General features: G+C 60.1%; 63 protein-coding genes and 1 tRNA gene (2 of these 64 cut by a window edge). 28 read left to right on the top strand and 36 right to left on the bottom strand.

Annotated features, from left to right (window positions below):
* Positions 1-948, top strand: partial view of a cellulase family glycosylhydrolase gene (locus ABAC402_RS24085; RefSeq protein ID WP_023448220.1) — the 3' portion only. The gene continues 216 nt to the left of window position 1, outside the view; the window shows 948 of its 1,164 coding nt (coding positions 217-1,164); its start codon lies beyond the left edge, outside the window; it ends in the stop codon at positions 946-948.
* A gap of 171 nt (positions 949-1,119) precedes the next feature.
* Positions 1,120-1,530 carry a hypothetical protein gene (locus ABAC402_RS40095; protein WP_155847300.1) on the top strand — a complete coding sequence of 137 codons (411 nt, stop codon included), beginning with the start codon at positions 1,120-1,122 and terminating at the stop codon, positions 1,528-1,530.
* A 66-nt stretch (positions 1,531-1,596) separates the two neighbouring features.
* On the opposite strand, the gene ABAC402_RS24080 is transcribed toward ABAC402_RS40095, so the two are convergent.
* The 5 genes from ABAC402_RS24080 to ABAC402_RS24060 all read right to left on the bottom strand — a co-directional run bounded on the left by ABAC402_RS24080 (position 1,597) and on the right by ABAC402_RS24060 (position 6,618).
* Positions 1,597-2,727 (bottom strand): ABC transporter permease, encoded by a 1,131-nt coding sequence (locus ABAC402_RS24080; RefSeq protein ID WP_023448219.1) that lies wholly within the window; start codon positions 2,725-2,727, stop codon positions 1,597-1,599.
* Between the two features lies 1 nt (position 2,728).
* Positions 2,729-3,667, bottom strand: coding sequence for an ABC transporter ATP-binding protein (locus ABAC402_RS24075; protein ID WP_023448218.1), 939 nt, complete (start codon positions 3,665-3,667; stop codon positions 2,729-2,731).
* A gap of 136 nt (positions 3,668-3,803) precedes the next feature.
* Complete coding sequence (locus tag ABAC402_RS24070) at positions 3,804-4,733, bottom strand: HlyD family secretion protein (protein ID WP_023448217.1); 930 nt, start codon at positions 4,731-4,733, stop codon at positions 3,804-3,806.
* On the bottom strand, positions 4,726-5,358 hold the full coding sequence (locus ABAC402_RS24065; protein WP_040409797.1) for a TetR/AcrR family transcriptional regulator: 633 nt from the start codon (positions 5,356-5,358) through the stop codon (positions 4,726-4,728). The genes ABAC402_RS24070 and ABAC402_RS24065 overlap by 8 nt, the downstream gene beginning before the upstream one ends.
* An 81-nt stretch (positions 5,359-5,439) precedes the next feature.
* Positions 5,440-6,618, bottom strand: a complete 1,179-nt coding sequence (locus ABAC402_RS24060) for an acyltransferase family protein (protein WP_023448215.1) — start codon at positions 6,616-6,618, stop codon at positions 5,440-5,442.
* A 344-nt stretch (positions 6,619-6,962) separates the two neighbouring features.
* Between ABAC402_RS24060 and ABAC402_RS24055 the strand changes: the two genes are divergently transcribed.
* Together ABAC402_RS24055 and ABAC402_RS24050 are read left to right on the top strand one after the other, a co-directional pair.
* A complete protein-coding gene (locus ABAC402_RS24055) occupies positions 6,963-7,712 on the top strand; it encodes a hypothetical protein (protein ID WP_023448214.1) in 750 nt (249 codons plus the stop codon).
* 13 nt (positions 7,713-7,725) lie between these two features.
* On the top strand, positions 7,726-8,406 hold the full coding sequence (locus ABAC402_RS24050) for a hypothetical protein (RefSeq protein WP_023448213.1): 681 nt from the start codon (positions 7,726-7,728) through the stop codon (positions 8,404-8,406).
* Between the two features lie 132 nt (positions 8,407-8,538).
* On the opposite strand, the gene ABAC402_RS24045 is transcribed toward ABAC402_RS24050, so the two are convergent.
* Complete coding sequence (locus ABAC402_RS24045) at positions 8,539-9,153, bottom strand: hypothetical protein (RefSeq protein WP_155847299.1); 615 nt, start codon at positions 9,151-9,153, stop codon at positions 8,539-8,541.
* A gap of 169 nt (positions 9,154-9,322) precedes the next feature.
* On the opposite strand from ABAC402_RS24045, the gene ABAC402_RS24040 reads away from it, so the two are divergent.
* From ABAC402_RS24040 to ABAC402_RS24025, 4 genes are read left to right on the top strand one after another with little or no spacing between them, the layout of a single operon-like run.
* The gene (locus ABAC402_RS24040; protein ID WP_023448211.1) at positions 9,323-9,733 is read left to right on the top strand and encodes a hypothetical protein; all 411 of its coding nucleotides are present in this window, start codon (positions 9,323-9,325) and stop codon (positions 9,731-9,733) included.
* Between the two features lie 12 nt (positions 9,734-9,745).
* Positions 9,746-10,135 (top strand): hypothetical protein, encoded by a 390-nt coding sequence (locus ABAC402_RS24035; protein ID WP_023448210.1) that lies wholly within the window; start codon positions 9,746-9,748, stop codon positions 10,133-10,135.
* On the top strand, positions 10,132-10,353 hold the full coding sequence (locus tag ABAC402_RS24030; protein ID WP_023448209.1) for a helix-turn-helix transcriptional regulator: 222 nt from the start codon (positions 10,132-10,134) through the stop codon (positions 10,351-10,353). The genes ABAC402_RS24035 and ABAC402_RS24030 overlap by 4 nt, the downstream gene beginning before the upstream one ends.
* Positions 10,350-11,267 (top strand): alpha/beta fold hydrolase, encoded by a 918-nt coding sequence (locus tag ABAC402_RS24025; RefSeq protein ID WP_023448208.1) that lies wholly within the window; start codon positions 10,350-10,352, stop codon positions 11,265-11,267. The genes ABAC402_RS24030 and ABAC402_RS24025 overlap by 4 nt, the downstream gene beginning before the upstream one ends.
* A 63-nt stretch (positions 11,268-11,330) precedes the next feature.
* Here the strand turns inward: ABAC402_RS24025 and ABAC402_RS24020 are convergent, their stop codons facing one another.
* Positions 11,331-11,768: a GNAT family N-acetyltransferase gene (locus tag ABAC402_RS24020; RefSeq protein ID WP_023448207.1), complete on the bottom strand. Its 438-nt coding sequence runs from the start codon at positions 11,766-11,768 to the stop codon at positions 11,331-11,333.
* 377 nt (positions 11,769-12,145) lie between these two features.
* On the opposite strand from ABAC402_RS24020, the gene ABAC402_RS24015 reads away from it, so the two are divergent.
* Positions 12,146-12,685 carry a hypothetical protein gene (locus ABAC402_RS24015; RefSeq protein WP_155847298.1) on the top strand — a complete coding sequence of 180 codons (540 nt, stop codon included), beginning with the start codon at positions 12,146-12,148 and terminating at the stop codon, positions 12,683-12,685.
* 124 nt (positions 12,686-12,809) lie between these two features.
* Here ABAC402_RS24015 and ABAC402_RS24010 read toward each other — a convergent pair whose 3' ends face one another.
* Entirely contained in the window at positions 12,810-13,079 is a 270-nt protein-coding gene (locus ABAC402_RS24010; RefSeq protein WP_235079904.1) for a hypothetical protein, read from the bottom strand.
* A gap of 263 nt (positions 13,080-13,342) precedes the next feature.
* Positions 13,343-13,591, bottom strand: a complete 249-nt coding sequence (locus tag ABAC402_RS24005) for a hypothetical protein (RefSeq protein WP_023448204.1) — start codon at positions 13,589-13,591, stop codon at positions 13,343-13,345.
* A 207-nt stretch (positions 13,592-13,798) separates the two neighbouring features.
* Here ABAC402_RS24005 and ABAC402_RS24000 point away from each other — a divergent pair, with 207 nt between their 5' ends.
* A complete protein-coding gene (locus ABAC402_RS24000; protein WP_023448203.1) occupies positions 13,799-14,719 on the top strand; it encodes a transglutaminase family protein in 921 nt (306 codons plus the stop codon).
* 180 nt (positions 14,720-14,899) lie between these two features.
* Here ABAC402_RS24000 and ABAC402_RS23995 read toward each other — a convergent pair whose 3' ends face one another.
* Both ABAC402_RS23995 and ABAC402_RS23990 read right to left on the bottom strand, forming a co-directional pair.
* Positions 14,900-15,133 (bottom strand): alkylphosphonate utilization protein, encoded by a 234-nt coding sequence (locus ABAC402_RS23995; protein ID WP_023448202.1) that lies wholly within the window; start codon positions 15,131-15,133, stop codon positions 14,900-14,902.
* A gap of 55 nt (positions 15,134-15,188) precedes the next feature.
* Positions 15,189-15,614, bottom strand: coding sequence for a hypothetical protein (locus ABAC402_RS23990; RefSeq protein WP_023448201.1), 426 nt, complete (start codon positions 15,612-15,614; stop codon positions 15,189-15,191).
* Positions 15,615-15,907: 293 nt separating this feature from the next.
* On the opposite strand from ABAC402_RS23990, the gene ABAC402_RS39095 reads away from it, so the two are divergent.
* The gene (locus ABAC402_RS39095; RefSeq protein WP_023448200.1) at positions 15,908-17,689 is read left to right on the top strand and encodes a hypothetical protein; all 1,782 of its coding nucleotides are present in this window, start codon (positions 15,908-15,910) and stop codon (positions 17,687-17,689) included.
* Between the two features lie 6 nt (positions 17,690-17,695).
* Here the strand turns inward: ABAC402_RS39095 and ABAC402_RS23985 are convergent, their stop codons facing one another.
* Genes ABAC402_RS23985 through ABAC402_RS23975 form a run of 3 tightly spaced genes read right to left on the bottom strand, consistent with a single transcriptional unit; the run spans position 17,696 to position 19,992 of the window.
* The gene (locus tag ABAC402_RS23985; protein ID WP_023448199.1) at positions 17,696-18,718 is read right to left on the bottom strand and encodes a hypothetical protein; all 1,023 of its coding nucleotides are present in this window, start codon (positions 18,716-18,718) and stop codon (positions 17,696-17,698) included.
* Complete coding sequence (locus ABAC402_RS23980) at positions 18,715-19,320, bottom strand: VanW family protein (protein WP_155847297.1); 606 nt, start codon at positions 19,318-19,320, stop codon at positions 18,715-18,717. The genes ABAC402_RS23985 and ABAC402_RS23980 overlap by 4 nt, the downstream gene beginning before the upstream one ends.
* 9 nt (positions 19,321-19,329) lie before the next feature.
* On the bottom strand, positions 19,330-19,992 hold the full coding sequence (locus tag ABAC402_RS23975) for a YiiX/YebB-like N1pC/P60 family cysteine hydrolase (RefSeq protein WP_031235149.1): 663 nt from the start codon (positions 19,990-19,992) through the stop codon (positions 19,330-19,332).
* A gap of 54 nt (positions 19,993-20,046) precedes the next feature.
* Here ABAC402_RS23975 and ABAC402_RS23970 point away from each other — a divergent pair, with 54 nt between their 5' ends.
* Positions 20,047-20,484 (top strand): GNAT family N-acetyltransferase, encoded by a 438-nt coding sequence (locus ABAC402_RS23970; protein ID WP_023448196.1) that lies wholly within the window; start codon positions 20,047-20,049, stop codon positions 20,482-20,484.
* On the opposite strand, the gene ABAC402_RS23965 is transcribed toward ABAC402_RS23970, so the two are convergent.
* Complete coding sequence (locus ABAC402_RS23965; RefSeq protein WP_023448195.1) at positions 20,481-20,720, bottom strand: hypothetical protein; 240 nt, start codon at positions 20,718-20,720, stop codon at positions 20,481-20,483. The two genes, ABAC402_RS23970 and ABAC402_RS23965, sit on opposite strands and share 4 nt — an antisense overlap.
* A gap of 238 nt (positions 20,721-20,958) precedes the next feature.
* Here ABAC402_RS23965 and ABAC402_RS23960 point away from each other — a divergent pair, with 238 nt between their 5' ends.
* Positions 20,959-21,531, top strand: a complete 573-nt coding sequence (locus ABAC402_RS23960; protein WP_023448194.1) for a lipocalin family protein — start codon at positions 20,959-20,961, stop codon at positions 21,529-21,531.
* Positions 21,532-22,480: 949 nt separating this feature from the next.
* On the opposite strand, the gene ABAC402_RS23955 is transcribed toward ABAC402_RS23960, so the two are convergent.
* From ABAC402_RS23955 to ABAC402_RS23940, 4 genes are all read right to left on the bottom strand, one after another.
* Positions 22,481-22,565 (bottom strand) — tRNA-Leu (locus ABAC402_RS23955).
* 142 nt (positions 22,566-22,707) lie between these two features.
* Positions 22,708-23,505, bottom strand: coding sequence for a hypothetical protein (locus ABAC402_RS23950; RefSeq protein ID WP_023448193.1), 798 nt, complete (start codon positions 23,503-23,505; stop codon positions 22,708-22,710).
* A gap of 7 nt (positions 23,506-23,512) precedes the next feature.
* Positions 23,513-24,247, bottom strand: coding sequence for a hypothetical protein (locus ABAC402_RS23945; RefSeq protein WP_023448192.1), 735 nt, complete (start codon positions 24,245-24,247; stop codon positions 23,513-23,515).
* A 185-nt stretch (positions 24,248-24,432) separates the two neighbouring features.
* Positions 24,433-24,888, bottom strand: coding sequence for a MarR family winged helix-turn-helix transcriptional regulator (locus ABAC402_RS23940; RefSeq protein WP_023448191.1), 456 nt, complete (start codon positions 24,886-24,888; stop codon positions 24,433-24,435).
* Between the two features lie 227 nt (positions 24,889-25,115).
* On the opposite strand from ABAC402_RS23940, the gene ABAC402_RS23935 reads away from it, so the two are divergent.
* The 4 genes from ABAC402_RS23935 to ABAC402_RS23920 all read left to right on the top strand — a co-directional run bounded on the left by ABAC402_RS23935 (position 25,116) and on the right by ABAC402_RS23920 (position 28,356).
* Positions 25,116-25,772 carry a YqaA family protein gene (locus tag ABAC402_RS23935; RefSeq protein ID WP_023448190.1) on the top strand — a complete coding sequence of 219 codons (657 nt, stop codon included), beginning with the start codon at positions 25,116-25,118 and terminating at the stop codon, positions 25,770-25,772.
* Positions 25,773-25,780: 8 nt separating this feature from the next.
* Complete coding sequence (locus ABAC402_RS23930) at positions 25,781-26,350, top strand: disulfide bond formation protein B (protein ID WP_023448189.1); 570 nt, start codon at positions 25,781-25,783, stop codon at positions 26,348-26,350.
* 48 nt (positions 26,351-26,398) lie between these two features.
* Complete coding sequence (locus tag ABAC402_RS23925) at positions 26,399-26,995, top strand: demethoxyubiquinone hydroxylase family protein (protein WP_023448188.1); 597 nt, start codon at positions 26,399-26,401, stop codon at positions 26,993-26,995.
* 62 nt (positions 26,996-27,057) lie between these two features.
* Entirely contained in the window at positions 27,058-28,356 is a 1,299-nt protein-coding gene (locus tag ABAC402_RS23920; RefSeq protein ID WP_023448187.1) for an Nramp family divalent metal transporter, read from the top strand.
* Positions 28,357-28,449: 93 nt separating this feature from the next.
* Here ABAC402_RS23920 and ABAC402_RS23915 read toward each other — a convergent pair whose 3' ends face one another.
* The 4 genes from ABAC402_RS23915 to ABAC402_RS23900 form a co-directional block, all read right to left on the bottom strand.
* A complete protein-coding gene (locus ABAC402_RS23915) occupies positions 28,450-28,914 on the bottom strand; it encodes a DUF6644 family protein (protein ID WP_023448186.1) in 465 nt (154 codons plus the stop codon).
* Complete coding sequence (locus tag ABAC402_RS23910; RefSeq protein WP_023448185.1) at positions 28,911-29,300, bottom strand: DUF6152 family protein; 390 nt, start codon at positions 29,298-29,300, stop codon at positions 28,911-28,913. The genes ABAC402_RS23915 and ABAC402_RS23910 overlap by 4 nt, the downstream gene beginning before the upstream one ends.
* Before the next feature lie 172 nt (positions 29,301-29,472).
* On the bottom strand, positions 29,473-29,703 hold the full coding sequence (locus ABAC402_RS23905) for a hypothetical protein (protein WP_235079903.1): 231 nt from the start codon (positions 29,701-29,703) through the stop codon (positions 29,473-29,475).
* Positions 29,704-29,839: 136 nt separating this feature from the next.
* Positions 29,840-30,400 carry an HNH endonuclease gene (locus ABAC402_RS23900; RefSeq protein WP_023448183.1) on the bottom strand — a complete coding sequence of 187 codons (561 nt, stop codon included), beginning with the start codon at positions 30,398-30,400 and terminating at the stop codon, positions 29,840-29,842.
* Positions 30,401-30,591: 191 nt separating this feature from the next.
* Here ABAC402_RS23900 and gluQRS point away from each other — a divergent pair, with 191 nt between their 5' ends.
* From gluQRS to ABAC402_RS23885, 3 genes are all read left to right on the top strand, one after another.
* A complete protein-coding gene (gene gluQRS / locus ABAC402_RS23895) occupies positions 30,592-31,398 on the top strand; it encodes a tRNA glutamyl-Q(34) synthetase GluQRS (protein ID WP_023448182.1) in 807 nt (268 codons plus the stop codon).
* 85 nt (positions 31,399-31,483) lie between these two features.
* Positions 31,484-31,849: a type II toxin-antitoxin system RelE/ParE family toxin gene (locus ABAC402_RS23890; protein WP_023448181.1), complete on the top strand. Its 366-nt coding sequence runs from the start codon at positions 31,484-31,486 to the stop codon at positions 31,847-31,849.
* A 7-nt stretch (positions 31,850-31,856) separates the two neighbouring features.
* A complete protein-coding gene (locus tag ABAC402_RS23885; protein ID WP_023448180.1) occupies positions 31,857-32,150 on the top strand; it encodes an XRE family transcriptional regulator in 294 nt (97 codons plus the stop codon).
* A gap of 58 nt (positions 32,151-32,208) precedes the next feature.
* Here the strand turns inward: ABAC402_RS23885 and ABAC402_RS23880 are convergent, their stop codons facing one another.
* The gene (locus ABAC402_RS23880) at positions 32,209-32,412 is read right to left on the bottom strand and encodes a cold-shock protein (protein ID WP_023448179.1); all 204 of its coding nucleotides are present in this window, start codon (positions 32,410-32,412) and stop codon (positions 32,209-32,211) included.
* 329 nt (positions 32,413-32,741) lie between these two features.
* Between ABAC402_RS23880 and ABAC402_RS23875 the strand changes: the two genes are divergently transcribed.
* From ABAC402_RS23875 to ABAC402_RS23860, 4 genes are all read left to right on the top strand, one after another.
* On the top strand, positions 32,742-33,863 hold the full coding sequence (locus tag ABAC402_RS23875) for an alpha/beta hydrolase (protein WP_023448178.1): 1,122 nt from the start codon (positions 32,742-32,744) through the stop codon (positions 33,861-33,863).
* Positions 33,860-35,104, top strand: coding sequence for a cytochrome P450 (locus ABAC402_RS23870; RefSeq protein ID WP_023448177.1), 1,245 nt, complete (start codon positions 33,860-33,862; stop codon positions 35,102-35,104). Before ABAC402_RS23875 ends, ABAC402_RS23870 begins: the two co-directional genes overlap by 4 nt.
* A gap of 1 nt (position 35,105) precedes the next feature.
* Complete coding sequence (locus tag ABAC402_RS23865; RefSeq protein ID WP_023448176.1) at positions 35,106-35,636, top strand: DUF1285 domain-containing protein; 531 nt, start codon at positions 35,106-35,108, stop codon at positions 35,634-35,636.
* 428 nt (positions 35,637-36,064) lie between these two features.
* The gene (locus tag ABAC402_RS23860; protein ID WP_023448175.1) at positions 36,065-36,568 is read left to right on the top strand and encodes an RcnB family protein; all 504 of its coding nucleotides are present in this window, start codon (positions 36,065-36,067) and stop codon (positions 36,566-36,568) included.
* A gap of 50 nt (positions 36,569-36,618) precedes the next feature.
* On the opposite strand, the gene ABAC402_RS23855 is transcribed toward ABAC402_RS23860, so the two are convergent.
* The 11 genes from ABAC402_RS23855 to ABAC402_RS23810 all read right to left on the bottom strand — a co-directional run bounded on the left by ABAC402_RS23855 (position 36,619) and on the right by ABAC402_RS23810 (position 49,239).
* Positions 36,619-36,972, bottom strand: coding sequence for a glyoxalase superfamily protein (locus ABAC402_RS23855; RefSeq protein WP_023448174.1), 354 nt, complete (start codon positions 36,970-36,972; stop codon positions 36,619-36,621).
* Between the two features lie 76 nt (positions 36,973-37,048).
* A complete protein-coding gene (gene dxs / locus ABAC402_RS23850) occupies positions 37,049-38,968 on the bottom strand; it encodes a 1-deoxy-D-xylulose-5-phosphate synthase (protein ID WP_031235142.1) in 1,920 nt (639 codons plus the stop codon).
* 34 nt (positions 38,969-39,002) lie between these two features.
* Positions 39,003-39,914, bottom strand: coding sequence for a polyprenyl synthetase family protein (locus ABAC402_RS23845; protein WP_023448172.1), 912 nt, complete (start codon positions 39,912-39,914; stop codon positions 39,003-39,005).
* Positions 39,915-40,059: 145 nt separating this feature from the next.
* Entirely contained in the window at positions 40,060-40,311 is a 252-nt protein-coding gene (locus ABAC402_RS23840) for an exodeoxyribonuclease VII small subunit (protein WP_023448171.1), read from the bottom strand.
* On the bottom strand, positions 40,308-40,946 hold the full coding sequence (locus tag ABAC402_RS23835; RefSeq protein WP_023448170.1) for a histidine phosphatase family protein: 639 nt from the start codon (positions 40,944-40,946) through the stop codon (positions 40,308-40,310). Before ABAC402_RS23835 ends, ABAC402_RS23840 begins: the two co-directional genes overlap by 4 nt.
* Before the next feature lie 151 nt (positions 40,947-41,097).
* On the bottom strand, positions 41,098-41,265 hold the full coding sequence (locus ABAC402_RS40090; protein ID WP_023448169.1) for a hypothetical protein: 168 nt from the start codon (positions 41,263-41,265) through the stop codon (positions 41,098-41,100).
* A 156-nt stretch (positions 41,266-41,421) separates the two neighbouring features.
* Entirely contained in the window at positions 41,422-42,663 is a 1,242-nt protein-coding gene (locus ABAC402_RS23830; RefSeq protein WP_235079902.1) for a cyclopropane-fatty-acyl-phospholipid synthase family protein, read from the bottom strand.
* A gap of 245 nt (positions 42,664-42,908) precedes the next feature.
* A complete protein-coding gene (locus ABAC402_RS23825; RefSeq protein ID WP_023448167.1) occupies positions 42,909-43,106 on the bottom strand; it encodes a hypothetical protein in 198 nt (65 codons plus the stop codon).
* Positions 43,107-43,264: 158 nt separating this feature from the next.
* Positions 43,265-44,200: a calcium-binding protein gene (locus tag ABAC402_RS23820; protein ID WP_023448166.1), complete on the bottom strand. Its 936-nt coding sequence runs from the start codon at positions 44,198-44,200 to the stop codon at positions 43,265-43,267.
* 334 nt (positions 44,201-44,534) lie between these two features.
* Entirely contained in the window at positions 44,535-47,411 is a 2,877-nt protein-coding gene (locus ABAC402_RS23815) for a TIM-barrel domain-containing protein (RefSeq protein ID WP_235079901.1), read from the bottom strand.
* A gap of 148 nt (positions 47,412-47,559) precedes the next feature.
* Positions 47,560-49,239 carry a DUF5597 domain-containing protein gene (locus ABAC402_RS23810; protein WP_031235138.1) on the bottom strand — a complete coding sequence of 560 codons (1,680 nt, stop codon included), beginning with the start codon at positions 49,237-49,239 and terminating at the stop codon, positions 47,560-47,562.
* A 208-nt stretch (positions 49,240-49,447) separates the two neighbouring features.
* On the opposite strand from ABAC402_RS23810, the gene ABAC402_RS23805 reads away from it, so the two are divergent.
* The gene (locus ABAC402_RS23805) at positions 49,448-50,149 is read left to right on the top strand and encodes a FadR/GntR family transcriptional regulator (protein WP_031235137.1); all 702 of its coding nucleotides are present in this window, start codon (positions 49,448-49,450) and stop codon (positions 50,147-50,149) included.
* A gap of 120 nt (positions 50,150-50,269) precedes the next feature.
* Positions 50,270-51,217, top strand: coding sequence for a glucokinase (locus ABAC402_RS23800; RefSeq protein WP_023448162.1), 948 nt, complete (start codon positions 50,270-50,272; stop codon positions 51,215-51,217).
* A gap of 67 nt (positions 51,218-51,284) precedes the next feature.
* On the opposite strand, the gene ABAC402_RS23795 is transcribed toward ABAC402_RS23800, so the two are convergent.
* Positions 51,285-52,499 carry a glycoside hydrolase family 27 protein gene (locus ABAC402_RS23795; RefSeq protein WP_031235135.1) on the bottom strand — a complete coding sequence of 405 codons (1,215 nt, stop codon included), beginning with the start codon at positions 52,497-52,499 and terminating at the stop codon, positions 51,285-51,287.
* 577 nt (positions 52,500-53,076) lie between these two features.
* On the opposite strand from ABAC402_RS23795, the gene ABAC402_RS23790 reads away from it, so the two are divergent.
* The gene (locus ABAC402_RS23790) at positions 53,077-53,952 is read left to right on the top strand and encodes a UTP--glucose-1-phosphate uridylyltransferase (RefSeq protein WP_023448160.1); all 876 of its coding nucleotides are present in this window, start codon (positions 53,077-53,079) and stop codon (positions 53,950-53,952) included.
* A gap of 52 nt (positions 53,953-54,004) precedes the next feature.
* Positions 54,005-54,828 carry the 5' portion of a phosphomannomutase/phosphoglucomutase gene (locus tag ABAC402_RS23785; protein ID WP_023448159.1) on the top strand. 679 nt of this gene lie beyond the right edge of the window, so the window shows 824 of its 1,503 coding nt (coding positions 1-824); it begins with the start codon at positions 54,005-54,007; the stop codon falls past the right edge of the window.

Below are 54,828 nucleotides of genomic sequence, written 5' to 3'. Positions count from 1 at the left end.
ATTGGTGACGCCGATGTCTATTCCGGCATCCCGGCCTCCGATTTGGCAACCCTGATCAAAACAATGGACGCCGCCGATGCTGCTGGCGTCAAGGTCGTTCTGGTGCCCTTGTCCCTGCCGGGCGACCGCTGGAACCAACAGAACGGCGGTAAGCACGACGAGCGCCTGTGGAACGACCGCGCCTACTGGGACCAGTCGGCAGCCTTCTGGCGTGATCTGGCTGTGGCGGTGAAGGGCCATCCGGCGCTGGCCGGCTACAACCTGCTCAACGAACCGACGCCGGAAAAAGGCCAGGGCCTGGCCGAGGACGCCGACGCGGCCACGCGGATCGCCTGGTACGCCAAACACAAGGGCACGACGCGCGATTTGCCCGCGCTTTACGAACACATTATCAAGGCGATCCGTGAGGTCGATCCCAATACACCGGTCATGGTCGATGGCGGCTGGTACGCCAATGCCGGCAGCTTCGCCTACTGGACGCCGCTGAAGGACGACCAGGTCCTGTACGCCTTCCACATGTATGAGCCCTGGAACCTCACCAGTTCACCGCAGATCAAACGCAAGCCGCAGTCGCCCTATCCTGGACCGGCCTGGCCTGGCGGCGAAACCTTCGACCGCAAGGCTATGGAGACCTTCCTGGCCCAGCCGTTCGACTGGGCCAGGGCCAATGGCGTGCCGGCCAACCGTATGGTGGCTGGTGAATATGGCTGCGTGCGCGTGTGGACGGACTGCGGGGCGTACCTCAATGACGTGCTCGATATACTGAACAATCATGGCGCCCACTGGGCCTTCTACAGTTTCCGCGAGGATGTCTGGGAGGCGATGGACTATGAAATTCCGCCAGATTTCCCAGCCGGCCGCTTCTACTATCTGATGGGCGAAGGCAAGCCGGCAGCTATCCCGCGCAATGGCCCGTTGATGACCGTTATCCGCGAGCATATGAAGTAAGGCTTCTGGAACCGCGAATGAACGCGAATAAAAGAAGCCAAACGCACTAAGCTGCCACAGGTTGAGCGTATCCAGTTCAAAGATGAGTCAACAAGATTGCCGATTGGATCGTGCGAAACTCTTCACCGCTGGCGCCAGTCGAAGGTGCTACAGCGTATCCGGAATAAACCAATGAGCGAACCCAAAATTCCAGAACTCTTAAATGGCATGATTGGCGCCCGGTTAGATGAGTTTACTGTCAGGTTTGCGTCCACAGGTCTTAGATTCTCCAAAAATATCGGTATACGAGAAATTGTTTTCACTGTGGAAACACAATGTGACGTTTCAAGCCCGATAGAAGGGGGAGCTCACTTAGGTAATGACATCGAAAAAATGTGCTCTCATTTGTGCAAATGCTTGGAAATGAATATAAATAATTTCGATCAAAGGAGCGATACAAAATATGAAATCACCTTAGATTGCGATTTAAAAATCATTATATCAAACAATTTCAATGACAAATTTAAAGAAACACTATCCGTATATGTTAAAAACTGGCCTAATGAGGGTGATATTGGTCAATATTTTTTTGAATTCTTATAGTTTATTGATACACCGCACTCACAATCTCTATTTTCGCCTTATCGTTTGCAAGTAGCAGAATAGCGCCTAATCCAATGTCGAACGATACCGCTTCATCGCCACTGCCATCGCCACGGCGATAAACACCAGCAACGGCCAGATATTGGGCCACATGGCGGCAAAGTCCGAGCCCTTCAGCATCACCGACCGGACAATCCGCAGAAAATGGGTCAGCGGGAAGATCTGGCCGATCGCCTGGGCCCATTCCGGCATGCCACGGAAGGGGAACATGAACCCCGACAACAACAACGACGGCAGGAAGAAGAAGAATGTCATCTGCATGGCCTGCATCTGGGTGCGGGCCATGGTCGAAAACGTAAAGCCGACCGCCAGGTTGGCGATGATGAACAACGCCACACCGAAGGCCAGCAGCCAGAAGGATCCGATAAACGGCACCCCGAACACATAGCTTGATGCCAGCAAGACAATCGTCGTCTGGATCAGGCCGACACCGATATAGGGCACGATCTTGCCGACCATGACCTCCCACGGGCGCGCCGGCATGGCCAGCAGGTTCTCCATATTGCCGCGCTCGGTCTCCCGCGTCATGGCGATCGAGGTGATCATGATCATGGTCATGGTCAGGATCACCCCCAGCAGGCCCGGCACGATGTTGTACTGGGAAATGCCTTCGGGATTGTACATGCGATGGACGACGATATCGACCGGCGGCGGCGCCTGGGCCAGGGCCGCCCACTCGCCCTTCAGGTCCTGGCGCAGCGATGAACTGACGATCTGCTGGATCATGCCGATCGCGTTCGACGCCGCCGACGGGTCAGACGCATCGGCCTCGATCAGCACCTGAGGCCGGTCGCCGCGCAGCAACTCGCGGGTAAACCCCGCCGGCACAGTGATGACGAAGGCGACCTCACCCGATTGCAGGGCGTCGGTGCCTGCCCCGGCGCTGGTCACCTGACCCTGGATGTCGAAATAGCTCGAGTTCTGCAGCCCGGCAGCCAGCGACCGGACGATGGTTGAGTCTTCTTCCAGGTACAACAAGGTCGGCAGGTGGCGCGGGTCGGAATTGATGGCGAAACCGAACAGGGTCAGTTGCACCACCGGCACCAGGATCATCATGCCGAACGTCATGCGGTCGCGCCGCATCTGGATGAATTCCTTGATCAGAATGGCAAGAATGCGGTTCAGAGCTGCGAACATGTCAGACGCCCACCGACGTGTCGATCGAACGGTCCATCAGATGAATGAAGACATCCTCGAGATTAGGCCGCGCCTGCCGCCAGGTGACACCGTCCACCTGTTCGTCCTCAATCAAGGCCATAAGCGCGTTCAGATCGCCGCCCGACACGTGCAAAGCGTTGCCGAAATAGGCGACATGTTCGGCGCCAGGCTTGCCGCGCAGCCGTTCCATCAGGTCACGCACGCCAACGCCTTCGGCGACAAAGGTAGATAGCCCGCTCTGGTCGATAATGTCCTCGACCCGGCCCTGCGCCATCAGCTTGCCATAGGCAATATAGACGATCTGATCGCAGCGTTCGGCCTCGTCCATGTAGTGGGTCGAGACGAGCACGGTCAGCCCCTGCGCCGACAGACGGTGGATCTGGTCCCAGAAGTCGCGCCGCGCCTGGGGATCGACCCCGGCGGTGGGCTCGTCCAACATCAGCATCTTTGGATTGTGCAAGGTGCAGGCGGCCAGGGCCAGGCGCTGTTTCCAGCCCCCGGACAGGGTACCGGCCAGCTGATTCTGGCGCGTGGTCAGGCCCAGTTGTTCCAGGGTCTGATCGACCACCTGCTTCTTGTTGGCGATGTCGTAGAGATTGGCGACGAACTCCAGGTTCTCGCGGATGGTCAGGTCCTCCCAGTAGGAGAACTTTTGGGTCATGTAGCCGACCTGGCGCTTGATCTCGCGACTCTGTTTCAGGATGTCGTAACCGAGGCATGTCCCCTGCCCCGAGTCCGGTCTAAGCAGCCCGCACAGCATGCGGATGGTCGTGGTCTTCCCGGAACCGTTAGGGCCTAAGAAGCCCCAGACCTGGCCGCGCGGCATGGCGATGTCGACCTGATCGACAGCCGTGCGCTTGCCGAAAATCTTGGTCAGGCCCCGGACGTCGATAGCGAGATCGTCTCCAGCCTTGGTCATGCGTACCTCCCGCCATCTGCATCTGCGGGAAAGGGGGCAAAGCGACGCGCGTGGTCTGTAAAGAAACGGGGGAGTACAAGACGTGAAGAACGCCAAGCTCCACGTATGGAGACGCGCTGGAGATCGAACGACTTCCTCATAACCTGACATCCACCGGCTGGCCGGCATGCAAGGCGTCGGGTTTTTCCGGCACGGCTTCGATCAGGAACATCAGCTTCTGACGCTCCTTGACAGAATAGATAACCGGCGGGGTGAATTCGGCATTGGCGGCAATAAACCGCACCTTGGCATTCTGAACCCGGCAGCCGTCACACGACACCTTGACCAACGTGCCGACCTTGAATTGGGCCAGTTCAGACTGCGGCACATAGAACCGTACAAATTCCCGGCCTTTCGGCCGCACGGTCAAAACCGGCGCCCCGGCCGCCACAAACTCCCCCGGTTCGCGCAGGCGTTCATCGACCTGGCCGGTGAGTCGTGCCCGCACCGACCGCTCATCGACCGTCCATTGCGCATTGGCGACATCGGCTGAGGCCGCGGCGACCTGAGCAGACGCCGCCCGTTGCTGGTCCTGGCGGGCCGATTGCCGACGTTCGGTAATCAAACGGTCAATATTGGTCACCGCTGCGCGCGCCGACCGGGTTTGCATTCGCAGGGCGTCCATCTGGGCCGCCGAGACAAAGCCCTTCGGCTCCAACTTCGTATAGCGTGCTTCATTAGCCACGGCCAAATCCAGTGCCGCCTCCGCCTGGACTTTCTGGGCCAGCAGAGGCGCGATATCGGCGTCGCGGGCGCCCTTGCTGAGGTCCTGGGCCTGGGCCGCAACTGCGTCAGCGCGGCTCTGGGCACCGACCAGACTGTTGCCGGCCTGGGTCGGGTCCAGCGTAAACAGCAACTGGCCATCCTGAACTACGGCGCCACGATCGACCTCGACCGTGGCCAGCCAGCCGGACTGCGGCGCGGCGATGCTCACCGACTGGGCCTCGACATAGCCGCTGTAACTATCGGCGGCCTTGTCGGAACAGCCAGCCATGGCCAACAGCACAACGAGGGCGAGCTTACGCATGGTTCAATCCTCGCAAAAAGAGCCGGACGTGGGTTTTGAGGTAGGGGTCCGGCAGGAACGGGACCGTTTCCGACGGCGCAAAAACCAGCGACCACATGAGCGATTTCAGGAGGGGCGCGATGAACAGGTGCGCCGCCATGTCTCCGGTGATGCCGGAAATTTCGCCGCGCGCCAGCGCCTTGTCGAACAGGCTGGTAAGGCCCTCCAGCATCTTGCCGACGACCTCGCGGCGGTAAAAGGCGGCCAGGTCCGGGAAACGCTGGGCCTCGGCGATCAGCAACTTGGGATAGACGGGAAGCTTGCCGGCGGCGATGGCCGCGGCCGCCATCTCGACGATGCGCATGAGGGCCGGCTCCAGCGGGCCTTCATACCCCTTCAGGAAGAGCGTGGCCAGGGCGACGCGCGGGGCGATATCGCGCATGATCAGGGCTTCGAACAGGGCCTGTTTGGTGGGGTAATAGAGATAGACTGTGCCCTTGCTGACCCGGGCCTTGCGAGCAACATCCTCCATGCGCGCGCCCTCGAAGCCGTGTTCAGAAAACTCCGCCAGGGCAGCATCGAGGATATCGGCCTGACGCATCTCTGGCGCGGCGCGGCGCGATCGCAAAGGTACGGGCTCAACCATGGAAACTCCATTCAGTACTGACCGGTCAGTACTGAATTACGCCTGAAAAAGGCGGGAGTCAATCCTCCCACCCTTCTCCCCTTATATCTTCAGGAACCAGCGCTTGATATAAAACGGCACCAGGAACAGGCCACAGATCACCAGCACACCGAGGGCATACAGGAAGGACATCAGGTACGGGTCGCCGACCTGGGCCAGGATCCAGGCGGTCGCTGCGCCGGTTGCGCCGCTGATGCCGAGCGCGATCGACAGTAGCCAGGCGAAGACATAGACCAGGATGGCATTGGTGCCGTAAAGCTTGATCGGCACCGCCCAGGTCTTGAAGCCCAACCGGTCCATAACAACCATCAGTACCGCCAGGACGGCAAAGGCGAACCCACAACTCAACAGCACAAAACTTGGTGTCCATAGCTTCTTGATGATCGGAACATAGCTGTCCATCACCAGGGCAAGGATCATCAGCAGGACGCCGATGATCGCGACGCCGCCCCAGGCATTCCGCGGGGTCTTGGCGTTGATATAGAGCCCCATCAGGATGCCGCCCAGGATGTTGGCAGTCGCGGGAAGGCTCGACAGCAGGCCTTCCGGATCATAGGTCTTGGCGCCGCTCCACACATGATTGACGCCCAGAACCTGCATGTCGACCCAGGCCGGCCAGGAGTGGACAGCATCCCATTGGTTGGCGCCGAAACCGCCCGGCACCGGCACATATTTGAGCAGCACGGTATAGGCAACCAGGAGAACGACACCCCAGATCGCCAGGGCGCGGCCATGCAGGACCAGTCCGCCCTGCACAGTCTTATGCGAATGCACAACCACCAGGCACGAGGCGATCGCATAGCAGATGCCGATGCGTTGCAGCACACCGGGCAGGCGCCAGTGCTCAAAATCGAACTGCGGCAGGAGGTTGAGGAACAGGCCGATCCCGACCAGAATAGCCGCCCGCCGGAGGCTATGAACCAGCAAGGCGGTCTTGCCGCCAGCCTGCATCCTGCGCCCCAGCGACAGGGTCATGGACAGGCCGACACAGGTCATAAAGCCCGGAAACACCATGTCGGTCAGCGTGAAGCCGTGCCATGCCGCATGATCCAGCGGCGCATAGATATGGCCCCAGTCACCGGCATTGTTGGCCAGCAGCATGCCGATGATGAACAGCCCGCGCAGGATATCCAGGGCCTCGAACCGCGTCGATGGCGGCGGCGCAGGCTTGGGCGCTTCCGCTGGCTTGTCGCGTTTTTTGAAGGCAATGACCTCGGCCACAGTGGAATCTCCCTTGAGCAAAGCGCGTTTACACGGAATCAAATCGGAAAAACGCTCGTAGCGTATCACGTAAAATTTAGAGCGGATTGTAGTCTGCCAGACCTTTCGATCTGAACACAACCCGCTCCTTTTGGCCGCGACCCTACCGTAAAAGCGCACCGACGCAAATCGAACCTCATCCCCGGACTTGAAATCGATCGCCCTTACGGACTCGTCGCGCACGACATAAGTATTTCAAAAAAAATAAAGATATTGCAAAAGCAAAACATTCTGGCAAATTGCGCGCAAAGCACCCTGATGAAAAATCTTTCCAGGGTTGTCGCTTCTTTTTGGGGGACTATCCAATGAAACGTGTTCTGGCGTCACTTGCACTCGTGACTCTCGTCAGTGGCTGTGCCACGCCCTATCGTCCCATACCGTTTGATCGCGCGACGTCGGGTGTGTCGACGATCCAGATCGTCGAAGATGCTCTGCCGGATAAGGCCAATGTCCGTAAGCTGGCGACCAACGGCCAGAATATGGCCAGTGCGACCAGCGGACTGGGTTTGGCGGGTCTTGTTGTCGGCCTCGCTGCCGCGGGGATCGAGGCCGGCATTGCCGCCGACCAGAACAAGAAGATTAACGGCGCGCTCGAGTCGCAAAAATTTGATGGTGAGGCCGTTTTCGACGCTGCATTCGAAGCTGAGCTGAAGGCGCAGAATTTTGAAATCACCACCAACAAGACAGCACGCGCTGAAAACCGCGGTATGGTCGTTGTGGCGCCCCAGGCCGACGCGGCCGCCGGCAGTGCCGTACTCGACGTCAACGGCTACGGTTACGGTTACCAGCAGGTCGGCGGTACCAAGAACTGGCGCCCCTATATCGTCATTGTCCTGAAAATGTACGACGCCAAGGACCCCAAAAACGTCCTCCTCGATAACCGCGTCGAATATAATGCCGTTGCTCCGGTACCCTTGACTGTCAATATTCCGGTCGACGAAACCTACACCTTCGAAAGCGCTGAAGCGATCGCGGCAGACCCGGTCAAGGCTACCGAAGGTCTCAAGAAGGCCATCGAGGCTTCGGCCCGCGCAACAGCGCAACTCCTGAAGTAGGACAGGTGCGGATATGAAGCTGCTCAAATACTTTGCGGTCATTGTACCGCTTGTGATTTTGCAGGCGTGCGCCACCGTCCCGCCGCCTCCGCCGCCCATGGCCGTGACCGATCTGTCGGGCAAGACCTGTGCGACGGAGCCATCCACGACCAATGCCGTGTCTCTCACACCGGTGAAGAAGCAGATCGTTCACACGGTCTCGACTCTGGTGGACGTCAAGTCGCCTTGCCTGTCGGCAGGCGATGGCAGCTTGAGCAACTACGTTGTCTACGCCATCCCGGCGTCCGGTGAAAACCACACCATTACCGTCGGCGGCGTCCAGGAAGCGATCCGGACGTTTGCGCCGACCGTCACGCTTCTGCAGGCCGACGGCAAAGTCACTCGTACCTTTGGGGAGGACCGCTTCGCCCTCCTGGGCAATACCCTGGGTGTGCAGTTTCGCCCCCTGCCCGCGGAACGGTTTATCGTCGTACAGTCCAACCCTGGGCTGGTCGGGCAAAGTGTCGCCACGGTCGAGACGCGGATTACCAGTACCTATGGCTACGCCGCACCGACGGCCTATAGTTATGGCTACAGCTATACGCACGAACGTGGCGCCGATGGTAAGCACGAACGGACGTTTTCTCATGAAGGCTATATCAGCGTGACCGTTCAGGCCGCCACCGGAAAGGTTGGACTTCCCAACGAGAAATAAGCCAAGCCGATGTAACCATGCCGGAAGTTGGCTATAGCAGCACAACCCTCTGTAACGGCCACGCCGTGCCGGCAGACTCAAGACACTTTTGTATAGCAAAACTGAAGGCCGACGGTTCCCCGCCGGCCTTTTTCAGTTCCCGGCGACCTTGCTGCCCTTGATGATAACGTCCTTACTGCTCTTGACATTTATAACGCCGGCTCCGGTAATGTTGATATCCGTGCCAGTCAGGTCAATTTCACCAGACTTGCGCATCCGCAATTGCGCCTTGCCGGTCGTCAACAGTATTTCGTCGGCTGCCGTCAGGTGCAGGCGCTTTCCGCTCGATACCGTCGCGTTACCGCCACTCGAAAGGGTCGTATCCCTGGCGGTCGAGATCGTCGTGTTCAAGCCGGTCGAGATCGTGGTGTTCGCGCCGCTCGAAAGGGTCGCGTTACTGCCAGCCGTGATCGATGCCGTGCCGCCCGTCATAATCTTCGTGTCCCTGCCGGTCGACAGCGTTGTGTTCAACCCGGTCTCAGCCGTAAGGACTTCACCGGTCACAACTTGCAAATTCCTGGCCACAGTCAGCGAAGCTGAGCCTGGGCTGCTGGTCCTCACGATCGCCTCCAGAGCCTGAAGACGGGTTTCCAAAGCGACGATTCGCGCTTGTTCATTTGTGTCGCCCTGGGCCGTCCCCGCCATGACCATTGCCGCAACAATTCCGCCCATTGCGCCACCACCAGCAAACATAATCCATCTGTTCATCTTCACCTCCTGAAATATTTGCAAAACAACAGCGTGATCATAGCGCGGGACGTGCGCAACACCAAGCGCCACAAGGAGTCAGGTTGACCTGACATTTTTTTCCGATGTAAGGTTGACTTAACATGACGAAGAATGTAACGTCGACCTTACATTCACAGGAACCAACGTCATGACCAAAGCTCCGCTTACCCGCTATCTGACCGGCATGTCCTTCTGGATGGTGCTTTACATGGCGGCCATTGTTTTCAATGGCTTCTATTTCCGCAGCACCTCGCCGCTGGGGGTGCCCCAGGCACCGTGGCTTTATGTGTTCGCCGTAATGCCCAGCCTGCCGGTGGGCGGCATGATCTGGGTCATGCTGCGCCATATCGAAGACAGCGACGAATATGTCCGTGGCCAGCTGGTCCGGCGTTACCTCATTGCCACGGGCCTGACCCTGCTGCTGTGTTCGGCCTACACCTTCCTGGAAAACTATGCCGACGTGAAGATCTTCGAGCGACTGTATGTCTTCGCCGTCTTCTGCGCCTGCCTGGCCGTCGTGACACCCTTCACCCTTGGCGCAACGCGCAATCCCTCCTGACAGGTAACGACCATGAAAACTACGTCCCCCAACACCCAATATGCCATCGGCTTGTCGTTCTGGATGGTGCTGTATGTCGCCGCGCTCATCGGCTCGATTTTTCTGATCAAGGGCCTTCAACCCACTGGTCCCCTGCTCTATGTCCTGGCCGTGGCGCCGGCAGTGCCCATCGGCGGCACCATCGTCGTCTTCCTGCGCTATATCGACGCCGTCGATGAATATGTTCGTGCCGTCACGACCCGCCGTTTCGTCATCGCCACCGGCCTGACCCTGTTCCTGTGCACGGCCTGGGGCTTCCTGGAAGACAATGCCGGCGCGCCCGAATTCTCGCTGTACCTGGTCTATGCCCTCTTCTGGGGCCTGTATGGCCTGACCTCGGTCTTCGTAAGGCAGGCCGCATGAAACAGTATTTGCGTGAGTTGCGCACCGAGATGGGCCTGACTCAGGCCGACCTCGCCGCAAAACTGGGGGTATCGCGCCAGGCGATCATAGCCCTGGAAACCGACAAGCACATCCCCTCGCTCGACCTGGCTTACAAGATTTCCGCCGTCTTTGACCGGTCGGTGGAAAGCATTTTCGAAAACCCCTATCGCCCGACCCTTAAAGGAGCCACGCCATGATCAAACGCGGAATCTTCGCTCGTCCCGGCGCCCTGATCGCCATCATCGTTGCCATCGTCACAGCCGTGGCGGTCGCCAACCAGAGCCATAGCGCCACGCCCTACCCCGACGCCGCCTCTGCCCGCTTCAGCGTCACTGTCACCGGCGAAGGCCCGGACATCATCCTGATCCCCGGTCTGGCCTCCTCCGGCGCGGTGTGGGACGGTACCGTCGCCAGGTTCAAGGGGCAGTATCGCTTTCACGTCCTGAACCTGGCCGGATTTGCCGGCGAACCGGCCGCCGCCAATGCCAACGGGGACATCATCGTGCCGTCGGTCGACGCGGTCGACGCCTATATCAAAGCGCAGGGCTTGAGGAAACCGACAGTCGTCGGCCATTCCATGGGTGGCCTGATGGCGCTGATGCTGGCCAGATCGCATTCGGACAGCGCCGGCAAGCTGGTCATTGTCGACGCCCTGCCCTTTGTTGGCCTGATCTTCAACCCGAACGCCACGGTCGAAGCCATGGCGCCCCAGGCGGCGGCGATGCGCGACGGTTTAATGGCGGCACCTGCGGATACGTTCGCCGCTCATCAGCGCGGTAGCGCCGGCCGGCTGGTCACGAAACCGGCTGATCTGGAAAACGTGGTCGCCTGGTCGGTAAACTCCGATCGCCGCGTCTTTGCCCAGAGCTTCTATGAAGATACGATCATTGATCTGCGGCCCGAACTGAAAGCCATTGCGACCCCGACCGTGGTCATCGTGCCCGTGGCGACCGGTTTCGGCATGACGACGGAGGCGACGCTCAGCTTCTACAAGGCCGCCTATGCCGGCCAGCCGAATGTAACTTTCGTGCCGGTCGATAACAGCCTGCATTTCGTCATGCTGGACCAGCCGGAAACCTTCGCAACAGCGCTGGAAACCTCGCTGAAGTAGGTAACCGACCTTTCTGCTGCCTCCCTGAACGCGCAGCGTTTGGGGAGGTAGCCGACAAGCAACTCACAACACCTTCTGGTAGTGCACAAGTTGGGTCAGATCGGCGACCTTGTCGTACAGTGCCCGCGCCCGTGTGTTATGGTCGTGCGTCACCCAATACAGCCGCTCCATCCCTCGTAGCGTCGCTTCTTTCTCCACCCGTTCGATCAGGGCCCGCGCGATTCCCCTGCCGCGCGCCTTGTCGTCGACATAAAGGTCTTCGAGATAGCAATAGCCGTCTTTCGCCCACGTCGAGCGGTGAACAAGGAAGGTGGCAAACCCCACCATGTCGCCGTCGACGCGGGCCACCACCATGAACATCGATTCCTGAGCATCCAGGAAGCGGGCGAAGGTCTGGTCTGTCACCTCTTGCGCCAGATCCTGTTTGTAGAAGTCGAGATAGGCCTCCCACAGCGGCTGCCAGTCCGCCTTGTCGTCTGCCATTACGGCTGTGATATCCATGGAATCCTCCAAAAGGTCGCATAACTCATACCAAGCCTCATAAAGAATGACGCTTGGTATTCGCATTTTTTCAGCTCAAATGCCGGACTAGGCGCCCCCCATGGCTCCTCGCAAAAGCTCGGGCGCCCCAGAAACGTACGCTGGCGCGCTTGCCAACCCGCGATGAGTCAAGGTCATCGAGGGTTGGTATCAGACGAAGCCATGCCGCAACTTCGTGGGCCATTGTTGCAAACGTGCGCACTTCGCGTCGGCACATGCGAAGAGCGCAGCGATACCTTACAAGTTTTTGTGATACAACGATCTGTGACCTCTGTTTACTGGCCCTACCGGGTCGGCCGACGCGCCCATCGAAGCGCGCGGGGTCCGAAGAAAAGACCATGCAATCCAAATATGTACTTCTGGCCGCGGCCCTAATGACGGCAGGGTGTTCACAGGCCTTGCCGTCAAGACCTATAGACGCGGCGCCCGCCTTTAGCTTTCGACTCCTGAACCAAAATCAGACCCTGGCGCAGGCCATGCCGATGCTGGCCGGCTGCGGGGAACAGTTGCCCGGCAATACGCGCCTGTGTCCGTTGAAAGACACCACGGTCGCCGGGGTTCAAGCCAGGGTCACCAGCGTCCTGTTTGATGCCGCCGGCTTCAGGGAATTGCATGTGGCCTGGCGGACCAAAGATTATGACATTGTCGTTGCCGAACTGACCAGGGCTTACGGCATTCCCTGCAGCCAGGCGACCACCAGCGAGCGCGATAGCTATGAAACCCTGACCAATATCACAACGCAATGGTGCTTTACCGGCGGTTCGATGACCCTCGTCAAATATGCCGACGACTTCACGGCGACTCGCCTGAATTACGTAGCGAACCTCGCGCAGCCAGCCCTGGTCGCCACGATTCCGAAAATGCCCGAGACGCTTTAATCGCGTTAGAGCGGGATGCGTCTTGATGGCATCACAGCCCCGCCCAAACTTTTTGCTTTGTCGCACAATTTTTCCGAAAACGGGAGCGCCCGTGCGGGTGCCACACACTTTATCGGATTGCGCCTTAGCGCCGTTTGGCGGAAGCCTGCGGTGGGCTACCATCGGAACCGCTGCCGTAGTTGCTGCGCAGTCCGGCCTCGCGTGCGGCCTGCAGGCTCAGGATCGACAGCAGCTTTGGCGCCTCGGGGCTCAAGGCACGCGCATCGATGTCGTAACTGAACTCGCCGACGCGGAAGGCCCCTGGCCGCAACGGATCCCGGTGCGCCTGCATTGCGGCGTCGGAGCCTTCGACGACGACCCAGGCGCTTTCGTAAAGACGGAAATTCATAGTCATTCTGGTGTTTCGTGGGCCGATATCTAGAGGACGGTACTTAGTGGGTCAGCAGTTTCGCCGATCCGTCGGCCGGGTAGACCGCAGGATTGGCGTGCTGGGCGGCTTCGGGGCGTCGCCACGGGAGACAGAGCCCCGACAGGCCGGCCACTGCGGTTCACTTCCCACATATCGTCACGCTGGCGCAACTCAAATCGCACCGGCACGTTTCCATTTTTCAGTCCGGCCCCGCTCGAACCGGGCCCCGGATCGTTCGATCGCTCCCACTAGCTGCTCCAAGGATAGCGCTTGGCGGGATAGCCCGGGCCGGAGGCTTCGGCGGCGCAGTAGTGCCAGGCGCCGCCAAAACGGCGGATACGGCCCTTTTCCCACATGATCGGATCGGAACCCTTGGCGGGATGTTCGGCCATACCCTCGTTCTCGCTAACCTCTTCCGCCAGCCGGTCAAGGCTCACTCGCGCCTTGATTCGGGCACGCGAAACTTTGAAAAAATGCAGTGGCGCAGTCGATGTCATTGCTACCCCTTCCTGGGGTGAGCCAAAGCGCCTGCGAGGCAGTGCAGCCGTGGCGAGGGCGCAAACTGCGCACCACCGGGTATATGGGAATTGCGACGCGCCTTCGTAAGGGCTTTACGACGAGCTTTCTGGCCGCTGGCGGCGAATTGCATTGGCGAATCCAGTCCAGGCTGGCAAGATGACACCAGTGAGCGCCGGAAACGAAACATGACGATACTGCGGGTTCATCACGTTACCACCTACACCTATCGCCGGCCTGTGGGTTTCGGTCAGCACCGGCTGATGTTTCGCCCGCGCGACAGCGTTGACCAGCGTCTGGTCAGTTCTGCCCTGAGCATCTGGCCGCAACCCAGCGACCTGTTCTGGGTTCACGACGTTTTCGGCAATTGCGTCGCCGTCGCGGCGTTCGACAGCCAATCCGATGAACTGCGGTTTGAAACCGATATCGTTCTCGACCATGCCCCCCAGCATGGCCTGCATTTTCGCACCGACGACAGCGCCCGGTCGTGGCCCTTCGCCTATGACGACGAGGACCTGGCCGACCTGAGCCCCTACATCGCCCGGCAGTATCCTGACGACGGCGGCATGGTCGAAGCCTGGGCCCGGCGTTTCATTAATCCGGGCGGTCCGACCGCGACGGCCTTGCTGCTCGAAGCCATGACTCATGCCATCCGGGCCGACTTCAAATACAACCGCCGCACCAATCCCGGCACGCAAACGCCGGAGATGACGCTCTACTCGCTGAGCGGGACCTGCAGAGACTTTGCCCTGCTGATGATGGAGGCGGCGCGCGCCCTTGGCCTGGCGGCGCGCTTTGTCACCGGTTACATCTATGTGCCGTCGCGCGATAGCGAAGAGCTGTTGGGTGGCGGTGCGACCCATGCCTGGGTGCAGGTCTTCCTGCCCGGCGCCGGCTGGGTCGAGTTCGACCCGACCAACGGTATCATTGGCAATCGCGACCTGATCCGGGTCGGAGTGACGCGCGATCCCCGTCAGGCCATACCTTTGTGGGGCACGCATACCGGCTCCCGCATCGATTCCTTGGGTATGACTGTTCAGGTTCAGGTCACGTCGACCGAACCGGCAGAGGCACTGCCGCACCCTGTCACCTCGAGCGCAATCCGATAAAGTGGGCACCACCGCTCGGGCGTCCCCGTTTTCGGATAAATTGCGCGATAAAACAAAAACTTAGAGCGAGATGGCGATTCTACCCAAAAAGCATCCCGATCCATCATGCACCAGCGCCGGGTCGCGCGCGCCTGCGCTGAAAGGCTGGTGAAACCGGCAACGACCGGGGGTGGCGAGCGTTCAGGCCTTTTTGACAAATTCCGTACGCAACACCAGGCCCTTGACCTTGTCGGCATTGCATTCGATTTCGGCCTCGTCCTGGGTCAGGCGAATGTTGCGTATCAGCGTGCCGCGCTTCAGCGTCACCCCGCCCGAGCCCTTGACCTTCAAGTCCTTGATCAGGGTTACGCTGTCGCCATCGCTCAGTCGCGTGCCGTTGCTGTCCTTGACAACAATCTCGTCCTCGTCGCTCATTACACCCTCACAAAAAAGCCACCCTCACAAAGAATAAGGGGCCTACAGGCGCAGGTCAGTCATGGCAATAGCCTTCGCTGGGGGCGACCACAATACAGTCCTTCTTGCCGGCCAGCCACTTCATGCCGGTGTCATCACCCGTCCCTTTTCGGATGGTGAAGGTCTGGCCGTCGCGGGTGAAACGGAGACCGTCGTTGACCGCTGTACCGGTGAAATCACGGGGCCCATCCAGGTTGACGACTGTGACGGCATAGTCGCTCCCCTTGGGGGTCACGGTCAGGGACGTGCCCTCCGGACCGGTCCACGTGCCGATGAAGCTATTCATCGAAGCCGCCGACTCCATTGCCGACGCTTCATACGAGGTAATCGAGGTCGCTGCCGATTCCGCAACGATACGGGTCGTGGTCGTCGTCTCAGTCTTGGGCGAACACGCCGTAACCGCGAACAGGGCGGCGGCGGCAATCCAGATTATCCGGGTCATGGCTATCTCCATCATCTATCCGTTGCCGGTTAAACTAGCCTGTCGCACGCGCCGGTGCGATTGGCCGCGCCCCTCTTTTTTATCAACGCACGGCAAGGGAAAGCATTTCACTTTTCGGCAAATTCAAAAAACACTGTGGAACCATAACAAGGTTCTTTTAATATTCGTAAATGTGACGTTTACCTGTGACATCCTTACGTATGGCTGGATTGACCGGTCCTGACGTCCGCCTTGTCTAATCAATCTCAGAATAGATGCAGCCTTTTCAAGACAAAGGGCCCTGGGGATGGAATATGCAATACGATAATTTCTCGGACCTCACCGGTCTCAATCTGTTCGGTACTGCCACCACGACCCAGGTCGAAGGCCAGACCGTCCTTCGCCTGACGCCGGCCGAAGGCGGCGCTGTGGGCGCGTTTTTTTCCGAGGACAAGGTCTCCGCGGCGGCCTTTGCCGCCCACTTCAAATTTCGCATCACCGATCCCGCCAATGGCGGCGCCGACGGTTTTACCTTCGTCCTGGCCGCCGGCGAGACGGGCAACGGCCCGGGGGGCTATGGCGAAGGCCTGGGCTATGCCGGTCTGGACAACAGTGTGGCGATCGAGTTCGACACCTGGGCCAATTCCAACGAAAGCGGCAACCATATCGGCATCGACCAGGACGGCTCGGTCACCTCACTCGCAACCGCCGAGATCGAAACGCCGATGGACAATGGCAATGTCTGGGAGGTTTGGGTCCAGTACATCAACGGTGTGCTCAACGTCTTCGCGTCCGACACGGGCACTAAGCCCGCCACGGCGCAACTGACCTATCAGATCGACCTGATCTCGGTCCTGGGGACCAATCTGGTCTCGCTTGGTTTTACCGCCAGCACCGGCGGCGCCGCCGAAATTCACGACATCCTGTCATTTAGCTACAGCTCTCAATGGGTCCCGCTGATCGGCGATGAAGGCGACAACCGTCTGACCGGCGACAGCGCCGCCGACCTGATCAACGGCAATGGCGGCAAGGATACACTGACCGGTGCCGGCGGCAATGACACGATCGACGGCGGTACGGGCTATGACGTTATGACCGGCGGGTTCGGCGACGACGTCTACTATGTCGACCATATCTACGACCTGGTCAACGAACTCCATTTCGAAGGTACCGACACCCTTTATAGCGCGGTCACCTACTCGCTGTTCGGACGGGCCGTTGAAAACGCGATTTTGACCGGCGGCGCCAATAGCAATATCACCGGCAATTCGCTCGCCAATGTGCTGACCGGCAACAGCGGCAACAACCGTATCGACGGCGCCCAGGGCGCCGACACCATGACGGGCGGCGCCGGCGAAGACCTTTACATCGTCAATGCCGCCAGTGATGTCATCATCGAAGCCGCCAACGAGGGCCTCGACATCGTCCATGCCTCCGTCAGCTATACCCTGAGCGACAATCTCGAGGACCTGACCCTGCTGACTGCGGGAAATCTCAGGGGCACCGGCAACGCCAGCAACAATGTGCTCTACGGCAATCCCGGCAACAACAGGCTGGACGGCGCCGCCGGCAACGACGTGCTGGACGGCAGTATCGGCCTTGACACCCTGATCGGCGGGCTGGGCAATGACACCTACTACGTCCACGACACGGCCGCCAAGGTCATCGAGGCCACCGGTGAAGGCGCGGACATCATCTATAGCGACGTCAGCTACAGTCTGGCCGGTCGCTTTGTCGAAACCCTGGAACTGACCGGGGCGGACGCCATCAACGCCACTGGTAACAGCCAGGCCAACACCCTGGTCGGCAATGCGGCCGCCAATACCCTGAACGGTCTGGGCGGCAAGGATGTCCTGACAGGCGGTCTGGGCGCCGACATCTTCCTGTTCCAGACCGGTGCGGCCAAGGACACCATTACCGACTTCAGCGCGGCTGAAAATGACACGATCAATGTCAACGGCTTTACGGCCGGCGTAGCCCACGCCGAATTCGTCACCCAGTCGGGCAATAACGTCCTGATCACGCTCAACAGCACCAACATCATCACGGTCAACAACGCCGTCATGGCCGACGTGCTGGCACATATCGTTTGGTAAGCAGACTTACGGCCGCTGGAACGTCTCCAGCGGCCGGAACTTGCCCGGCGCCAGACCACACGAGGCATGGGCAAAGATGTCGATGCCGTGCGCCTGGGCCTCGACCAGGCGTCGTGGCGATGCCGTCATCGCCGCCGGGTGCAGGATAGCGCCAATGTCGTCCATCCAGCCTTCGCCGAAACTGCGGCGCTCAGTCGCCACACCGTCCCAGAAACCCGATCCTTCCAGGTCGGCGCCGAACACGATCAGCGGATCCGGCAAACCACGCGCCAGGCCCCGGGCTTCGCGCGCGCCCTGACGCGTGATCGACGGTCCAATAAAGGCCACCCTGCGCCCACCACGCCGCGGCCGCAGTACCGGCTTTTGCCAGTCCAGCCAGACTGCCCGTTCAGGAAAACCGTCGGCGATGTCGTGATGCGGTGTCACTACGCGCCGCGCCTGCGCCAGGGCTTCGGTTTCGGCATCAACGAGCGCCTCCGGCGCCCGAAAGTCACCGATGGTGACGCTGTCCGGGTGCAAGGCCAGAACCGCGTCGAGACGGCGATGGATGTCAGCCAGCGGATATCGGGTCATCAACACGTCGAAACTGCGTCCACCGAGAACGCCATCACGCCACACATACGGCAACAGGGTTTGCGACACGACGATATGTTGGGCGCGGAAGCTGATGCCCCGCGCCATGGCATCCGCCACTGCCCTATCGGCTTTCAGATAAGCCGCCTGACGCACGGCGCCAGGCGCCCTGGCCACGCGTTTCATGGAGGCATGGCGCAAAAGCGTCGCCCAACCGGCGACCACCTGCCCTCGCCCCCAGGCATAGCGCGCCAACGGACGACCAAACAGCCCGGGCGTCAGGATCTGATCCTCGTTCCGCGCGATCCCGGCGACATAGTCGCGATGCTCGGGCCACATCTCGTCCAGCACCCACGCCGTCACCGCGGCGACCGGCGCGATGTCACGGCTGAGGAAGCTCATATGGCAATTGACCCTGTTGCACGAGGCGCAACTTTCCGGCGCATGCAGGTTCATTGAGCGCGCTCCAACATCACCTGCAGATCGTGTTCGGTCAGGATGACCCGTAGCCGAACCGTTTCGCGCGGCCGGAAACGCAGGTCGACATAGTTCCAGAACACGGTGGCGTCGTCGTTAGGCCCAAACGGCGAGCCGGGCACGACCGCCGTATGGCCGTGGCGCTCAACAATGTCGCAGCCGGCGCGTTTGGCGGCGACATGCAGGCTGTTGCTCATCTGGCAAAGACCGCCAGCCACGGTCGGGATCAGACAGCCCTGGCGCAGTTCACGGCCTTCGACAAAGCCGCGTCCCCGCGTCGGCGGCCCAACCTGAGCCCAGAAGCTAAACACCTGCCCGGCTGGAACAACCAGCCCGTTCAGCGCCTTGGCAGCGATGCGCAGGTTCTGCACCTTACCCAGTTGCAGACCGCGTTCGGCGACACTGTCGTCGGACCACAGCGGCGTGGTGACTTCGGCCAGAATTTCACCACGGCCGGGCATTGCCCGCCACCGCTGCACACCGGACACCAGGTCGAGCCCGAGGCGCCTCAGTTTCAACAGGCCTGACTTGACGGCAAAGACCGCCATGTCGCTGCGGCTGATTGTGTGGTCAGCGGTCACGCACGCCCCCTAAAGCGGATAATTGCTGAAGATCTGGCGGAACTGCCGGTCGTTGGCGATCGACACCGGCGTCACCAGATCCTGGTCCAGAATGCGGGCGTAGCAGGCGTCGAAATCCAGCCCCTTGCAGTCGTCATGACGGCGCCAGCGCTTTTCGATCAAACTTTTGGCCAGGCCGTTGTCGGCATGAAGGTCGCGCACCTTCTGGACCTGGCCGATGGTGATGCCGGCCTTGCCGAAGGCGAGGTAAGGCAATTCGCTGCAATAGATGGCGCGGTTGTTGAACGAGAAGAAGATATCATAGGGCCGCCCGTCGAGGCGATGCGCGGCTTTCAGAAGGGTCCGGGTCTGGGCCGGCGTCAGGTCGCGCCGGTAGACGGCATAGCGCCCGCCCTTGCCACGCCGCGTCCAGGCGCCCAGCGGGGTCCGGGTCACCGTGCCACCGGCCTCTACAACGTACCATTGGCCGTCATCGCGTTCGAGAATGCCCATATGGGTGAAGGCGCTACCGGTGGCAGCCAGGATAGCCGCTGACTGATGGCTGCCTGACGTCTGAAAGATCAGGTCGCCGTCTTTCAGCGCTGGTGGTTTGCCAACCATGCGCAGGCCAGCATAGGTGGCCAGCAAGGCGATTATCGCCACTATCCCAATGATCCATGGTTTGCGCTTCATCTTGCCCCCCGGCACGGAGTTGATCTACACAACCACAGTTTTTACGGATTGACCATGCCCCTCGCCGTTCGCCGCATCCCCCACGCCACGCCCGACTATGAGGCAACCGTCAGTCTGCGCCGCGCCATCCTGCGCACGCCGCTGGGGCTTGACTTCACGGCGGAGCAACTGAGCGCGGAAGCCGGCGATATCCACCTGGCGGCCTTCGCCGGCGACAGCCTGATCGGTACGGTTGTGCTGACTCCGTACAATTCCGGCATCTTCAAGCTGCGCCAGATGGCGGTGGCGGAGTCGCATCGTGGCCTGGGCATCGGGGAGACATTGTTGAGGGCGGCCGAAGACACTGCCCGGGCCGAAGGCGCCACGCAGATAGTCCTGGCGTCCCGTGTCACCGCGCGCGCCTTCTATGCCAAATACGGCTACGAGGCCCAAGGCGACGTGTTCACCGAAGTCACCATCCCGCACATCACCATGAGCAAGCTCATTCCTTAATCGGGCCTGCCGTCGCGGGCAGGACGCGGGCCGGACAGGCCGTCGATCTTCAGATAGAATTCGGACCGGTTGTAGCCTGCCGGGCGGCGGCGTATGTCGCTGCGGTCTTCGACCAGGGGCGCCGGAACCGCTTCGCCCTCGGTGCCAGAGTGGGCCTTGACGTCTTCCTTGCGGGCGTTGCCCGAAAGCCCCTTGGCCAGGGAGTCAATCGCTGCGGTGGTATTACGTTGCCTCATAGCCTACCTCTTGCTTAACAAAGCCAGCAGAGTGACGACCACACGGCGACGGCCAGATACATATGGGGACGATCACGACAATAGATAGATGGTGCGTCGCCTTAACATGTTTGCGGCGAGTGACCCGATAGATTTGATGGCTGAGACTATATAGGGAATCCCAACAAGAAACACGCCGCTGCGCCATGGAATCCTTACGGCCGGACGGGCAGGTTACGACCTAAAATGGAGAACTGACATGGCTTCCCACGACAACAAGCAGCGCTATCGCCTGGCCTGGACCGCGGCGCTCGTAGCCGTTGCTGCCGTCGGCCTGGGCGTCGCCGCCCACGCTGGCATGCCGATCGGCAACCGCAATGTACCCCAGCCGGCCAAGGTGGTCGAACTCAACCGCTATCTCGGCACCTGGTACGAATTCGGCCGCTATGAGAACCTTTTCGAAAAGAACTGTGACGCTGTAACGGCGCAGTACAGCCTTCTCGACGACGGCAAAATCAGGGTTGTCAACAGTTGCCGCCGCGACGGCGGCAAGGGCGAGACGAAAGTGTCCGAAGGCAAGGCCATCGTCCAGCCAGACAGCGGCAATGCCAAGCTGAAGCTGTCCTTCTTCGGACCGTTTTATTTCGGCGACTACTGGGTGCTCGACCACGCCGACGACTACAACTGGGCGATCGCCGGCGAGCCTTCCGGCAAGTACCTTTGGATTCTGACTCGCGAAGCGGTGCCATCGGCGGAACTGGCGGCACAGTTGCAAAGCCGGGCGATTGAGCTGGGCTATGATGCCTCGCTCATCCGGCTGACGCGTCACTGATCCGCGTTCACTATAGCGCAATCCGATAAAGCGGCCGCCCCTTTTCGGAACAATTGCGAGACAAAACAAAAACTTAGAGCGAGATGGGAATTCTACCTAAAGCCATCCCGCTCTAATACCAGCCCGCGATGACCTTGACTCATCTCGGGCTGGCAAGCGCGACTGCGCGCCCGAGCTTATGCGAGGAGCCATGCGGCGCCTGAGCTGAAGAAAACGAATACCAAGCGTCATTCTTTATTATGCTTGGTATAAGTCGTCGGACAAGCTTCAAAAAAACGCGGATCACAATACGCCAAACTATGATCTATAAATCCACAGTTTATCGATCACTAATTACGGTGACAGCTTGCTAAATGCGATATTTCTCAGTTGTCTGTAGTGCCTTTTTCTACCAGAGATTTTTCGGCAATAGCTTATGGAATAAGGATTTTATTCGTCGGAGAAGCTTCACGAAACGTCAGGAATGGTTTTCGCGCCGTACAGCGATTTCAAGAGGCCCACGGATGCTGCGCCCCCTGTCCGCGCAGGCTTGGCGACCAACCAGAGCCGCACCCGCCGCTTGCGCCGCAGCCCTCATTGTCTCACTCACCTGAACGACGAAAACGGTCAGCGGAGTCGGTCAGGCCGCCAGGGCTGTCAGAAATCAAAGAACTTTCGCGCCTTCGCGTCTTCGCGTGAGACTTTCCTGCCTCGGCGGTTGCGGGGGCAACGACATGAGTATCGCACGCGAAGACGCGAAGGCGCGAAGAAGGACGAGGTTGCCGTTACAGCTTATAGAGTAAAGAGTTAACTCGCCGGAGAGACATTACAAACGTCTCGAACCAAACACCAAGACTTCAACCGTCAGCGCTGTCGCGTAACGGGATCAGGGTCCGCGACCGTGGTGCCCCCAATCGGACGAAGTCCGACCCGGCAAAAAACCGGGGGTATGGTTCTACTCTCAGAGAAATGGTGCCCCCGGTCGGACTCGAACCGACACACCTCGCGGTACCGGATTTTGAATCCGGCGCGTCTACCAATTCCACCACAGGGGCCTGGGGCGAGAGGCCGGACAGATAAAGACTTTTGCCAGGGTTCGCAAGTCCGTTTTGGCGGTTTTTGCGTGGACTTTGAGGCCATGTGCGTGGCAGGGCGCTGAAAGAAAATTGCGCCACCACAACACCTGGGGAGGTAAGGTCACGCCAGCATATTGCGCTTGTGGGCCGGTAGCGAACCGCCACGTTTGGGCGACGGTGCCGGTGGCGGAGTCGGATCTGGCTCAGGCGACGGAGCCGTTTCCTCTGACTTGACCGGCGCCGTCTCAGCCGGCTGGGGCGCAACCGGGGCCGGACCGGCCTTGTTGGCGTCGGCTACCACAGCGGCCGCCGTTGCCGGTTTCTTGCGCTCCCATTTGAACATCGCTACACGCTCGACGGCAGGCACCACCGGCACGGTCGAAAGTTCAACCTGCGCTTGGCGCAACAAGGTGTCGACCGTGTCTTTCTGCCAGAACAGGCTCAATTCCTGCACCGCCTCCCAGACCTCGAAGGCATGGTTGTAACTGCCGCGCGGCACTTTCACGTCGGCGGGCTTGGCCGGCTCCGGCTTTTTCGGATCCAGGGCCTGGCGCAGCACAGCCACCGATTTGCCCAGTTTGTTATGCAAGACCAGAAGCAGCCCCAGGCGCGCCTCCAGGATATCAGCGACCTCACGGCCCCGTTCCAGGATGACCGCACCGGAGGATTTCATCGCTGCGTCGAGGGCGTAGCGGACATGCAGGAAGATGGCGTCACGTGACGTCTTGCGCTGAGCCTCGAGGCGACGGCGCGCAACCGAACGACCGATAAAGAAACCAGTCAGGCAAACCACCACGACCAGGACGCACACCACGGCCAGGACGATAAAGATGTAGGGATCGAGCGCGGCGTCGACCAGATAAGGATCGCCATAAACGCCCTCGGGCGGGCCGCCGAAATTGTCGTCGAAATCGTTCATGTCACCCTCATGACGCTTCGTCGCGTTTGCCAAACACCGGCCGCATGCGCTCGTTCTCCCGCGGCGGCGTCCAGGCCGGCGACGTATCGAGTTGCACGCGCACGGCGCGGATCTGCGCCACCACGGCGGCACGGAATTTCCAATAGTCGAACAGGCGTTGGACGGCCTCCCACACGATTTCACGGCGTTCGCGCGGCGAAATTTCGATATCGGAGTCCGGGACCGGCGCTGGATTCGCCCCTATCGGCCCGGAACCTGACGCGCCATGACCGATTTCACCATTATTGACGGCGATATTGATGATGGTATTGCCCTGGACATGGCTGCCATTGGGGAACAGGCCATTGGCGGGTGCCGTGTCCTTTTTGACCAGACCTTCCAGCGAAGTGTTCATGCCGCCGACCGCCTTGGTGACACCGGCCGCCGCCGCAAGCGTGGCACCAAAGTGCTTGTCGACCTCCTCGACCGCCAGGCGCAGCTTGCCCTCCTGCTGGTCGCGCGGTGCCCGCGCGGCATTGGACAGTGCCTTGGAGACGAGTTCTACTTTTTTGACGATGGCATCGTCCGAAGCGCGCTCGGCCATCTGCTGGCCCAGGCGCTGGAAAAAAATGAAAAGCCCGCCCAGGACAAGCAGAAACAATGCCAGGCCGACAACGCCCAGCAACAGCTCCCACGGAAAGACGGGGTCGCTGGGGAAGTCGGACGCGAGACCGTGCCCGTCATTGGTATAATCGACCTGCAAGCCCCCTCCTCTCTCACGCACCTGGCGACGCGGATCCGCGCCCCTGAAAAGCTAGCCAAAAAGAACAACTGGCAAATAAGAACATCCAGCCACCATGGGCAGCTAACCACAAAGGTTAACAGATTGCCAGATAGCGCGCCATCCCGCATCACCCATTTTGCGACAGGAATCCGCAGGTTCGCGTTTCAGCCGTTGTTTTGTGCCTTGAGCGCGGCTTCTTCGACACGGCGCAGCAGCTTCTTGAAGGTCGCAACCTCGTCGGCGGTGAAGTCGGACAGCATGACTTTTTCGTATTCCGCCGCCGCGGGAACAACATCAGCGAACAGGCGCTCGCCTTCAGCGGTCAGAATCAGGTGATGCGACCGGCCATCGTGTTCATGGGGCGCGCGGGTGATCAGCCGCCGCTTGGCCAGGGCCTGGGCGGCGCGCGAAATCGTCACCTTATCCATGCCGCCGCGTTTGACCAGCGTCTGTTGGGTGGAGGGACCGTCTTCGCGAAGGATCATGATCAGCCGCCATTCGGGGATTTTCAGTCCGTAAAGGCTGTCGTAAGCCGTCGAAATCAGGGTGCTGACGGCGCTGGAGGCCACCGCCAGGCGGTAAGGCGTGTATTCGTCCAGGGTCAACGAGTCATGCGGCATGGAAACACGGTCCTTCTTTCGGTAGGCTAGCTGATGCCCTACCCGGTCGCCAATGACAAATCAGTAATAGTTAAGGCTTTGTCTAATTTCGCTAAAGGTTAGCCGAAGCGCCCAACATCCGGCCAAAAGATTTCGCCAAAAACTGTCTCGCGCGCCGTTCTGTCGCGCGACAAGGGCTAAATCTGCTGCTATGGGAAGTGCACCCGCCACCGGAACCCGTATTGCCCGTGTCAAAGCCGCCTTCTTCTGAGACGCCCGAATTTGTCCAGCGCCTGCCTGCGCCCCTGCGCGCAATCGCCCTGTGGCCGCGCCAGCTCTATGTCTGGATGATGAAGATCGCCGCCGGCCCCAATGCTGAAAAAGGCCTGGCCGCCATATCGTTCGCCGAAAGCTCTTTCTTTCCGATTCCACCCGACCTGATGATGGCGCCGATGATCCTGGCCCGTCCGGACCGGGCCTATCGCTACGCTCTGGTCTGCACAATTGCTTCGGTCTTTGGTGCCCTGTTCGGTTATGCCATAGGTTATTTTTTCACGCCCGTTGGCCTGATGATCCTTAATTTTCTCGGTTACGGCGAACGCCTGGCCGATTTTCACGACTTCATGGAAAAATGGGGCGTATGGGTCATCCTGGGCAAGGGGCTGACCCCCATTCCCTTCAAGCTCGTGACCATTGCGTCGGGTATCGCCCACATGGCCCTGCTGCCGTTTTTCGTCTCCTGCGCCGTCACCCGCGGCGCCCGCTTCTTTGCCGTTGCCTGGGCGTGCAAGCGCTTCGGCCCACAAATCACCGAACAGCTCGAAAAGCGCTTCTATCTTGTGGGCACTGTTTTGGTCGTGTTGATCGTGCTAGGAATCGTCGCCATCAAACTGATCCCGCACTGAGGTCCTCCGTGTCACTCACGCCCAAACCGTCTACCCCAAAAGCGTCTGGCGATGTCGGCGCCAAGCTGCGGCTGGCTTTCTCACGCTGGTGGAGCATCACCGCTTTCATCGTCTCGGTCGCCATGCTGGCCACAGCCTGGGGCTTTCAGCTGATCGGCGGCCTGCATCCCTGTCACCTGTGCCTGAAGCAGCGCGACATCTACTGGATCGCTGCCGGCGTGTCCCTCGTCGCCTCGGTGTGGGCGTTGTTTACCGGCGCTAAGGGGCCACCGCGGGTGTTTTCCTTTGTCCTGTTCGCCATCTTCACCACCGGTTTTGCGATTTCGCTATTCCACGCCGGAGTCGAGCAGCATTGGTGGCGCGGACCGGAGACCTGCAGCATCTCGGGCGGTGAAATCAGCTTCGATGGCATGGCGGCCCTGCTGAGTGGCGCCCCGACCCGGGCCCCCATGTGCGATGTCATTGCCTGGGAACTCTACGGCATCTCCATGGCCGGTTATAACGCCATTGCCAGCGCTATCCTGGCCATACTGAGCCTGATCGCTTCGCTGCGGTTCCGTCGCAAGAAGAAGCACTGAGGCAAGACGCCACGTCGCGCCGTCACCGATCCGTGATACAGTAGCCGCATGACCCAGCCGACCTCAAACCTGACCACCCGGCCCGTCCCGCCCCGGCCCATCCCGCCCCGGCCCGGCCAGGGCGAATCGCGCGCCCGCCTGGAAGAGATCCTGCGCGTCGACCACGCCGGAGAATTGGCCGCCGTACACATCTACCGTGGCCAGAGCGCTGTCTTCCGCCAGACGCCGCATAGGGATCTGGCTGAACAGTTCACGCGTATGGAGGGCGAGGAACAGGTCCACCTCGAAGCCTTCGAAGCGCTTTTGCGCGACAAACAGGTCCGGCCGACGGCCATGACCCCGGTCTGGCGCCTGGCCGCCTTGGGCCTCGGGGTCGGCACCGCCCTGCTCGGCGAAAAGGCCGCCCATGCCTGCACCGAAGCCGTCGAAAGCGTCATCGGCGAACACTATGCCGATCAGGTGCGCGAACTTTCGCAGTCCGATCCCGAACTGGCGGCGCAGTTGTCAAAGTTCCGCGATGATGAGCTGGGCCACCACGACCACGCCGTTGCACAGGGTGCACGCGAAGCGCCAGGCTATCCCCTGCTGTCAGCCGTGATAAAAGCCGGATGCCGGGTCGCCATAAAAATCAGCGAGAAAATCTGATTGCCATCGCTTCCTGATGCGGCTCTTGTCATGCGAGTCCGGCAAGAAATCCAGGAAGACGCATGGAGACGCCCCAAGCCCCCGCCGACAGCCCACCTGAGCCAGGTAAACCTGGGCCAGGAAAACTGTCGCGTCTTTGGAAATCCATCGGCCCGGGCCTTGTCACGGGCGCCAGCGATGACGATCCGTCCGGCATAGCGACCTACACCCAGGCCGGCGCGCAATATGGTCTGGCCACCCTGTGGACCACGCTGATCACCTTTCCACTGATGGCCGCGATCCAGGAAATGTGCGCCCGTATTGGCCTGGTGACCTCACAGGGCCTGTGCGGCATCCTGCGCAAGACCTATCCAAAGCCCGTCCTGTGGCTGATGCTTCTGTTCAGTGTTCCGGCCATCGTGCTGAACATCGGCGCCGATATTGCCGGCATGGGCGCCGTGGCCAATCTGGTGATCCCGCAGGTCCCGGCCCAGGTCTTCAGCGTCGCCTTCACCGCACTCCTGTTGGGAGCCATCATAGCCCTGCCCTACCAAAGGCTGGCCTCGGTGCTGAAATGGCTGTGCGCCGTGCTGCTGGTCTATCTGGTCGTGCCCTTCATGACGCACACCGACTGGATGGCGGTCCTGCACCACGCGCTTGTGCCGACATTCCATTTCGACAAGGCCTTCATCGGTGTACTGGTCGCCATCCTGGGGACGACCATATCGCCCTACCTCTTCTTCTGGCAGGCCACTATGGAAGCCGAAGCGCAGTTACACAAGAAACAGGTCGTGGTCGACAAGCGCCTGATCAAGGAGATGGGCTTCGATGTCGATCTCGGCATGCTGTTTTCCAGCATCGTCATGTTCTTTATTATTTTGACGGCCGGATCGACCCTGTATGCCGCCGGCATTCACCACATCGACACCGTTGCCGAAGCCGCCGAAGCCTTACGGCCGGTCGCCGGTGATGGTGCCTACTACCTGTTCGCCATCGGCGTCATCGGAACAGGGTTTCTGGCCATTCCCGTACTGTCAGGCTGCCTGTCCTATATTGTCGCCGAGACCTTCGGCTGGCAGGAGGGACTGGACAAGAAGTTCCACGAAGCGCCGGCCTTTTACGGCGTCATCATCGTGTCACTACTGGTCGGTCTGGGGATCAACTATCTCGGCATTTCGCCGATCCAGGCGTTGTTGTGGTCAGCGATACTGTACGGCGTGACAGCGCCGGTCCTGATCGGCATCCTTCTGCACATCGCCAACAACAAGACCGTGATGGGGGAATTCACCAACGGCCGCTGGTCAAACATACTGGGCGGCCTGGCGCTTTTGCTGATGACCCTGGCGGCTGGGTGCCTTGTCTATTTCACGATTTCGACCTGAATTATCCTCCCTCGTTTACGGGGGAGGTGTCGAGCGAGCGAGCCTTCTTGAGGCGAAGCGCGTCGAGACGGAGGGGGAGCCAGAAGCTCGAACCTACAAAAACCCGATCCACCGCCCTGCCACCAATACCGACAACCAAAGCACTACCGAAACAGCGGCGAACACCTTCACGCTGATCGAAACAGCCCCGCCCTGCACGGCCGGCTGGAAGCCCGGCATCCTATGCTGGGCCACCACATTTCCGACCGCGAGAACCAGCAATCCCGCCTTGATCAGAAACGCCGGATTACCCAAATACTCGTCCGGCTTGACCGAGAACAGCCACAGCCCTGTCACCGCCGCCAGGCCAACCCCGACTCCGGCGCAGCGGGAGAGGAACGGACCGATCACCGTCACCGGCACGGTTCTGAACAGCCCCAGCAATCGCAGATCCAGCGGCAGAATCGCCCCCAGGATCAGACCAATCCCCAGGATATGGGTAGCGTTGACAAAGAGATAGGCTACCCAATTGTGCTGCAGCCAGACCGCGCCGGGCCAGTTGGCGATGATCTCGATCAATGGGCGTGGATCCGATCGGGATACATGTCGTAGTTTTTGCCGGCCAGGGTTATGCGCACGGCCTTCATGTGCCGGGTCTTGTCGAGCGCCCGGTTACCGAGCACGGTGATGCTGTCCCCGACCTTGGCCGTATCACCCCGGAAGCCCGATTTTTCGGTCTGAACCGGGTTGCCCAGATCGACCTGCCACAACACGCCGTCCGCCGCCTTGACCTTCAGCACGGGATGCGGCGGCACCATGGAAATGCTCTGGATCGTGCCGGTCAGGGTGGTTTGTTTCTCTTCGGTCCACGCCCAGCCGTGATGGGCCAGGACGGGTGTGGCAGCAACCAGGGCGGCAACGGTCAGCAATTTCAAAACGCGGCGTTTGGCAACAACAGGTGTCATATTAACCTCCTTGAGTGGCTCCCCGGTGCCAGCAATTTCAGCCGGCCCGTCAGTGATTGTCAACTCACCTTGGTCGACATGGGCTTTCTCTGCATTTTGCTTTGCCACGATCGGAGGCCAGTTAACATCGGATCGTCCGGCCTTGTTGAAGCTTCGATGTTGCCGTGGCGGTCTAACGCCCCTCGAAATCCAGGCTGGTGCGCAGATGCTCCAGCAGGGTCTCGCGGATTTCGTCGTCGGCCAGGCCCAGATCGAAGGTGGCGTCGCCATTGTCCAGAATCTGTATCTTTACGCGTTCGCCCATAAAGACAAAGCTGTGATGCTTGCGTCCGAACAGCCAGTTGCGCTTGGCCTGGACACGCACCCCCAAGGTGGTTTGCAACGCCTTGGTCAGAGGCTCCATGGGCGTACGCGTCTTGCCGCGTGGCCGTGGGAAGTTCACGACGCCAAACGCGCGCCTGTCCATTTCAAACCGCACTGGAGACGACATATTCTATGCCAAGACCTGTAAAAAGAAACCCTCTACGCCTGTCGCCCCGCTAAGCCTGGAGCAGCGTATCCCAATACAGGTAATCTATCCAACTTTCGTGAAGATAGTTAGGGGGAAAACGCCGCCCCAGTTCCTGGAGCTGATACATTGTCGGACGGTGTGGGTTTTTTGTCGGCATCATTCGCGCCTGAAGCGGTGTTTTTCCCCCTTTGCGCAAGTTGCAGGGCGCACAGGCGGTCAGGATGTTGGTCCAGGTCGATTTTCCGCCCTGACTGACCGGCACGACGTGATCGAAGGTCAGGTCATTGGGCGAGCCACAATACTGGCAGCGGAAGCGGTCGCGCAGAAAGACATTGTAACGGGTAAAGGCCGGCGGCCGGTTCTGGTCGATATAGGTCTTGAGCGACACCACGCTGGGCAACAGCATCCTCATCGACGGTGACCGGATTTCAATGTCGTAGTTCGAGACCACATCGACGCGGTCTTCGAACACAGCCTTGACGACGTCCTGCCAGGGCTTGGTCGACAGAGGATAATAGGACAGAGGCCGGAAATCGGCATTGAGTACAAGGGCGCGCCAGTCGTGCGGCGGCGCCTTCAGGACCTGCATAGCCGCCTCCTTCGTTGATCGGGGCGCGGCAATCTTAAACACCACTGTTTGAAGATGGACCTCCTTCTGCCCGAAGTTGATACCTGTGGATAGTTTGCCTCCGATTCCGCGCAAAAGAAACGTCAATTTTTTGCGACAGGCCTATTTCCCGGTCTGTGGCGCCACGGCATCGCCTGCTATAGATCCCCGCCATGACCATCCGCACGCGTTTTGCTCCCTCACCGACCGGCTATCTCCATCTCGGCCATGCCTTTAGTGCCCTGACGGCGTACGGGTTTGCACGCGACATGGACGGTGAGTTCATTCTGCGCATCGAGGATATCGATCATACCCGGTGCCGGCCGGCGTTCGAACAGGCGATCTATGAGGACCTGAATTGGCTCGGGGTCACATGGGAGACGCCGAACTTGCGCCAAAGTGATCACCTCAGCGACTATCAGGCGGCATTGGACCAGCTGCGCGATCTGGGTGTGCTCTATGCCGACAGCCGGACACGCAAGGGCCAGGCCGAGGCCGCCCTCAGTGCACCTCAAGGTGAGGATACCGCCGGCGCTGCGCCCGCGGCGCCGGCCTGGCGGCTGTCGCTGGAAGCGGCGCGTCGGCATCTCGGCGCGCGCTATGACGATCTGGCGTTTACAGATCTGGTGTCAGGCGCCCAACCCGCCCGGCCCGAAGTCAATGGCGATGTCATCCTGGGCCGCAAGGATATCGGGGTCGCCTATCACCTGGCGGTCGTCATCGACGATGCCCGCCAGAACATCAGCCATGTCGTCCGCGGCAGCGACCTGTTTGACGCTACGCACACCCAGGTCCTGCTCCAGGCGCTGTTGGACCTGCCGACACCGCAGTATCTGCACCATGCCCTGCTGCTGGACGGTGAAGGGCGCCGCCTGGCCAAGCGCAAGGGCTCGAAATCTCTGCGGGATTATCGTGCGGAGGGTCTGACGGCGGCGGACATCAACGAGATAATCGCGCAGACACCCAGAAGCGTAGCTTGACAAATTGTACCATTTAACGTACATTTCAAGTCCCGCACAGAAGACCAAGATTTGTATATAGAGATAGATATAGGAAAGACCTTCTGTGCCGGAACCCGAACTTGCTTTTCAAGTTGCCTTCTTCGCCACGCCTAACGGCAATAAACCTGCCTGGGAGTTTCTAAAACTCCTGGACAAGGAGGACAGGTCAAGGGTCGGCTTCGATCTAAAAAGAGTCCAAATCGGCTTTCCTGTCGGCATGCCGCTTTGCCGCCCATTCGGCGATGGACTTTACGAGTTAAGATGCAGCTTACCCAGTAAACGAGAAGCGAGACTTTTATTCTTTGTCTTTGAAGACACCCTGATTATCGTTTCGGGATTTATCAAAAAGACTCAGAAAACGCCTGAGCAAGAGTTGCAGAAGGCCCGGGAGCGCAAGAAAGAATTCCTGTCGAACACCTCGAAAGAATGAGCCTGAAATGCCCGTAAACCCCGACCATCCAAACCTCGGCCCTTCCTTGGACGACTTTCTTAGGGAGGAAGGCATTCTCGAAGAGGCCACAGCCTATGCCGTTAAAAGCGTCATTGCGTGGCAGCTTCAGGAAGAAATGAAAAAAAACAAGCTGACTAAGGTCGAAATGGCCAAACGAATGAATACGACACGGTCACAGTTAGATCGCGTACTAAATCCCGAAGACGGCAATGTGACGCTGGAGACCCTTTATCGCGCCGCTAGAGCTGTTGGCCGCAAGGTACAGTTTCAGCTCATATGAAAAAGCGCAGGCGACCGCCGGCCGCCTGCGCCTTCAAAACGCTTACATCAGGCTTTGACTAAAGCAGCTTGATATCGACCGCGGCGGTCTTGCCGCGCTCGTTCTGCAGTTCGTACGACACCCGCTGACCGTCGGCCAGGCCTTGCAGGCCGGCGCGCTGAACGGCCGAGATGTGAACGAAGACGTCATTGCCGCCCGCGGACGGTTGAATGAAGCCAAAACCCTTGGTGCTGTTAAACCACTTGACGGTACCTTCGGCCATATGTGCTCTCCCTTGGTCCGAACTGTTATCGAGCCGTGACGTTGAACAACCTCACGTACAATCGTCTCGGTAGCAGGCGGTTGAGACCATAGGGCACAAGACCCTGTAATCCCGGTAGGCCAGACATTCTTCCTGGAAAAGCAGGCAGCCAGAGTAACGGATTGTAACCCAAGTAAGACAGCTGTTTACGTTGTGGTCAAACGAAAACACTCCCTTTTGGGTGAATTTCACGGTGTTTTCTGCCGGATTTTGGCTAAAATGTCCCACCTTTACCCGTTTGACGGCCAAAATTACGCTGAACACCTCAGAAAAGGTGCTAGAAACCGACCATGACATCCCCCTTCCTGCGTTTATGGCTGCTGCGCCAGATCCTGTCCTTGCCCAGAGCGGTGCTGCGCTTTTTCTCCGGCGGCGGCGTCGTCTATGTCGGTGGCCGTACCCTCGATGCCCAGATCCAGTTCCTGTGGCGAACCTGGTTCACCTCCGCCAAACAGGACGTCACCCTAAGCCTGAGCGGCAAAAGCCTGGAAATCGTCCGCGAGGAATGGCAGCAGACCGCCAGCCTGATGGGCTTGCCGCGCGGCATCAAGGTCCGAATCGAGCCGGCGGCGGGCGACGCGCCGGGCGGCATCGGCGGCATCGTCATCAAGCCGGCCGCCATTGCCCCCGATGCCCCGCTGCTGGTCTTCTTTCACCAGGGGGTGGGCGTGATCGGCGGTCCCGACCTGTCCAGGGCTTTCTGCGCCCTGTTCGCCCATGAGGCGCGCTGTCCGGTCTTCCTGCCCGACTACCGACTGGCGCCGACCTACCGCTTCCCGGCCGCCTATGACGACGCGCGTATTGCCTGGGACTGGGCGCAAGCCAATGCCGTCCGCCTGGGCGCGCGCAGCGGCGAGGTCGCCATCGGCGGCGTCACCCTGGGCGCCAATCTGGCAGCCCGCCTGTGCCTGGACCTGAAACGCGACTTCAAGCCGCTGCCGGTGGCGCAACTGCTGGTGACGCCTCTTCTCGACCTCGGCGATCCGCACCTGAAGACCGCCAGCGACGGCCTGTGGCCGCTCTGTGCGTCCGACCTCGACATCATGATCGCTCACTATGCCGGCGCCGGCGCCGGCGCCGACCTCAGCGATCCGCGCGTTTCCCCTGCCCACGAAAAGCTGATCATCGGCCAGCCGCGCACGCTGGTGGTCGCCGCGGGTCTGGACCCGCTGGCGCCCCAGGCCGAAGCCTTTGCCCGCCGGCTGATCGAGGCCCGCACCAAGGTTGTCTACCGCCGTTACGATAATCTGCCGCTTGGCTTCGACCTGCTGGCCAGCGTCGTCGACGAGGTGCGCACCGCCACCCGCGACATGGCGCGCAACTGGCTGGACTTGCTGCGGCTGACCCGGGCTGAGGACGCCCAGGTTCCGGCTCAGGCCTTAGATCATGGCCCTGGCGAGAACGTGGCATGAGCGGGCTGCCCGCATCTCAGCCGGACATGGACTTCGATCCCCTGTCGGCCGAATTCGCTGACAATCCCTATCCCGCCTATGCCCGTCTGCGTAGCTATGGTGCGCCATGGTACTTCGCGGGGTACGACATCTGGCTGCTGTCGCGTTACGAAGACGTCGCCGCCGCTGCGACACACCCCGCCTGCGTGCGCTCCCCCGAAGCGGTAATGAGCCGGGACGAGATCGCCGCCCAGCAGGTGCGCGACAACTGGCACGATATGCCGTTCCACAGCCGCTTCGTACAGTTTTCGCTGCTGAATGCCGACGGCGCGGTCCATCAGAGCCTGCGCCGGATCATCTTCAATGAATTCCGCACCCCTTCGCTGCAACGGCTGCACGCCACGGCCCAGGCGCATATCGACCGGCTGCTCGACGCCGTGATCGACAACGATCAGATGGAGTTTATCGAAGACTTCGCGGCGCGCGTCCCCGGGCCAGTGATTGGCAGCTTCCTTGGCGTGCCCGAAGACGACTGCGGCCCGTTGCGGCAGTGGTCGGAGGACATCGTACAGTATTTCGACATCGACCGCAGCGATGCGCGCAAGGCCCTGGCCGAAACGACCACGGCCGAATTCTACGACTATCTCCTACGGTTGTCGGATGAACGCCGCCGGCGGCCGAAAGACGATCTGATGTCGCGCCTGATCGCCCGCTACGACGCCAGTGAACTGAGCGAGGACGACTATATCTCGACCTGCATGCTGATCCTGATGGCGGGGCACGGCTCAACTATCGATATCCTTGGCAACGGGCTGGCAGCCTTGCTCGCCCACCGCTGCGAACTGGCGCGACTGCGCAACGCGCCCGAACTGATGACGACGGCGGTCCAGGAGATGTTCCGCTACGATGCCCCCCTGCCCTTTTTTCATCGCTTTGCTGCCCGCGACATCGCGTTGAACGGCTGGTCTATCCCCAAGGGCACCAGGCTCGGTTTGCTGTACGGCTGCGCCAACCGCGACGAGGCGGCATTTCCCCAGGCCGACCACTTCGACGCTGGACGCACGCCCAACCGCCATATCGCCTTTGCCAGCGGGGCCCACGTGTGTCTGGGCAATCATCTGGCGCGGATGGAACTCGATATTGTCTTTGCCACCCTCTTGCGGAGGCTGAAAGACATCGAACCGGCGGATTTCGCGGTGCGGCGGCGCGGCCTGTCGGTGCGTGGTTTCGAAACCCTGCCCGTCGCGTTCAAGGCCGCCTGAGATGAGCGATCTGCCGGGCTTTCTGCGCAACCTGCCCCACAATGCGCCCTTGCCAGTGGCGACCTGGAACCCGCCGTTCTGCGGCCATATCGATATGCGCATCGCCCGCGACGGCACGTGGTTCCACAACGGCACGCCGATTCGTCGCCCGGCCATGGTGCGGCTGTTTTCGCGCCTGTTACGCCGGGATGAGGACGGCTATGTTCTGGTTACACCGGTCGAAAAGCTGGGCATTACGGTCGAGGACGTGCCGTTTATCGCTGTCGAAATGGCTGTGGTGGACGGCACCCTGACCTTTCGCACCAACGTCGATGACGTTGTCACTGCTGGCAGGGATCATCCTCTGCGCTTCGAAACCGGCGACAACGGCTTTATCCCCTATGTCGAGGTCCGCATCGGCCTGTTTGCGCGCCTGGCCCGGGCCCTGGCACAGGACTTGGCGGCCATGGGGGAGATACGCGATGGCTGGTTCGGCGTCGTCTCGGACGGCGTCTTTTTCCCCGCGGTGCCAGAGGAGAAACTGGAGGTCTGAACGGGATGTCCGACCTCAGAGCGCAATCCGATAAAGTGGACGCCACCGCACGGCCGTCCCCGTTTTCGGAAAAATTGCGCGACAAAACAAAAACCTGGAGCGGGATTTTGATTCCATCAAAACTCATCCGGCTCCAGTAAGCAGGTCCACAGATTTCACAGATTTCACAGAAAGGATGCACGCTTTGCGCGCCATCTCAGGCCGGAAGAAATTTGCGACGGCGCAAAAAATCTGTGAAATCTGTGAAATTTGTGGATTGGCTTTTTTACGCCTGCCCCAAAGACGCCTTTATCAAGCTCTTGTTTTTGAACATTAAAAATCAACGCGCCGGCGACAATCCTGAGCCGCAATGTTCATGTCGGGTTCATGTCATCCTTGTTAGATTTGACGTACGGGGCGACTGAAACACAAGCTTGAGGAACATCGCCATGAAACGCTTGATTGCCGCTGCGCTGGCCACCGTTCTCGCCGGGACTTTTGCCCTGAGCGATGCCGCTATGGCCCGCGACAATGGCCACTATGACCGATATGATCGCGGGGATCGCTATGATCGTGGCGATCGCTACGACCGACATGATCGTGGTGACCGCTACGGTCGCTATGATCGCCGCGACCGCTACGATCGTTACGATCGCCGTGACCGTCACGATCGCTATTACAACCGTTACGAACGCCGCCGCGAATACCGCGACGACCGCCGCAACTACAATCGTGGCTACCACAATGGCTGGCGCGACCGCTCAGACTGGCGCCGCGGCGGCTATGTCGGCTACAACGACTGGCATCGCGGCCGCCGGGTCGATTACCGCAGCCACCGGCACCTGTACGCGCCCCCCTACGGCTATGAATGGCGCAGGGTGGACGACAATTACGTCCTGGCCGCTGTGGCGACCGGCCTGATCGCCGGCCTGATCATCGGGGGCGATTACTAGATCCTGAGCGGCATCTGACAGACGACGGCGCTCCTTGCGGGGCGTCGTTTCTATTCGCCGAGATCGTGGCCGAAACTGATCTGGTTGCCGTCCGTATCGCGCAGAATGAAATCGCGCATCCGGTAGAGTTGATCCATCGGTGGCTGAATGGCGATGATACCTTTCGCGGTGATTTGGGCGTAATAGGCGTCGACAGCGTCGCAGACCACATAGACGGTTCCGCCGCCGAGCGGACGGCCGTTGTCCCGGTTTTCGGCCAAGTGCAAACCAATCTCGCCCAGCCTCAATCCGACATAGGTGTCGAAGCGGAATTCCTCATCGAACCCCAGCCCATCACGGTAGAACTTCAAGGCCTGATCTAGATCGGAAACGTGGAAAACCGGGGATATGCTCAAAGTACGCATGTTACGTCCCTAACAAGAACCAGGCCGAAGGGGTCGGATGCGTCAGCCACTCAAAGCTTGGTTCACGCGCTAACCATCACCCCTTGACCAGCTTGGCGGCCAGGACATCCTCCAGCCCCAATGCCCGCACCGCGGTCACTACGATGCCCGCCGCATCCAGTCCGGCTTCGGCGTATTGGTTCACCTGGCTGTTCTGGTCCTGATAGACGTCCGGCAAGGTCAGGGTGCGGATCTTAAGTCCACCATCGAGCGCCCCGGCCCCGGCCAGATATTGCAGCACGAAGCCGCCAAAGCCTCCGACCGCGCCTTCCTCGATCGTGATCAGGCATTCATGGTGCTTGGCAAGTTGCAGGATCAGCTCTGTATCCAGCGGCTTGGCGAAGCGGGCATCGGCCACGGTCGTCGACAGGCCGCGCGCCGCCAGCATATCAGCCGCCTTCAGAGCCTCCTGCAAGCGCGCCCCGAGCGACAGGATGGCGACCGTGGAACCTTCGCGAACGATCCGGCCCTTGCCGATAGCCAAGGGTTCGGCCACTTCGGGGATCGAGACGCCGACGCCGTCCCCGCGCGGATAGCGGAAGGCGCACGGCCCCTCGTTATAGGCCGTCGCCGTGGCGATCATCGCCGCCAGTTCGGCCTCATCGGACGCCGCCATGATCATCATCTGCGGCAAGGCGCCAAGATAGCCGATATCAAACGAACCGGCATGGGTGGCGCCATCAGCCCCGACCAGGCCGGCGCGGTCGATAGCAAAACGCACCGGCAGGTTTTGCAGCGACACGTCGTGGGCAACCTGATCGTAGCCGCGTTGCAAAAAGGTCGAATAGATGGCGCAGAACGGCTTCATGCCCTCGGCGGCGAGGCCGGCGGCAAAGGTCACGGCGTGTTGTTCAGCGATACCAACGTCGTAGCACCGCGTCGGGAAAACCTCGGCGAACCGGTCGAGCCCGGTGCCCGATGGCATGGCTGCGGTGATAGCGACGATACGGTCGTCGGCTTTCGCCTGCTTGATCAGTTCCGAAGCGAACACCTCGGTGTAGCTGGGGGCGTTGGACTTGGGCCGCGACTGTTCGCCGGTGATGACGTCGAACTTGGCAACACCGTGATACTTGTCGACAGCGTTCTCGGCGTGTTCGTAGCCCTTGCCCTTTTGCGTCACGACGTGGACCAGGACCGGACGGTCGCGGATCTCGCGCACCCGCTTCAGTACGGCGCACAGATGCTCCATATTGTGGCCGTCGATCGGGCCGACATAGTAGAACCCCAACTCCTCGAAGAAGGTCCCGCCCGTGACATAGGTGCGGGAGAACTCTTCCGACTTGCGCACCAGTTCAAAGATCGACCTTGGCAGGCGCTCAGCCACGCTCTTGCCCCACCGCCGCACCGCCTGGTAGGCACCGCCGGAGACCAGGTTGGCGAGATAGGCGCTCATCCCGCCGACCGGGGGTGCGATCGACATGTCGTTGTCATTGAGAATGACGGTCAGGTTTTTGGTCGTCTCGGCGGCATTGTTCATCGCCTCATAGGCCATGCCGGCCGACATCGAGCCGTCGCCAATAACCGCAATGACCTTGTGGTCCTGGCCCTTTTGATCGCGGGCGGCACAGAACCCCAGCGCGGCCGAGATCGATGTCGCGGCATGGGCGGCGCCGAACGGATCGTACGGACTTTCCGAACGCTTGGTGAAACCGGACAGACCTCCGCCCTGGCGGAGACTGCGGATACGGTCACGCCGGCCGGTCAGCAATTTGTGCGGATAGCACTGATGGCCGACATCCCAGATCAGAATATCGCGCGGCGTCTCGAAGACGTGGTGCAAGGCCACCGTCAGTTCGACCACGCCCAGCGCCGAGCCGAGATGGCCGCCGGTCTTGGATACGACATCGATGGTTTCGGCGCGCACCTCGTCGGCCAGCGCCTTGACCTGGGTGGGACTTAGGCGGCGGATATCCTGCGGTTCATGCAGGCTGTCGAGAACAGGAGTTTCAGGGGGCAAATCAGCCAACCGTTTCACACGCAACGAACCGCGTTCAATTGCGCCGGTTCAGAACAAAGTCAACACATTCACGCAAGTATCGCGCTTTTCCGCCGAAAATATCAAGACGAGACTTGGCCTGATCCGACAATATTTTGACGCGGCTCTTGGCCTCATCCAGCCCCAGCAGGGTGACGAAGTTGGTCTTGCCCCTGGCCGCGTCCTTGCCCGAGGCCGCCTTGCCCATTTCCTCAGCATCGCCTTCGATATCGAGGACGTCGTCGGCAATCTGGTAGGCCAGGCCCAGGTCCTGGGCAAAGTGGGTCATGACCATGCCTTCGCGTTCGGAGACGTCCGCAACGACCAGGGGAATCTGGAAGGCGTAGACGATCAGGGCGCCGGTCTTCATCCGCTGCATCCGGGCGACGCCACCCAGGTCGTCATGGACACCGACCAGGTCAATCATCTGGCCGCCGGCCATGCCCTGCGCCCCGGCCGCCTGGGCCAGCATGCGCACGAGTTCGCAACGCACCAAAGGATCGTCGTGGGTGTCCTCGCTGGCTATGATCTCAAAGGCAACGCTTTGCAGGGCGTCACCGGCCAGGACAGCCGTGGCCTCGTCATAGGCACGATGCACCGTCAGCCGGCCGCGCCGCAGGTCATCGTCATCCATGCATGGCAGATCATCATGGACCAGGCTGTAGGCATGAATGCATTCCAGAGCGCAGGCGGCGCGCAGGACCGCGTTTTCGTCGGCGTCGAAAAGCCTTGCCGTTTCGAGGGCAAAAAATGGCCGCAGGCGCTTGCCTGGCCCCAGGGCGGCATAGCGCATGGCCTCGGTCAGCCGGCACTCGGGGCCGTCGCCGCGCGGCAGGAGCTGATCCAGCGCCATGGTAACCAGGTCGGCCGTCTCCGCCATGCGTTGCAGCAGCGGCGGCAGGTCGGTATTGGCGGCGACCGGAGTCATAGGCACCCTTCCGCGGTTAAGTTATGGCTCCGGGTTTCACGCTTGTGAAACGCGGTTGGGCCAATCGGCCGCCCGAGCGAACGCCTGCACTCAAGCAGCGAAGCGATAGCGCAAACAGAACGGCCTGCGTGGCGCATGAACGCCTCTAAGAAAAATCGGCGGGAACAACACCTTCAGGAACACCGGCCTTGCTCAGGGATATCTTTTCGACCTGCAGGCGGGCGGCTTCCAGCCGCGCTTCGCACAGGGCTTTCAGTTCCGCGCCACGCTCGTAGAGTTTCAAGGATTGCTCTAACGGAGCCTGACCGGATTCGAGTTCAGTGACAATTCGTTCAAGCTGTTTCAGCGCCTCTTCGAACGAGAGTTCAGGTGAGGAAAGGTTTGGCGTATCGCTCATCGAAGGTTCTTCCTCAGTTCGTAGCGGCGGCACCCCCAGTATTTGAACCCCTGCTCCACCGTCTTTATAAAGCCCATTTTCTTCAGTTCAAGGCTGATCATCAGGTTGAAATACCCGTGCGCCAGGACCAGGACATCGCCGCCTTCGCGGGCCTTCGCCACCAGGAAATCGGCGGCGACTTTGGCACGTTTTTCGGCCATGGCGCGGGTTTCTTCGGCGTCATGCAGGTCGCTATACCACCACCACAACCGCGACACCGTGCCCCACCCCCATGATTTCGGTGACAACTTGATCCAGGTCGGCAGATGTGGCGGTGGCAGGGGGGCCTCCACCAGGATTTCCAGGGGCTGAAATGAACGGCCATTGCACACGGCCTGGGCGGTTTCCATGGCCCGGCGCAGGGTCGACGAAAAGATAAAGCGCGCTTCGGTGACATAACGGTCGAGACAATGTGGCGGCGTCTGGCCCGCCAGCAACCCGCCTTGCTCGTATTTTGCCCACCAATCCTTGTAACCGCGCCAGTCCATGGTGTTGCGGCGTGACAGCGCCGGCTCGCCGTGGCGGACAAGCGTGATCGCGCCCATCGCCGGCATAGCGCTGGTGACACCCTGATCCTTGGCGACTGTGTCGTGCACCCGGCCCCCAAAATCGGCGGATCCGGTTGGATTCGCCTTTGGCGTTAAAACAGGGCCTGTTGGTAACGTTCCTTAACAGGCCGGGCAAGTGTTTTATAGCCTTGAGCCCCGTTCCGGGATCGGGAACAGGGTTCGACGCGTACCGCTTTTTCTACTTTTCACCCATGGCGTCCGCTATCCGGCACAGCTGGATAACGATCATGCCATGCATTTTCATCTGCCGCCGCTCCAGTTCCACGGGCGAGCCCGGCGCTGATGGAGGCGCTCCGTCTTTCAACAGTTCATGCACCTGGTGATAGATATCATCGATTTGTTTCATGTCCGCGCTCCCATACGGTGCGGTGCAGTCCTCGAGGACTTCCTGTTTCGCTTGTTATCAAGCGAGGACAAACGACCGCCAGCCTTCCGCATAAGAAAGCGTATAATGTAAGAATACAGTAAGGTTTGCGGGCCTCCGGGTTTCGCGGCGCCAATCCTAATCCGCCCTCTGTAACTCCAGATGCATGACATTGGTTCGTTCGGTGCGGAAGCCAGCCTCGCAATAGGCCAGGTAGAACAGCCACAACTTGCGGAACGAGGCATCAAAACCCTTGATACGCCCCTCTTTCCAGGCATCTTCAAAGCGCTGACCCCACTGTTTCAGGGTCTCGGCATAGTCGTGGCCGAACTTGAAGTCCGACACCATCTTCAGTCCGGCCGCCCGGGTCTGTTCAACCAGCTTTTGTGCCGAGGGCAGCATGCCGCCCGGGAAGACGTATTTCTGGATGAAGTCGGCACGTGTGCGATAGTCATCAAACATGTCGTCGGCGATGGTGATGATCTGCAAACCGGCCTTACCACCCTTTTTCAGGACGTCGTGCAGTTTGTCGAAATAGGTCTTCCAATAGGCCTCACCGACCGCTTCGAACATCTCGATAGAGACAACCGCGTCGTATTGCCCCTGGACGTCGCGATAATCCATGAGCTGGATATCGACCTTGTCCGACAGTCCCAACCGCTCCATACGCTCCATGGCGAACTCGCGCTGGGCCGGCGATATGGTCAGGCCAGTGACCCTGGCGCCGATCACCTCGGCGGCATATTGCGCGAACCCACCCCAGCCACAGCCGATTTCCAGCACGTGCTGGCCGGGCTTCAGGTCGACCAGACTGGCCAGCTTGGCATACTTGGCGTTCTGGGCGGCGCCCAGGTCCTTGTGCTCGCGAAAGCGGTCGCCACTGAACAGCGCCGACGAATAGGTCATGCTCTGGTCCAGCCATTGGTCGTAGAAATTGTTGCCCAGGTCGTAATGGGCAAAGATGTTGCGCTTACTGCCGTCCCTGGTGTTTTTGTTCAGACTGTGCAGCCAGTTGTTGATCGTCTGGATGATCTTGTTGCCGGTGAAGAGTTGGCCCAGATGCTCGCTGTTCAGGGTCAGCACCTCAAGCAGGGTCGCCAGATCCGGCGTGTCCCACTCGCCTTCGCGATAGCCATCGCAAAAACCGATATCTCCGGACGTCATGACGCGCTTCATGAAGTTGAAATCCCTGACCAGCAGAACGCCGGTTGGTCCGGGCGCCTTGCCCTGGACCAGCAAAGGGGCACCCGACGGCAGTACGACCTCCAGCGTGCCAAAGTGGAAGACGCGACGCAGGATTTCGACGCCCTTGCGCAGGTGAAACGGCAGGGCTTTCAGTTCGGTTTCGGGAGACATGGGAGCGGAGGCATCAGCGGACATGGTCGACCTTGGGCAGGAAGTTGAGTCTATTGTACGTCGGACCGCAGGAACTGGACGCGCGACCGGGCCTAAATTCCAAGACGCCTTGGCAAGGGCCCCCGCCCGCCGCCGCAGTCGCGGCGAGCCATGCGGCGTTTCGGCCAATTATGGCAAATCTTAACAGGAAAACAAGCCGCAGCGGTCTGCGATCAGGGCGATTTGTCCCTGGAGTATGTGGCCAACACCTCGAAAGCTTCGATCCGCGCTCAGGTCTGCGACAGTAATCCCTTGCGGTACAAGCCATTCCGGTAGCCCGGGCGCTCGCGGTGTGGCGAGCGGAAGTTCTTCCATATCCATGGAGACATGCCGCGCAAATTGCCGATCTGGTCCGCAATTTCCAACGTCTTGCGGTAATATTTCGCCTGGTAGTCCTCCGAGACCTTGTGCCTGGCCGTCGAGTTCACACCGCAATACCAGGCACGTGAAGGCGCTGGGTTGCAAGCCGGGCTATCCGGTACATTTCGCCACAAAGGCCCAACGCGCCTTAGCCCAATGCGCCTTAGAGCGGGATTTTGATTCCATCAAAATCCCGCTCCAGATTTCAACCCATCGACGTATAGTTCTAAAGAACAAAGAAATCGTTGGTGGACAACGAGGTTACGCCGGTGAGCGTTGCGATATGGATCGCAGCAACGCCACCAAGGCCATCCACATCAAACTTCAGCACGCCGTTGACGGAGTTGAAGAGGAATGTGGAGAGCCCCGCCTCGACAGCCACAGGCGCAACACCGACAATCAACTGAGCGTCAGAGATATTGCTGCCGATTGAGAACTGATTGCCGAACAGTGATCGTGTAACGCCGATATGGTCGCTGCCGATTTGGAAGTCGACAAAGACGTCTCTGTCCACAGCGAAACGTGACAGGATGAACTCATCTGCGTCGCCGCCACCCGACACGTAGTCGATACCCGCGCCGCCTGACAAGAAGTCGACGCCAAGACCGCCGTACAGGTAGTCCCTGTCGGCGCCTCCGGTCAGACGATCGTCCCCTTCGCCACCGGTAAGGCGATCCGAACCCGCATCGCCATTCAGCGTGTCCGTTCCGGCGTCGCCGAAGAGATAGTCCGCACCTTCACCACCGGTTGCCAGATCGTCCCCATCACCGCCATAGACCTTGTCAATGCCGGCACCGCCAAAAAGACTGTCTTCAGCCGTCCCGCCGTAAATCAGGTCATCGCCGTCACCGCCAGAGACAACGTCGGCACCGTCATCGCCATAGAGTTTGTCGTTACCGGCGCCTCCGTTAATCCGGTCATCGTCTTCTCCGCCGTAGATGCGGTCAATGCCGTTGCCACCGCTGAGATAATCCTTGCCCGCCGCTCCATAGAGAACGTCGTCACCCTCGACGCCGTACAAGGAGTCCCAGCCCTCTCCGCCCAGCACGGTATCGTTGCCATTTTGGCCGAAGAGGCGGTCGTTGCCTTTCAGACCTTCAATCCTGTCGGCAAGCGGAGTGCCCAGAATATAGTCATCGTTCTCGGTACCTAATATCAACATTTCAGTCTCCATATAAATAGAAGTTTATCTGTAAACGCATAGGCCCGTAAATATATGCGCGCTTGGTAAGAAATGTGATAATTGCGTCGAAAAGTTGGCGTGCGCAGTCAACGCGAAAGAAGAGTATCCATTTTTATCAACTCTATATTTGGCATTAATGACACGTTCATTTTGCGTTCATAAAATGTAGAAGAAGTTGCTTGAGCGGGTAGCACAGACCCTGGCTTATCCCAACCCTCGATGACCTGGACTCACCGCGGGTTGGTATTAATCAAAAAAACCGCACGCGCCGTCCGGCGCGTGCGGTCCATGCTCCCCCCCCACCAAAAAAAGCCTAGCGCTTCACCTTGACCGCCTTGCCGGTGTAGGCGACCTCGACCGCCTGGCTGTCCAGGGTCCCCGACGTCGACACACCCGGCGTGATAAAGCGCACCCGGAACGTCCGGCTTTCGATCATGCCCTGGTAGCTGCCGGTGCGATCGCCGATGGTCACTTCGCCGGTCTTGTCGTTGTAGGTTACCGGAATGCGCGAATAGGCGCCCTTGACGTAGGCGTTGGACACGCCATCGTCCTCGTACAGGCTGTAGCTGCCGTCGGCGCCGGTATAGATGGTGAAGGTCACCGGAGCGTCGGGCTTTTCGTTGTAGTACTGAATCACCGGGCCCATCGGCAGGATGGCGCCCGCCCGCACGAACAGCGGGATCTGGTCCAGCGGCGCGGCGACGTCGCGGGCCTGGCCGCCCTCGACCTTTTCGCCCGTATAGAAGTTATACCAGGCGGCGCCGGCCGGCAGATAGACACGGCGCGAGGTCGCCTTGAACTTGCTGACCGGCGCGACCAGGATCGACTTGCCGAACATGTAGGCGTCGTTGATGTTTTTCCCCTTGGCATCGCCAGGGAAATCAAGGGCAAAGCCGCGCATGATCGGAGCCGCTTCGTAATGGCTGTCGGCCGCCGCCGAATAGATATACGGCATCAGGCGATAGCGCAGTTCCAGGAACCACACCATGTTGGCGCGCATCGGCGAGCCGGCTGGCGAAATCTCATGAATTTCACGCTTCACGCCTTCACCATGCGAACGCATCAACGGCGAGAAGGTCCCGAACTGCCACCAGCGCTGGTTCAGCTCACGCCATTCCTTCAGGTCTTCGGCCGTACCGGTGCCCCCGGCGTTGCGGTTTTCCTGCAGACCGCCGACATCCGTCCCCTGGAAACGCGTTTCCTGGGCATAGCCACCGATGTCGTGCGTCCAGTTCGGCACGCCCGAGAAGCCCGTTTGCACACCGGCCGATATCTGGTCGAAGAGATTGTCCCAGGTGCCGACCACGTCGCCCGACCACAGGGCAGCCGCATTGCGCTGCACGCCGGCAAAGCCCGAGCGGGTTAAGATAAACTGACGCGTGTCCGGCTGATCGCGCTTCAGGCCGTCGTACATGGCCTGGGTGTTCATCAGCGCATAGGCGTTGTGAACGAGGGCGCCAGGTCCCATCTGGGTCGGCGTGATCAATTCGGCAAAGTCCTCCAGCCGCTGGTTGGAGTTCACGTCAGGCTCGGTATTGTCCATCCACCAGGCATCAATGCCCAACGGGATCAGGGTGTCCTTCAACTGGCGGTAATAGATGTCGCGCGCTTCCTGATTGTAGGGCGAATAGTGCGAATTGAGATAGCCCGGACCGACCCAGTCCCTGGAGCCGTTCTCGACATTCCTGGTCCACATGTAGCCCTTGCGCTCGAACTCCTTATAGTTGTCGGTATTGGCGTAGTACTTGCCCCAGATCGAGAACATGATGTTGGCATTCTGGGCGTGGACCTGATCGACCATGCCCTTCGGATCCGGGAAACGCTTGGCGTCGAAGGTATGGCTGCCCCACTGGTCTTCCGGCCAGTAGAACCAGTCCTGGACGATGTTGTCGATCGGCCACTTGTTGTCGCGATAGGTCTTCAGCACGCCCAGAAGCTGGTCCTGGGTTTCGTAGCGCTGACGCGACTGCCAGAAGCCGTAGGCCCACTTCGGCATCATCGGCGGGGTCCCGGTGACGTGGTGATAGCCGCCGATGACACCCTGGATCGAGTCCGACGCGATGAAGTAGTAGTTGAGCGCGGTGCCAGCTTCGGATGCCAGGCGCAGGGAGTGCTTGTCGGCATCAGGTTCCGGGTTGGAATGATGCAGCGAGATCATGCCGCCGGACGGTTCCCATTCCAGGTCGATCTTGACCGGTTTACCGGCTTCGAAGGTCTGCTCAAAATTATTGTACCAGCCGTTCCAGCCCATCCGCCAGACGCCATGGTCAAATATGGTCTTGCCATCCATCCTGAGCGTCGCATAGTCGGCCGAGAACAGCTTCATCTTATGGACGCCTGGCTTGTCAGAGGTCGCGGTGCCTTCCCAGACAACCTTGACCTTCTTGCCCTGGGTGGCTTCCTTGCTGAGCGCCGGGTCAGTCGGCCAGTATTCGGCCACGTCCTTGAGGAACTGATAGCGGACATCGGGCTCGATACGCGTCAGCACCAGTTTGCCATCGACATAGTAACGGGCGGTCAGGCCGGTCGAGCCATCGAGGGCGGTGAGCTTCAGATCGCGGCTGGCCAGACCGAAGCGGACCGGATTGCCGAAGCGGGTGACCGAGTTGTTGTCCCAAAGGATACCGTAATTCTTGTCGGAAACGACGAAGGGGATGCCGATATCCATATTGTGCTGGCGCAGCTCGACGTCTTCGCCGTTCAGGTTCATCTGGGCGTTCTGGTGCTGACCCAGTCCGTAGAAGGCCTCACCCGTGCCCTTGTTGAACTGGACAGCGGTTGCGACAAAGGGCTGGCCTTCGACCGTTACCGGCGTAATGCTGCTGCTGGCTTCCGTCAGGACGGCCTCGCCCTTGCCATTGAAGAAGGTCAGGTTGCCGTCGGTCAGGGAGACCTTGACCGACGCCTTGCCGGCCTTGAGCACGACAGTGCTACCGGCCTTCGATACGGTGAAGCCGCTGTTGACCGGCTCGGCGATCGACATCAGCGACGGGAGCTGTGTCCGTTTCGGGTCATCCAGCCCGACGACATGGATGATGTCGTCGCGGATGACCTCGAGGACGATTTCCTTTTCGGCGCCGCCGTCGGGCCGCACAATCACGCCGGTGGCGGTCTTTTCGAACGTGCCGGCCCAGGAGGAACCCGCACATACCATCATGGCCAGCGCCGAAACGGAGGCTAAAACCTTCATCTTCATCATCTCAACTCCCTGTTTATTGTGGACGCCTCCCTTGGTCGGCGCCAAAGCTCGCTCCCTCCTCTCCATCTTGATGGGGAGGTGGCGCGGCCGCCGCAGGCCGAAGGCCGTAGGCAAAGTCCGCGACGGAGGGGTATCTTTGTTACTTCTCAAACGTCGCTAAACGCACTTTAAACAGCCTGGCCTGGGCGAAGTTCAAACCATAATCCGTCTGGTCCCCGTTCCAGACACGCTCGAACACCCAGTTTCCCCTGGCATCGTAATGACCTTCCTCAACACGGTCGAGGATAAAACCTCTGGCCTTATTGGCCTCGCCTGCCCCGAACGAAATCCGTGCATGGTAGCCGGCCACCAGAAATTCGTTGTCCGACAACTTCGCCACCGCGACACCGCCGCTGGGCACGTCCGAACCTTCCGGATAGCCGTTCTTGTTGTCCGGGTCCCATTCCGGCATGCCGAACTCCCACTGGCGGTAGGTCACCCTGGCATTCCAGTTCGGTCCCAGATCCAGAGTCTGGGCCGAATGGTCGTCGGGTTCCGAGACGCCCCAGACCTGGCTTTCGAACGACAACTTCGGCCAGACCCGTTCCAGAGGGCGAAACAGGCTATAGAGTTCACCAAACGGCTTGACCATCTCGGGGCCGGTTTTGGTCGTCCCCAGCGGATAGTTGGAATAGCCGCTATAGTCGAAGCCGAACGGATCGAAGCCGATTCCCTGGCGACCCAGGACCGAGAAGATAAACCGGGCATAGGTCGGCTTGTTTCCGCTTTCCGCGACAAAGAGCGGGTTGTCCTTGCGAGCATAGAAGGCAAGCGTCGCTTCATAGCTCTGCGAGCCCGGCGAATACAGGTCCGGCGCGACGAAATCGATGTTCGGGGCCGCCGCCTGATAGACTTCGATGACATTATAGGTCGGCCCGCCCGATGCGTAGGAGCCCGGCGCCTGGTCCGGATTGAGCGGGTCCTTCAGGGCGGCGTTCATATAGGTCGGCAGGGGATAGACCGCCTTGCCGGCTGCGGCGATGTGGTCGACATAGGATGCGATCGACCAGGCGTGGAAGAATTCGTCGGCATCCTTGCCAAACACTTCGTTCCAGGTTCCTGCATTTTTGTTGAGGCGCGACAGAAGCGCCTGGGGCACAGGCTGGGCCATCAGCCCATTGGCCTTGGCGGAGTAGTCGCGCGCCGCGCCATACACCCCGACCTCATTCTGCGGCTGGATCATGATAACCGTGCGCTGGCTGCTGTCGATCGCCTTGATGTGCTCCATCATCTTCACATAGGCCCGCTTATCGGCCTCGCGCGTCGTCTCGTACAGCGGCGACAGGGCGTAGGACAGCGAGCCGTCCTTGTTGGTCAGGCGCGGGAAGCGCTTGTTGTCGGTCTTGACCCACGACGGCGTATAGCTTGGCCCCGTGTTCTTCCAGGTACCGAACCACAGAATGACCAACCGCACCTTGTTCTGCCGCGCCTGCGTGATCAGAGCATCGACAAAGCTGAAATCGAACTGGCCCTCGACCGGCTCGACCTGCTCCCACGCCACCGGCATGACCAGGGTATTGGCGTTCAGGTCCTTGATCGCCGGCCAGACATTTTTCAGCGCCGCCGGATAATTGCTGGAGTTGTTCGCCTGACCGCCAAGGATCAGGAACGGCGCACCATCGACCATGAGCGCGAACTTGCCATCCTTTTCAACCAATTCCGGGATCGGTTTGGAGGGCGCTGCCGTCTTCTTTGCCGCAGCCACCGCCATCGGCGCGGCCAAAATCAATGATAGCGCTAACACCACACCACAGATTCGCTTGCCTGTCGTCTGGATCATCCGAAGCTCCCTGTCCGCTCGCATATGGTGAAAAAACCAGATTTCCACCGGCTCTTTCCATATGTGCATTTTTTATCACTTGTGAAATATGTAATATAAAATTGTCAGCTTTACGGCAAGTCCAATTGACGCAACTTGTGTTATGGTCGTTTTTTTGTCACGTTCGCGCGCAGGTGCGCGAATCTGCGCCGCCTTATGGAAGATGATTATGCGTTCCGAACATGGCGTCAGCCTGGCCTATGGCCTTTTGAAAACGCTGGGCCAATCTATTGTCACCGGGGAATTCGACAACACCATATTCCCGACCGAAGCCGAACTGTGCCAGCGCTACGGCGCTTCGCGCACGGTCATGCGCGAAGCCGTCAAGATGTTGTCCGCCAAGGGTTTGCTGTCGTCACGCCAGCGTCAGGGCACGCGTATCGAGCCGGTCGACAACTGGAACATGCTCGATCCGGACGTCTTGCGCTGGCTGATGGAGCGGCCGATTTCCAACAAGATCTTCCGCGAGTTCGCCCAGATGCGCCTGGCCATCGAACCGACAGCCGCCGCGCTGGCCGCTGAGGTTCAGGACCGGCGCGCCATAGCCCAGATTCGCCAGGGCCTGGAGGCCATGATTACCACGGCCGGCGACCAGGACGCCGCGCTCCAGGCCGATATCGACTTTCATGTCGCCATTTTAAAGGCGTCAGGCAACCCCTTCTTCTGGCGGCTGAAGCCTTTGATCAACAACGCCCTGCAGTTGTCGATCCAACTGACCAACAAGATTTCCGGCCATACGGCCAGCATCGCCGCCCATGAGGCGATCCTGGTGGCGATCGAGCGCGGTGACGGCGAGGCCGCCAAGAAGGCCTCGGAAGCGCTTCTGATCGAGTCGCTGAAGCTGCTCGAAACCGCTTCGCTGGACGCCTGATCACGACGTTAGCCTATTCTTCATCGTTGGATTTGTAGTATCGCCGCAACCCAAGCATAGCTTATACCCAAGTATAGCCTCAACCAACACCGCTGAGGGCGCAACAGAGCGGAACGTCACATGTCGGACGCCATACTATTATGCAACCTGGCCATCAAGGGATGTGCCCGTCTGGCCCTCGTCAACCGGGAGGACGCGATCCAGTCGACTGCCGACTATGCCGCTGGCGACGAACCGGCATTTGAAAGCGCCGTGCACGATTTTCTCGACGATAACGGCGCGCCCTTTCTGACGGCCGCAGCGATCTCTGCCCCCGGCTGGGAGCAGGACGGCATTCAGCGCATGCCCAATCACGGCTACGATATCGAGCGCGAGAAACTGCGCCGCGTCTTCAACGTCAAGCGCCTGCACATCGTCAATCCAACCGTCGCCCGCGCCCTGGCCATTCCCAACCTGGCGCCGCAGGATTATGTGACCTTGAGTCCGGGTGAAGCTATGCCGGAAATGATCGACGCTACAAGGTGCGTCATCGGCACGGGTCCGGGCCTGGGCCTGGCTATTGTGATGAAGGACAGCGACGACCAATGGACAGCCTTTGCCGGCGCCGGCGGCCATATGGACCTGCCGGCGGGCAGTAGCGAACAGTTCGAAGTGCAGAGGTTCATGAGCGCCCGCTACGGCCACGTTTCGGTCGAACGCGCCGTGTCGCTGAACGGCCTGTGCGACACGTGGAGGGCTTTGTCGGGCCACAAGGACGCCGAGATTTCCGCCGAGGACGTCATTCGCCTGGCCAACAACGGCGACGCCACTGCCAGGCAATCGATCGCCATGTGCCTTGACTGGCTGGCCATCGCCGCGTCGGATATGGTCCTGACGACAGGGGGCCGCGGCGGCGTCTACCTCACAGGCCAATTGGTTGACATGCTGTCTCCGTTCCTCGACCGTGAGCGCTTCCATGCCCGCTTCTGCAAGAGCGGCCGGATTTCGGACTACTTAAGGGCCGTACCGGTGCACCACGTCACCTCACCGGACGCCGACTTCAAGGGTCTGAAAACACTGTTTCACTAAGAAAGAGGCGCCACAGACTGGATGATGACTTTCCACGCTCAGTTTGGCCCCACGTTTCCGAAGACCGCTAAACCGTCGGCGTAATCCTTACCATCACGACACCATGCGACGGCACTTCAGCCGAATAGCTGCCCTTGACCTTCCGGGTCACCTGCTTGCTCCACAGATCCTTGACGGTCGCCTTCATCTCCGTCGGCATCTGCAGGGTTTCCCAGTTCACCGACATGGTCCTGGCCGCGAGCGAGCGATTAAACAACACCACGGCACGGTCACCACCGGCCAGCGGCCTCACCCACACCTCAAAGTCGCCCTCGTCGATAACTTTCCGCGCCTGCTGTCCCAGCGGGTCCTGGTCGATCGCGATGACGTCCCTATTGGTCAGGATATCGTGGGTCTCCTGATCCATAGTCGACAGGTCGTTGCCGGCGATTAATGGCGCCGCCAGCATGGCCCATAGCGAGAAGTGCGCCTTGTATTCGGTTGCGGTCATCCCGCCATTGCCGACTTCCAGCATGTCCGGGTCGTTCCACTGGTTCGGCCCCGAGTCCTTCCACAGGTCGGCCTGGCGGTCCAGGATCGACAGGAAAGAGTGGCTATAGCCCTGGCTCACATCCCAGGAATCGCGGATATCGCCGGTCGTCCGCCACATATGCCCAGCCTTGGCCGCCCAGTTGCGCGGCTGGTTATCTCCCCATTCGCAGATGCTGAGCAGAATATCCCGCCCCGAGGCGCGCAAGGCCTTGGCCATGATCGTGTAGGCCGCCTCGGCATTGCGTGTGCCGGTGTAACACCAGTCATATTTGAGATAGTCGACGCCCCACGCCGCATAGGTGCGGGCATCCTGGAACTCATACCCGGCGCTGCCGGGGCGACCGCCGCAGGTCTTTACCCCGGCATCGGAATAGAGACCGAACTTCAACCCCCTGGAATGCACATAGTCCGCCAGCGCCTTGATCCCCGACGGGAACTTGACCGGATCGGCCTGAATGGTGCCGTCGGCGGCGCGGTCGGTCTGCCAGCAGTCGTCGATGACGACATACTGGTAGCCGGCGTCCTTCATGCCGGTCGACGCCATGGCATCGGCGACGGCGCGGACCTTGGCTTCATCGATGTTGCAGGCGAACCTGTTCCACGAATTCCATCCCATCGGGGGCTTCGCCGCCAAATTCGGCTTTGGCGCCGTCAGCTCCAAAGTCTCGTGGGCCGATGCGCCGCCGACCATACTAAAACCGGCTGCGATCGCAGCTCCTGTCATCCACGCCTTGATTCGCCGCATAGTCATGGTCCACTCCCTGGCTGTTTTGCCTGTTCAATTCCGGGCGGAATCTTTCCGACAATAAATAATACAATAACTTAGCTGGCAAGCAGCCCAGTAATAAATATTTTAATTTGCATTATTTTAAGCGCATGATATTTTCTTGGGTAACGGCGCTTTTGTCGTTGTTTCCTTGCCCAAGGATTCCTCCCAACACGACTTCCGCCTCCAGGTGCCTTGCCGGGAGGCTTTTTTTTGCGCCGTGACCCTGTTATGCTAGGGAACGATCTTGCCCGCCCCAGCCTTTGCTAGAGCGCAATCCGATAAAGTGGACGCCATCGCACGGGCACTCCCGTTTTCGGATAAATTGCGCGACACAACAAGAATTTGGAACGGCGTTTTGAGTCCAACAAAACATATCCCGCTCTGGCGGCGTTTGCGCTGAAAACTTGCAATATCACGCGTCAGGTTTAAGACGTTTGGTATTGCAAGAATTTTTCATGACGGAGGTTGCCGTTTTCGCCGCGGCGCACTAACGTGCCGCCGCTGTTCATAATTTCACGCCGTAAAGGCGGAATGCCACAAAGACAATTAAGGGGTTTACGTGTCACAAAAGCGCGTTCGCAAGGCGGTGGTACCTGTCGCCGGACTGGGTACCCGCGTCCTTCCCGGAACCAAGGTTGTCCCGAAAGAACTACTGAACGTCGTTGATCGTCCCATCCTGTCCTATGTCGTCGCCGAGGCCCGCGCCGCCGGGATCGAGCACTTCGTCTTCATTACCGGCCGTTCCAAGGGCGCGATCGAAGACTATTTCGACCACCAGGTCGAACTGGAAGCGCAACTGCGCGGCAAGAACAAGACCGCCATCCTCGACGAACTGCTGGCCGAGTTGCCCAGGGAAGGCGAGATGAGCTTCGTGCGCCAGATGCAACCGAAGGGCCTGGGGCATGCCGTCTGGTGTGGCCGCGACATTATCGGCGACGATCCTTTCGCCGTCATCTTGCCCGACATGGTCATGGACGCTGAGGTCCCGGCGCTGAAACAGGCGATCGACGCCTATGATCAGGTCGGCGGCAACATTATCGTCGTCGAAGCCGTCCCCCACGACCAGACGCACCAGTACGGCGTCGTCGCTCTGGAAAAACAAGACGGCAGGCTGAACAAGATGACCGGGATGGTCGAAAAGCCGCCGCAAGGCACCGCCCCGTCCAACCTGATCGTGTCAGGCCGCTACATCCTGCAACCCGAGATCTTCGGGCTGCTGGCGACCCAGGAACGCGGCGCCGGTGGCGAGATTCAGTTGACCGACAGCATGTTCCGTCTGATGGAGACCCAGAGCTTCCATGCCCTGGAATATGACGGCATCACCTACGACTGCGGCGACAAGATCGGCCTGCTGCGCGCCAATGTCGCCCTGGCCCTGAAGCGCCCTGACCTGGGTGAAGCGGCCCGCGCCGCATTGGTTCCTTACTTTTCCTGAGCTATTGCGCTATAGTGTTGCGCCGCACCATTTTCAACAGACGAGTTGCCCCATGACCGTAAAGCCCTTGCCTGCCATCGCAGAAAACACCTTCGAGTTCGAGACCATTCCGCTGGTCAAGGCGACAGGCTTCCGTGAATACGATGCGCGCTGGCTGTTCGGCAAGGAGATCAACCTGCTGGGCATCCAGGCCCTGGGCCTGGGTCTGGGCACCTATATCCATGAACGCGGCGTGACGCCCAGGATCGTCACCGGCCACGACTACCGCTCCTACTCGATCAACATCAAGAACGCGCTGATGCTGGGCCTGATGCAGGCCGGCATCGAGGTCGTCGATATCGGCCTGTGCCTGTCGCCGATCGCCTATTTCGCCCAGTTTGACCTCGATATTCCCTGTGTCGCCATGGTGACCGCCTCGCACAACGACAACGGCTGGACCGGCGTCAAGATGGGCGCCCAGGCGCCCCTGACCTTCGGGCCGGAAGAAATGGGCCGCCTGAAGGAGATCGTGCTCGGCGGGCTGGGCGTCGAGCGTCCGGGCGGCAAGCTGACCCAGGTCGAAGGCGTCCAGCAGCGCTACATGGACGACATCGCCTCCAAACTGAAGCTGAAGCGCAAGCTGAAGGTCATCTGCGCCTGCGGCAACGGCACGGCCGGCGCCTTCGCACCCCAGGTCCTGCGGGCGATGGGCGCCGAGGTCATCGAGATGGATTGCACCCTCGACTCGACCTTCCCCAAGTACAATCCCAACCCCGAAGACCACGAAATGCTCCATGAGATGGCCAAGGCCGTCACCGAGCATGGCGCCGACCTGGCTCTGGGTTTCGACGGCGACGGCGACCGCTGCGGCGTCGTCGACAACACCGGCAATGAGAT

It is taken from the genome of Asticcacaulis sp. AC402 (genome assembly GCF_000495835.1).
Taxonomy (GTDB): Bacteria; Pseudomonadota; Alphaproteobacteria; order Caulobacterales; family Caulobacteraceae; genus Asticcacaulis.
This window is presented reverse-complemented; position numbering and strand designations above follow the sequence as displayed.

Bases quoted from the DNA above. Each gene is read 5' to 3' on its own strand.
- ABAC402_RS23990 (WP_023448201.1), bottom strand. From the start codon at position 15,614: ATGACCCGGATAATCTGGATTGCCGCCGCCGCCCTGTTCGCGGTTACG.
- ABAC402_RS24035 (WP_023448210.1), top strand. From the start codon at position 9,746: ATGAAAACTACGTCCCCCAACACCCAATATGCCATCGGCTTGTCGTTC.
- ABAC402_RS24025 (WP_023448208.1), top strand. From the start codon at position 10,350: ATGATCAAACGCGGAATCTTCGCTCGTCCCGGCGCCCTGATCGCCATC.
- ABAC402_RS23965 (WP_023448195.1), bottom strand. From the start codon at position 20,720: ATGAGGCAACGTAATACCACCGCAGCGATTGACTCCCTGGCCAAGGGG.
- ABAC402_RS23845 (WP_023448172.1), bottom strand. From the start codon at position 39,914: ATGACTCCGGTCGCCGCCAATACCGACCTGCCGCCGCTGCTGCAACGC.
- ABAC402_RS23870 (WP_023448177.1), top strand. From the start codon at position 33,860: ATGAGCGGGCTGCCCGCATCTCAGCCGGACATGGACTTCGATCCCCTG.
- ABAC402_RS24030 (WP_023448209.1), top strand. From the start codon at position 10,132: ATGAAACAGTATTTGCGTGAGTTGCGCACCGAGATGGGCCTGACTCAG.
- ABAC402_RS23800 (WP_023448162.1), top strand. From the start codon at position 50,270: ATGTCGGACGCCATACTATTATGCAACCTGGCCATCAAGGGATGTGCC.
- ABAC402_RS23985 (WP_023448199.1), bottom strand. From the start codon at position 18,718: ATGAACCTGCATGCGCCGGAAAGTTGCGCCTCGTGCAACAGGGTCAAT.
- ABAC402_RS23795 (WP_031235135.1), bottom strand. From the start codon at position 52,499: ATGACTATGCGGCGAATCAAGGCGTGGATGACAGGAGCTGCGATCGCA.
- ABAC402_RS23855 (WP_023448174.1), bottom strand. From the start codon at position 36,972: ATGCGTACTTTGAGCATATCCCCGGTTTTCCACGTTTCCGATCTAGAT.
- ABAC402_RS23920 (WP_023448187.1), top strand. From the start codon at position 27,058: ATGGAGACGCCCCAAGCCCCCGCCGACAGCCCACCTGAGCCAGGTAAA.
- ABAC402_RS23840 (WP_023448171.1), bottom strand. From the start codon at position 40,311: ATGAGCGATACGCCAAACCTTTCCTCACCTGAACTCTCGTTCGAAGAG.
- ABAC402_RS39095 (WP_023448200.1), top strand. From the start codon at position 15,908: ATGCAATACGATAATTTCTCGGACCTCACCGGTCTCAATCTGTTCGGT.
- ABAC402_RS23900 (WP_023448183.1), bottom strand. From the start codon at position 30,400: ATGCAGGTCCTGAAGGCGCCGCCGCACGACTGGCGCGCCCTTGTACTC.
- ABAC402_RS23925 (WP_023448188.1), top strand. From the start codon at position 26,399: ATGACCCAGCCGACCTCAAACCTGACCACCCGGCCCGTCCCGCCCCGG.
- ABAC402_RS23830 (WP_235079902.1), bottom strand. From the start codon at position 42,663: ATGTCCGCTGATGCCTCCGCTCCCATGTCTCCCGAAACCGAACTGAAA.
- ABAC402_RS23865 (WP_023448176.1), top strand. From the start codon at position 35,106: ATGAGCGATCTGCCGGGCTTTCTGCGCAACCTGCCCCACAATGCGCCC.
- ABAC402_RS23940 (WP_023448191.1), bottom strand. From the start codon at position 24,888: ATGCCGCATGACTCGTTGACCCTGGACGAATACACGCCTTACCGCCTG.
- ABAC402_RS23910 (WP_023448185.1), bottom strand. From the start codon at position 29,300: ATGACACCTGTTGTTGCCAAACGCCGCGTTTTGAAATTGCTGACCGTT.
- ABAC402_RS24075 (WP_023448218.1), bottom strand. From the start codon at position 3,667: ATGACCAAGGCTGGAGACGATCTCGCTATCGACGTCCGGGGCCTGACC.
- ABAC402_RS40095 (WP_155847300.1), top strand. From the start codon at position 1,120: ATGAGCGAACCCAAAATTCCAGAACTCTTAAATGGCATGATTGGCGCC.
- ABAC402_RS23880 (WP_023448179.1), bottom strand. From the start codon at position 32,412: ATGGCCGAAGGTACCGTCAAGTGGTTTAACAGCACCAAGGGTTTTGGC.
- ABAC402_RS24055 (WP_023448214.1), top strand. From the start codon at position 6,963: ATGAAACGTGTTCTGGCGTCACTTGCACTCGTGACTCTCGTCAGTGGC.
- ABAC402_RS23970 (WP_023448196.1), top strand. From the start codon at position 20,047: ATGCCCCTCGCCGTTCGCCGCATCCCCCACGCCACGCCCGACTATGAG.
- ABAC402_RS24000 (WP_023448203.1), top strand. From the start codon at position 13,799: ATGACGATACTGCGGGTTCATCACGTTACCACCTACACCTATCGCCGG.
- gluQRS (WP_023448182.1), top strand. From the start codon at position 30,592: ATGACCATCCGCACGCGTTTTGCTCCCTCACCGACCGGCTATCTCCAT.
- ABAC402_RS24005 (WP_023448204.1), bottom strand. From the start codon at position 13,591: ATGACATCGACTGCGCCACTGCATTTTTTCAAAGTTTCGCGTGCCCGA.
- ABAC402_RS24010 (WP_235079904.1), bottom strand. From the start codon at position 13,079: ATGACTATGAATTTCCGTCTTTACGAAAGCGCCTGGGTCGTCGTCGAA.
- ABAC402_RS23885 (WP_023448180.1), top strand. From the start codon at position 31,857: ATGCCCGTAAACCCCGACCATCCAAACCTCGGCCCTTCCTTGGACGAC.
- ABAC402_RS40090 (WP_023448169.1), bottom strand. From the start codon at position 41,265: ATGAAACAAATCGATGATATCTATCACCAGGTGCATGAACTGTTGAAA.
- ABAC402_RS23810 (WP_031235138.1), bottom strand. From the start codon at position 49,239: ATGATCCAGACGACAGGCAAGCGAATCTGTGGTGTGGTGTTAGCGCTA.
- ABAC402_RS24015 (WP_155847298.1), top strand. From the start codon at position 12,146: ATGCAATCCAAATATGTACTTCTGGCCGCGGCCCTAATGACGGCAGGG.
- ABAC402_RS23820 (WP_023448166.1), bottom strand. From the start codon at position 44,200: ATGTTGATATTAGGTACCGAGAACGATGACTATATTCTGGGCACTCCG.
- ABAC402_RS23805 (WP_031235137.1), top strand. From the start codon at position 49,448: ATGCGTTCCGAACATGGCGTCAGCCTGGCCTATGGCCTTTTGAAAACG.
- ABAC402_RS24020 (WP_023448207.1), bottom strand. From the start codon at position 11,768: ATGGATATCACAGCCGTAATGGCAGACGACAAGGCGGACTGGCAGCCG.
- ABAC402_RS24045 (WP_155847299.1), bottom strand. From the start codon at position 9,153: ATGAACAGATGGATTATGTTTGCTGGTGGTGGCGCAATGGGCGGAATT.
- ABAC402_RS23875 (WP_023448178.1), top strand. From the start codon at position 32,742: ATGACATCCCCCTTCCTGCGTTTATGGCTGCTGCGCCAGATCCTGTCC.
- ABAC402_RS24050 (WP_023448213.1), top strand. From the start codon at position 7,726: ATGAAGCTGCTCAAATACTTTGCGGTCATTGTACCGCTTGTGATTTTG.
- ABAC402_RS23950 (WP_023448193.1), bottom strand. From the start codon at position 23,505: ATGAACGATTTCGACGACAATTTCGGCGGCCCGCCCGAGGGCGTTTAT.
- ABAC402_RS24065 (WP_040409797.1), bottom strand. From the start codon at position 5,358: ATGGTTGAGCCCGTACCTTTGCGATCGCGCCGCGCCGCGCCAGAGATG.
- ABAC402_RS23815 (WP_235079901.1), bottom strand. From the start codon at position 47,411: ATGAAGGTTTTAGCCTCCGTTTCGGCGCTGGCCATGATGGTATGTGCG.
- ABAC402_RS24040 (WP_023448211.1), top strand. From the start codon at position 9,323: ATGACCAAAGCTCCGCTTACCCGCTATCTGACCGGCATGTCCTTCTGG.
- ABAC402_RS23960 (WP_023448194.1), top strand. From the start codon at position 20,959: ATGGCTTCCCACGACAACAAGCAGCGCTATCGCCTGGCCTGGACCGCG.
- ABAC402_RS23975 (WP_031235149.1), bottom strand. From the start codon at position 19,992: ATGAAGCGCAAACCATGGATCATTGGGATAGTGGCGATAATCGCCTTG.
- ABAC402_RS23860 (WP_023448175.1), top strand. From the start codon at position 36,065: ATGAAACGCTTGATTGCCGCTGCGCTGGCCACCGTTCTCGCCGGGACT.
- ABAC402_RS23905 (WP_235079903.1), bottom strand. From the start codon at position 29,703: ATGGAGCCTCTGACCAAGGCGTTGCAAACCACCTTGGGGGTGCGTGTC.
- ABAC402_RS24080 (WP_023448219.1), bottom strand. From the start codon at position 2,727: ATGTTCGCAGCTCTGAACCGCATTCTTGCCATTCTGATCAAGGAATTC.
- ABAC402_RS24070 (WP_023448217.1), bottom strand. From the start codon at position 4,733: ATGCGTAAGCTCGCCCTCGTTGTGCTGTTGGCCATGGCTGGCTGTTCC.
- ABAC402_RS23995 (WP_023448202.1), bottom strand. From the start codon at position 15,133: ATGAGCGACGAGGACGAGATTGTTGTCAAGGACAGCAACGGCACGCGA.